Annotated in this window: 45 protein-coding genes and 2 pseudogenes (2 of these 47 only partly in view); 24 read left to right on the forward strand and 23 right to left on the reverse strand. The window is 61.5% G+C overall.

What is annotated here, in order from left to right; all coding sequences use genetic code 11:
- The 8 genes and pseudogenes from GIW02_RS02230 to GIW02_RS02265 all read right to left on the reverse strand — a co-directional run.
- Positions 1–554, reverse strand: partial view of a glycosyltransferase family 2 protein gene (locus tag GIW02_RS02230; protein ID WP_236412239.1) — the 5' portion only. Its footprint begins 181 nt before the window's first position; only the first 554 of its 735 coding nucleotides appear in the window; it begins with the start codon at positions 552–554; the stop codon falls past the left edge of the window.
- A 215-nt stretch (positions 555–769) separates the two neighbouring features.
- Positions 770–853, reverse strand: a pseudogene (locus tag GIW02_RS02235) (glycosyltransferase family 2 protein); the annotation flags it as partial.
- Between the two features lie 203 nt (positions 854–1,056).
- Positions 1,057–2,727, reverse strand: a complete 1,671-nt coding sequence (locus tag GIW02_RS02240; protein WP_236421766.1) for an acyl-CoA synthetase family protein — start codon at positions 2,725–2,727, stop codon at positions 1,057–1,059.
- Positions 2,724–3,269, reverse strand: a complete 546-nt coding sequence (locus GIW02_RS02245; protein ID WP_236410655.1) for a COG4648 family protein — start codon at positions 3,267–3,269, stop codon at positions 2,724–2,726. The genes GIW02_RS02240 and GIW02_RS02245 overlap by 4 nt, the downstream gene beginning before the upstream one ends.
- A complete protein-coding gene (locus tag GIW02_RS02250; RefSeq protein ID WP_016979215.1) occupies positions 3,266–3,520 on the reverse strand; it encodes an acyl carrier protein in 255 nt (84 codons plus the stop codon). The genes GIW02_RS02245 and GIW02_RS02250 overlap by 4 nt, the downstream gene beginning before the upstream one ends.
- A gap of 9 nt (positions 3,521–3,529) precedes the next feature.
- Positions 3,530–3,799 carry a phosphopantetheine-binding protein gene (locus tag GIW02_RS02255; protein WP_014716603.1) on the reverse strand — a complete coding sequence of 90 codons (270 nt, stop codon included), beginning with the start codon at positions 3,797–3,799 and terminating at the stop codon, positions 3,530–3,532.
- Positions 3,777–4,589: a lysophospholipid acyltransferase family protein gene (locus GIW02_RS02260; protein ID WP_236410654.1), complete on the reverse strand. Its 813-nt coding sequence runs from the start codon at positions 4,587–4,589 to the stop codon at positions 3,777–3,779. Before GIW02_RS02260 ends, GIW02_RS02255 begins: the two co-directional genes overlap by 23 nt.
- Positions 4,565–5,284 carry a beta-ketoacyl synthase chain length factor gene (locus GIW02_RS02265; protein WP_236410653.1) on the reverse strand — a complete coding sequence of 240 codons (720 nt, stop codon included), beginning with the start codon at positions 5,282–5,284 and terminating at the stop codon, positions 4,565–4,567. Before GIW02_RS02265 ends, GIW02_RS02260 begins: the two co-directional genes overlap by 25 nt.
- A gap of 336 nt (positions 5,285–5,620) precedes the next feature.
- Here GIW02_RS02265 and GIW02_RS02270 point away from each other — a divergent pair, with 336 nt between their 5' ends.
- Complete coding sequence (locus GIW02_RS02270; protein WP_056847141.1) at positions 5,621–6,391, forward strand: ParA family protein; 771 nt, start codon at positions 5,621–5,623, stop codon at positions 6,389–6,391.
- Positions 6,392–6,531: 140 nt separating this feature from the next.
- Here the strand turns inward: GIW02_RS02270 and trxC are convergent, their stop codons facing one another.
- A complete protein-coding gene (trxC, locus tag GIW02_RS02275) occupies positions 6,532–6,966 on the reverse strand; it encodes a thioredoxin TrxC (protein ID WP_236410652.1) in 435 nt (144 codons plus the stop codon).
- A gap of 232 nt (positions 6,967–7,198) precedes the next feature.
- Between trxC and GIW02_RS02280 the strand changes: the two genes are divergently transcribed.
- Together GIW02_RS02280 and GIW02_RS02285 are read left to right on the forward strand one after the other, a co-directional pair.
- Positions 7,199–7,495 (forward strand): type II toxin-antitoxin system HigB family toxin, encoded by a 297-nt coding sequence (locus GIW02_RS02280; RefSeq protein WP_236410651.1) that lies wholly within the window; start codon positions 7,199–7,201, stop codon positions 7,493–7,495.
- Entirely contained in the window at positions 7,492–7,893 is a 402-nt protein-coding gene (locus GIW02_RS02285) for a transcriptional regulator (RefSeq protein ID WP_236410650.1), read from the forward strand. The genes GIW02_RS02280 and GIW02_RS02285 overlap by 4 nt, the downstream gene beginning before the upstream one ends.
- Here the strand turns inward: GIW02_RS02285 and GIW02_RS02290 are convergent.
- The 6 genes and pseudogenes from GIW02_RS02290 to GIW02_RS27180 all read right to left on the reverse strand — a co-directional run.
- On the reverse strand, positions 7,886–8,455 hold the full coding sequence (locus GIW02_RS02290) for a GNAT family N-acetyltransferase (RefSeq protein ID WP_236410649.1): 570 nt from the start codon (positions 8,453–8,455) through the stop codon (positions 7,886–7,888). The genes GIW02_RS02285 and GIW02_RS02290 overlap by 8 nt on opposite strands.
- 11 nt (positions 8,456–8,466) lie before the next feature.
- The gene (selO, locus tag GIW02_RS02295) at positions 8,467–9,930 is read right to left on the reverse strand and encodes a protein adenylyltransferase SelO (RefSeq protein ID WP_236410648.1); all 1,464 of its coding nucleotides are present in this window, start codon (positions 9,928–9,930) and stop codon (positions 8,467–8,469) included.
- 48 nt (positions 9,931–9,978) lie between these two features.
- Positions 9,979–13,362 carry a mechanosensitive channel MscK gene (gene mscK / locus GIW02_RS02300; RefSeq protein ID WP_236410647.1) on the reverse strand — a complete coding sequence of 1,128 codons (3,384 nt, stop codon included), beginning with the start codon at positions 13,360–13,362 and terminating at the stop codon, positions 9,979–9,981.
- Positions 13,363–13,418: 56 nt separating this feature from the next.
- Positions 13,419–15,161, reverse strand: coding sequence for a potassium/proton antiporter (locus GIW02_RS02305; protein WP_236410646.1), 1,743 nt, complete (start codon positions 15,159–15,161; stop codon positions 13,419–13,421).
- 216 nt (positions 15,162–15,377) lie between these two features.
- On the reverse strand, positions 15,378–16,250 hold the full coding sequence (locus tag GIW02_RS27175; RefSeq protein WP_456361629.1) for a methyl-accepting chemotaxis protein: 873 nt from the start codon (positions 16,248–16,250) through the stop codon (positions 15,378–15,380).
- Positions 16,251–16,280: 30 nt separating this feature from the next.
- Positions 16,281–17,003: pseudogene (locus GIW02_RS27180) on the reverse strand (MCP four helix bundle domain-containing protein); the annotation flags it as partial.
- A 277-nt stretch (positions 17,004–17,280) separates the two neighbouring features.
- On the opposite strand from GIW02_RS27180, the gene GIW02_RS02315 reads away from it, so the two are divergent.
- Entirely contained in the window at positions 17,281–17,511 is a 231-nt protein-coding gene (locus GIW02_RS02315) for a hypothetical protein (protein WP_101265776.1), read from the forward strand.
- Entirely contained in the window at positions 17,508–17,798 is a 291-nt protein-coding gene (locus tag GIW02_RS02320) for a cell division protein ZapA (protein WP_017526490.1), read from the forward strand. Before GIW02_RS02315 ends, GIW02_RS02320 begins: the two co-directional genes overlap by 4 nt.
- Here GIW02_RS02320 and GIW02_RS02325 read toward each other — a convergent pair.
- Both GIW02_RS02325 and putA read right to left on the reverse strand, forming a co-directional pair.
- Positions 17,795–19,597: an acyl-CoA dehydrogenase gene (locus GIW02_RS02325; protein ID WP_236410644.1), complete on the reverse strand. Its 1,803-nt coding sequence runs from the start codon at positions 19,595–19,597 to the stop codon at positions 17,795–17,797. The genes GIW02_RS02320 and GIW02_RS02325 overlap by 4 nt on opposite strands.
- Before the next feature lie 228 nt (positions 19,598–19,825).
- Positions 19,826–23,779, reverse strand: a complete 3,954-nt coding sequence (gene putA / locus GIW02_RS02330) for a trifunctional transcriptional regulator/proline dehydrogenase/L-glutamate gamma-semialdehyde dehydrogenase (RefSeq protein ID WP_236410643.1) — start codon at positions 23,777–23,779, stop codon at positions 19,826–19,828.
- Positions 23,780–24,240: 461 nt separating this feature from the next.
- Between putA and putP the strand changes: the two genes are divergently transcribed.
- The 6 genes from putP (at position 24,241) to GIW02_RS02360 (ending at position 30,630) form a co-directional block, all read left to right on the forward strand.
- A complete protein-coding gene (gene putP, locus GIW02_RS02335) occupies positions 24,241–25,725 on the forward strand; it encodes a sodium/proline symporter PutP (RefSeq protein ID WP_236410642.1) in 1,485 nt (494 codons plus the stop codon).
- A 206-nt stretch (positions 25,726–25,931) separates the two neighbouring features.
- Entirely contained in the window at positions 25,932–28,004 is a 2,073-nt protein-coding gene (locus GIW02_RS02340; protein WP_236410641.1) for a type VI secretion system Vgr family protein, read from the forward strand.
- 196 nt (positions 28,005–28,200) lie between these two features.
- A complete protein-coding gene (locus GIW02_RS02345) occupies positions 28,201–28,992 on the forward strand; it encodes a hypothetical protein (protein WP_236410640.1) in 792 nt (263 codons plus the stop codon).
- A gap of 2 nt (positions 28,993–28,994) precedes the next feature.
- Entirely contained in the window at positions 28,995–29,381 is a 387-nt protein-coding gene (locus GIW02_RS02350; protein WP_236410639.1) for a hypothetical protein, read from the forward strand.
- The gene (locus GIW02_RS02355) at positions 29,356–29,796 is read left to right on the forward strand and encodes a hypothetical protein (RefSeq protein ID WP_236410638.1); all 441 of its coding nucleotides are present in this window, start codon (positions 29,356–29,358) and stop codon (positions 29,794–29,796) included. The genes GIW02_RS02350 and GIW02_RS02355 overlap by 26 nt, the downstream gene beginning before the upstream one ends.
- Before the next feature lie 108 nt (positions 29,797–29,904).
- Complete coding sequence (locus tag GIW02_RS02360) at positions 29,905–30,630, forward strand: DUF4123 domain-containing protein (protein ID WP_236410637.1); 726 nt, start codon at positions 29,905–29,907, stop codon at positions 30,628–30,630.
- Here GIW02_RS02360 and GIW02_RS02365 read toward each other — a convergent pair.
- Positions 30,616–31,893: an O-acetylhomoserine aminocarboxypropyltransferase/cysteine synthase family protein gene (locus GIW02_RS02365; protein ID WP_236410636.1), complete on the reverse strand. Its 1,278-nt coding sequence runs from the start codon at positions 31,891–31,893 to the stop codon at positions 30,616–30,618. The two genes, GIW02_RS02360 and GIW02_RS02365, sit on opposite strands and share 15 nt — an antisense overlap.
- A 175-nt stretch (positions 31,894–32,068) precedes the next feature.
- Between GIW02_RS02365 and GIW02_RS02370 the strand changes: the two genes are divergently transcribed.
- Positions 32,069–32,905 (forward strand): 23S rRNA (adenine(2030)-N(6))-methyltransferase RlmJ, encoded by an 837-nt coding sequence (locus tag GIW02_RS02370; protein ID WP_236410635.1) that lies wholly within the window; start codon positions 32,069–32,071, stop codon positions 32,903–32,905.
- 135 nt (positions 32,906–33,040) lie between these two features.
- On the opposite strand, the gene msrA is transcribed toward GIW02_RS02370, so the two are convergent.
- The 4 genes from msrA to aceE form a co-directional block, all read right to left on the reverse strand.
- Positions 33,041–33,688, reverse strand: a complete 648-nt coding sequence (msrA, locus tag GIW02_RS02375) for a peptide-methionine (S)-S-oxide reductase MsrA (RefSeq protein WP_236410634.1) — start codon at positions 33,686–33,688, stop codon at positions 33,041–33,043.
- Between the two features lie 72 nt (positions 33,689–33,760).
- Entirely contained in the window at positions 33,761–36,454 is a 2,694-nt protein-coding gene (locus GIW02_RS02380) for a GGDEF and EAL domain-containing protein (protein ID WP_236410633.1), read from the reverse strand.
- 316 nt (positions 36,455–36,770) lie between these two features.
- Positions 36,771–38,417: a dihydrolipoyllysine-residue acetyltransferase gene (gene aceF / locus GIW02_RS02385; protein ID WP_236410632.1), complete on the reverse strand. Its 1,647-nt coding sequence runs from the start codon at positions 38,415–38,417 to the stop codon at positions 36,771–36,773.
- An 11-nt stretch (positions 38,418–38,428) separates the two neighbouring features.
- Positions 38,429–41,074: a pyruvate dehydrogenase (acetyl-transferring), homodimeric type gene (gene aceE, locus GIW02_RS02390; RefSeq protein WP_236410631.1), complete on the reverse strand. Its 2,646-nt coding sequence runs from the start codon at positions 41,072–41,074 to the stop codon at positions 38,429–38,431.
- Between the two features lie 383 nt (positions 41,075–41,457).
- Here aceE and glnE point away from each other — a divergent pair, with 383 nt between their 5' ends.
- The 12 genes from glnE (at position 41,458) to GIW02_RS02450 (ending at position 56,316) form a co-directional block, all read left to right on the forward strand.
- Entirely contained in the window at positions 41,458–44,397 is a 2,940-nt protein-coding gene (glnE, locus tag GIW02_RS02395; protein ID WP_236410630.1) for a bifunctional [glutamate--ammonia ligase]-adenylyl-L-tyrosine phosphorylase/[glutamate--ammonia-ligase] adenylyltransferase, read from the forward strand.
- A 219-nt stretch (positions 44,398–44,616) separates the two neighbouring features.
- On the forward strand, positions 44,617–45,651 hold the full coding sequence (gene waaF / locus GIW02_RS02400) for a lipopolysaccharide heptosyltransferase II (protein WP_236410629.1): 1,035 nt from the start codon (positions 44,617–44,619) through the stop codon (positions 45,649–45,651).
- Position 45,652: 1 nt separating this feature from the next.
- Positions 45,653–46,714 (forward strand): lipopolysaccharide heptosyltransferase I, encoded by a 1,062-nt coding sequence (gene waaC, locus GIW02_RS02405; protein WP_236410628.1) that lies wholly within the window; start codon positions 45,653–45,655, stop codon positions 46,712–46,714.
- A complete protein-coding gene (locus GIW02_RS02410; RefSeq protein WP_236410627.1) occupies positions 46,714–47,838 on the forward strand; it encodes a glycosyltransferase family 4 protein in 1,125 nt (374 codons plus the stop codon). Before waaC ends, GIW02_RS02410 begins: the two co-directional genes overlap by 1 nt.
- Positions 47,835–48,641 carry a lipopolysaccharide core heptose(I) kinase RfaP gene (rfaP, locus tag GIW02_RS02415; RefSeq protein WP_236410626.1) on the forward strand — a complete coding sequence of 269 codons (807 nt, stop codon included), beginning with the start codon at positions 47,835–47,837 and terminating at the stop codon, positions 48,639–48,641. Before GIW02_RS02410 ends, rfaP begins: the two co-directional genes overlap by 4 nt.
- On the forward strand, positions 48,641–49,375 hold the full coding sequence (locus GIW02_RS02420) for a lipopolysaccharide kinase InaA family protein (RefSeq protein WP_236410625.1): 735 nt from the start codon (positions 48,641–48,643) through the stop codon (positions 49,373–49,375). The genes rfaP and GIW02_RS02420 overlap by 1 nt, the downstream gene beginning before the upstream one ends.
- Complete coding sequence (locus GIW02_RS02425; RefSeq protein ID WP_236410624.1) at positions 49,372–50,124, forward strand: lipopolysaccharide kinase InaA family protein; 753 nt, start codon at positions 49,372–49,374, stop codon at positions 50,122–50,124. Before GIW02_RS02420 ends, GIW02_RS02425 begins: the two co-directional genes overlap by 4 nt.
- Positions 50,124–51,575 carry a lipopolysaccharide kinase InaA family protein gene (locus tag GIW02_RS02430; protein ID WP_236410623.1) on the forward strand — a complete coding sequence of 484 codons (1,452 nt, stop codon included), beginning with the start codon at positions 50,124–50,126 and terminating at the stop codon, positions 51,573–51,575. Before GIW02_RS02425 ends, GIW02_RS02430 begins: the two co-directional genes overlap by 1 nt.
- A gap of 371 nt (positions 51,576–51,946) precedes the next feature.
- Complete coding sequence (locus GIW02_RS02435; RefSeq protein WP_236410622.1) at positions 51,947–52,927, forward strand: sugar ABC transporter substrate-binding protein; 981 nt, start codon at positions 51,947–51,949, stop codon at positions 52,925–52,927.
- Positions 52,927–54,450, forward strand: a complete 1,524-nt coding sequence (locus GIW02_RS02440) for a sugar ABC transporter ATP-binding protein (protein ID WP_236410621.1) — start codon at positions 52,927–52,929, stop codon at positions 54,448–54,450. The genes GIW02_RS02435 and GIW02_RS02440 overlap by 1 nt, the downstream gene beginning before the upstream one ends.
- Positions 54,443–55,393: an ABC transporter permease gene (locus GIW02_RS02445; protein WP_236410620.1), complete on the forward strand. Its 951-nt coding sequence runs from the start codon at positions 54,443–54,445 to the stop codon at positions 55,391–55,393. Before GIW02_RS02440 ends, GIW02_RS02445 begins: the two co-directional genes overlap by 8 nt.
- Entirely contained in the window at positions 55,390–56,316 is a 927-nt protein-coding gene (locus GIW02_RS02450) for an ABC transporter permease (protein ID WP_236410619.1), read from the forward strand. Before GIW02_RS02445 ends, GIW02_RS02450 begins: the two co-directional genes overlap by 4 nt.
- Before the next feature lie 234 nt (positions 56,317–56,550).
- Here the strand turns inward: GIW02_RS02450 and GIW02_RS02455 are convergent, their stop codons facing one another.
- Positions 56,551–57,671, reverse strand: partial view of a TonB-dependent receptor gene (locus tag GIW02_RS02455; RefSeq protein ID WP_236410618.1) — the 3' portion only. 961 nt of this gene lie beyond the right edge of the window; the window shows 1,121 of its 2,082 coding nt (coding positions 962–2,082); the start codon falls outside the window, past its right edge; the stop codon is at positions 56,551–56,553.

The following is a 57,671-nucleotide window of genomic DNA, read 5'->3' on the forward strand; positions in this document are numbered from 1 at the left end:
CGCACCAGGATGTCCGAGTCGAAATCCATGCGCGTGCCGATGTAGGCCGAGTTCATCAGCGCCAGCACCGGTGCCAGCGGGTATACGCGAAAGCCGCACATCGAGTCGCGAATCTGCAGCGACAGGGTGTTGATCCACACCCACACGTGGGTCAGGTAGCGCGCATACAGGCGGCCCTTGGGCACGCTTTCGTCGTATTCGGGGTAGCCGCAAATAATCGCATTGGGTTGCCGGCGCGAGGCGTCGATAAACGTCTCGACTTCGCGCAGGTCGTGCTGGCCGTCGGCGTCCACTTGCAGGGCATGGGAGTAACCCAGGCGCGCCGCTTCGCGGAAACCGGCCATCACCGCGCCGCCTTTGCCCTGGTTGTTGGGCAGGGTCAGCAGGGTGACGTTATCCAGGCTCGCCAACTGTGCCAGCACCGCCGCGCACGCCGGGCTGCTGCCGTCGTCCACCAACAGGCAGGGCAAGCCGCTGTTGAGCAGGCTGTGCACCACGGCCGGTACGGCGGCTTCGTGGTTGTAGACCGGGATCAGGGCGCAGGGTTTATGCATGACCAGTGTCCCTGAGTCGGCTGTGATTATTGTGGCAAGCAAGCTTGTTGTGGCGAGCGGGCTTGCCCGCGTTGGAGTGCGCAGCGCTCCCCATCCAGACGCTGCGCAGTGTCAGGAGGATTTCGGGTGGTTGTTTTGGGGCTGCTGCGCAGCCCAACGCGGGCAAGCCCGCTCGCCACAAGAGCTTATCCATCAACCTTCTCCAGCTGGATCCGGCCGCTGTTGAGCAGGCTGCTGACCGCCGCGGGTACGGCGGCTTCGTGGTTGTAGACCGGGATCAGGGCGCAGGGCTTATGCATGACCAGTGTCCCTGAGTCGGCTGTGATGAGTGTGGCAAGCAAGCTTGTTGTGGCGAGCGGGCTTGCCCGCGTTGGAGTGCGCAGCACTCCCCATCCAGACGCTGCGCAGTGTCTGGAGGATTTCGGGTGGTTGTTTTGGGGCTGCTGCGCAGCCCAACGCGGGCAAGCCCGCTCGCCACAATAAGCCCGCTCGCCAGGAAAGCTTATCCATCCACCTTCTCCAACTGTATCCGGCCGCTGGAGCAGGCGGCGACGCCGTTGCGGTAGGCGAAGTAGAGCTTGCCGCGCTCCGCGTCGAAGCGCAGGTGCAGTTCGATAGCGTCGCCGGGGCGTACCAGTTGCTGGAACTTGAGCACTTCCATCCCGGCAAAGGTCGCCGGCAGGTTCATCAGTTGCTGGCCCAGATTGAACGCCCACTCCACCTGCACCACGCCCGGCAGCACCGGGGTCACGGGGAAGTGGCCGCTGAAGTAGGCCAGGTCCGGCGGCACGACAAGTTGCACGGTCCATTCGCCATCGGCCTCGACGCGCTCCAACACGTGCGGCGCCTTTGGCCGGGGCGCCAGCAGCAGCGCTTCGACGTCGGCCTGGGGCAGCTTGCCTTGGCTGTTAAGGGGCAGCTGCCGCAGCAGCCGCCAGCGACGCGGCAGGGCCAGGGCTTCGCAATGTTGGCTCAAGTGCTGACGCAGGGTTTGGGTGACCGTGCGCCGCCCCTGGTTGCGCAGTGCATGCAGGCCTTCGGCGCTGAGCACCACCAGCGCACCGAGGGACGCGCGGTTTTCCTGGACCACGCCCAAGCGGGTGTCGGCGACCCACGGGTGGGCCATCAGCGCGTGTTCGAGCATCGGCAGGGAGATGCGTTTTTCTTCCAGCTTGACGATACGGTCCAGGCGGCCGAGCAGCTCGAAGCGGCCATCGGCATGGATGCGCGCAGCGTCGGCGGTCTGTTCGATGTGCCCGGCAGGCAGGTAAGGCGAGGCAATGCGCAGCGCGCCATCGGCATCCTGGCTCAGTTGTACGTCGGCAAACGGCTGCCAGGGCTGGGCGCCCTGGCGCCAGGCGATGCCGCCGGTTTCCGAGCTGCCGAGGATTTCGGTGGGCCATTGCTGCAAGCGCTCGTAAAGGCTGCCAGCCGCCTCGATGGGCAGGGCGCCGCCGGAGGAGAACACCCGCGCCACCTGGCTCAGCGCAGGCCAGTCGAGGTTATCGCCCATGCGCTTGAGCAGCGCCGGGCTCGCTACCCAGGCGAACTGCGCGTGCGCGCGGCTGGCGCGCTGCATGTCTTCGGGGAAGGCCAGTTGTTTGCGCACAAAGGTGCGACCGGCGCACAGCGGCCACAGCACGCGAAACAGCAGGCCGTAGATATGCTGGGTGGCGACGCTGCCGATGATGCAGGCATCTTGCAGGTCTGCGCCCCACAAGGCTTCCAGCGCCTCGACTTCATTGGCCAGCTGGCGCAGGGTTTTGTCGATGCGCTTGGGTTCACCGCTGGAACCGGAGGTGCACAGGCTCAGTTGACAAGTGTCCAGGTCGAGCGCAGCAGGGCTCAAGGGTGTTTGATACAGCGCATCCAGATCGGCCGCGTCCACCAGCCAGGCATCAACGCTCGTGTCCCAGCGTTGGCGGGTCTGCGGTTGCAGGTCGGCGGGCAGCAGCACGCCGGCCCCGGCGCGCCAGGCGCCCAGCAGGGCAATCGCCAGCAGACCGGCGTCTTCCAAGTGCACCGCCAGGCGCTGGACGCCCCGCGCTTGCAGGCCTGCCGCCAGGCTCAGGGCATGCGCCCACAGCTGGGCATGATTCATCGCAGGTTCGGTGGTGACCAAACGCTGGTGCAGCGGCTCAAGCAGCATGTGCTCAAGTTTCAACCCATTCATACGCGGCCTCGAACCCTTTGTCGTACCAGCCATTCCACGGCAAACAACAGCCCCATCAGCCCGTAGGCGATCAGGCCGTTGTACAACGTCCACCAGCTCAGCGGCGCCCACAGGGTGAGGGCGGCGGCGAGCAGGCCATTACACAGAAAAAACACACTCCACACCACGGTGACCTGGCGCGTGTACACAATCGCGTGGGGTGGTAGCACCGGCTCGGTCATACGCGCCAGGCGCTCCACCATCGGCGGGCCGTATTTCAGGCTGAGGCCGAACAGCGCCAGCATGAACGCGCTGACCAGGCTCGGGTACCAGCGCAGCAGGTGCGGGTTGTCGAACCAGGCCAGCAACAGGCAAAACACAATCACCGCCAAGGCCATCCAGCGGCTGCCGGGGCGACGTGCGCCGGTCAATGCCCGCAACAGCCACAGGCCGCCGAGCAGCAGGCCGAATTGCCATGGCGCAAAATGCTCGGTGCCGTAATACACCGCGAAGGGGTACAGCAGCCCCGCCAACAACAGGCCAAGGCCGATCAGCCGGCTCATGCGGCCGGCGTGACCAGACGGTACACCGCCTCAACCACGTCGTTGACGGTGCGCACTGCCTTGAATTCTTCGGCAGCGATCTTCTTGCCGGTCTGGCGCTTGATATGGTCGATCAAGTCGACGGCATCGATGCTGTCGATTTCCAGGTCCTGATACAGGTTGGCATCAAGGGTGACGCGCTCAGGCGGCAGTTCAAACAGTTCCACCAAGGCATCGCGCAAGGTGTTGAAAATATCGTCACGAGTTTGCATGGTCCGGTCTCAAGCTGCCTGTCTGGCCGTGACGAACGCCGCAAGGCTGGCCACGTTGGTGAAGTGATTGCGGGTGTCCTTGGCGTCGGCATCGATTTTGATGCCGTACTTTTTCTGGATCGCCAGGCCCAATTCCAGGGCGTCTACCGAATCCAGGCCCAGGCCTTCGCCGAACAGGGTTTGCTCGCTACCGATGTCGTCGACGCTGATGTCTTCCAGGCCCAGGGCCTCGATGATCAGCGTCTTTATGTCGTGCTCAAGGCGGTGTTGGTCGCTCATCTTCGGCGAGCTCCTTAATAAAATAGTGATGCAGGTAATCGTTGAGCTTGCGTGAAGCCTGGGGCGCAGGCCCGAGTGCAGCAAAGGCTTGTGGTTCTATATCGGCCCCCACGCGCAAACTGAAGTGCACGCGGCATTTAGGGATGCGATACCAGGGTTCGGCCTTGGTCAGCGTCGTGGGGCTGACCTTGATCACCACGGGGGTGATGATTGTCGCACCGCGCAGTGCAATGGCGGCGCCCCCGCGATGAAAGGCAGGCGCCGCGCCGGGTGTGGTGCGGGTGCCCTCGGGAAAGATGATCAGGGTCTGGCCGCTTTTCAGGGCATCGGCCGCCGCATCGAGCATCTCGGCGCTGCCGTCGTTGCTGATATAGCCCGCGTCGCGCACCGGGCCGCGGGTGAAGGGGTTTTGCCACAGGCTCTGCTTGACCACGCAGTTGGCCTGGCGCACCAGACCGATCAAAAACACGACGTCGATCAGCGACGGGTGGTTGGCGATGATCATCTGGCCTGGGCGGCCGAGTTGGTCGGCGCCTTCGACGCTGTAGGTCAACACGCCGGCTTTTTGCATCAGGCGGATAAAGAACCAGAACAGCCAACTGATGGTGTGGCGGGCACGGCGCCGGTGGTTGGCCGCGTCTCCGGGCAAGCAACTGAGCAGGGGAAATACCAGCAAACGCAGGCACAGCCCACCGAAGCCGAACAGCGTGAAGCTGGCGGCGGTGGCAAACAGGCGCCAGTAGTAGGCGTCCCGTGGTTTGGCGGTCAGGGCTTGCGTTGCCAGTTCCATACGCGGTTCTTCCAGGCATGTTGGCAGGCGACCTGTTCGGTGAGCAGGGTGCGCAGCAGGTTCAGGGCGTGGGGCCACTGGGTTTGAGTGGGTTGGACAGTGCCGGTACTCAGTTCCAGCTGCCATTCGTCGCCCGGGGTGAGCAGCAGGCCGAGGGCGTAGGGGAACGGCACGTCATGGATCCAGCCGGCATAGGCGGCGGGCGGCTGTTCTTCGGTGACCACCAGCAATACGGCCGGGGCGCCTTCGTTGAGCAGCGCGGCGGCTTCAAGCACGCCGTGTTCCAGGCCGTCGCCAGCGGCGGCGAGAGCGGTCATTTCGCTGGTTTCATTGCGCAGGATCGACCACAGGCCAATCACGGCGTTATGCACCGACAGGCTGAACTGGGTCGGCGACAGCGGCTGATCGTTGGCCAAGTCACTCAGGATGTCGAGGGTGCGCGGGGTTTCGCCGTGGCGGGACACAAACACCAGGGGCAAATCCTGCAAGCCCTCGGCCAGTGGCCAGCCGACGCTGAACGCCATACGCGCCAGGCGGCTCAGGCGGCGGCGCTGCATGGCCGGCAGGAACGACACGTCAGGAAACGTTTCACTGGCAGGCAGCAACACCGGATTCCGACACCAGGCGTGCCAGTCGTCCGCGCTCTCAAGGCCAGGGCCCCAGGCGCGCCATTGGGCGATGTTGAAAGTGATCACTGAGAAGGTATCCCGCCCCTGCGGGCTTCCATGTGCGGCCAATGGCCCCGAAAACCGGGACAGGGAGCAATAGCCGAATGGCGCGCATTATCCCGGTGCTGTGGGGTTCTAGCAAACTTTGGTAAAGAATTGTGCACGGCGATTACAAAATAATTGGCAAGAGTTACAGATTGTCCTTTACCTGGGGTCTGGTTGGTTTGTCAGACCGTTCCTGATTTCTTGCATGAGGCGTACTACATCCTGTTTTTAATGCAGCAATGCATGGATGAACGAGGTAGCTAACAGGCGCTTTTGCGCTCTACACTCGGACATTCATTGATACACGGAGGTTTTTCCATGCGGCGTGTGGTGTTCAATCAGAAAGGCGGCGTTGGCAAGTCCAGCATTGCCTGCAACCTGGCGGCGGTCAGCGCCAGTGAAGGCTATCGAACCCTGTTGGTGGACCTCGATGCACAGGCCAATTCAACCCAGTACCTGACTGGGTTGACGGGCGACGATATCCCCATGGGGATCGCGGATTTTTTCAAGCAAACCCTGTCTTCCGGGCCGTTCTCCAAGAAAAACAAGGTGGATATCTACGAAACGCCGTTCGACAACCTGCACGTCATCACGGCCACCGCCGAGCTGGCGGACCTGCAACCCAAGCTCGAAGCCAAGCACAAGATCAACAAGCTGCGAAAGCTGCTGGATGAGCTGAGCGAGGATTACGACCGAATTTATCTGGACACTCCGCCAGCGTTGAACTTCTATGCGGTTTCGGCGCTGATTGCCGCCGATCGCGTGCTGATCCCCTTTGACTGCGACAGCTTCTCGCGCCAGGCGCTGTATGGCCTATTGCGTGAAATCGAAGAATTGAAGGACGACCACAACGAAGGCCTCGAAGTGGAAGGCATCGTGGTCAACCAGTTCCAGGCCCGGGCGAGCCTGCCGCAGCAGATGCTCGACGAGTTGATCGCCGAAGGCTTGCCGGTACTGCCGGTGTACCTGGCCAGCTCGGTGCGCATGCGCGAGTCGCACCAGGAGAGCAAACCGCTGATCCACCTGGACCCACGACACAAACTGACCCAGCAGTTTGTGGAGCTGCATAACCTGCTGGAAAACGCCTGATCTGAAGCACTACGAAGATCCAATGTGGGAGGGGGCTTGCTCCCGATGGCAGTGTGTCAGCCAGCCTATCTGGTACTGATACACCGCTATCGGGAGCAAGCCCCCTCCCACATTTTGACCACAGTGTTCTTGAGGCCGGATTAGATCCCCTGACTGCGCAACCAACTCATCAACTGCGGCAACGGAAACGCCCCACTCTGGCGCGCCACTTCGCGGCCGTTCTTGAACAGTATCAAGCTCGGTATCGAGCGAATCCCCAACTGCGCCGACAACTGCTGATTGGCCTCGCTGTCCAGCTTGGCCAGCCGGCACTTGCCCTCCAACTGCGCGGCCGCCTGCTCAAACACCGGCGCAAACGACTTGCACGGCCCGCACCAGTCGGCCCACACATCCACCAACAATGGCAAATCGCCCTTGATCTGGCTGGCGTAGTCGCCCTGCTTCAGCTCAAACGGTTTGTTCAATAAAACCGTCTGCTTACAACGCCCGCATTTCGGCGCATCGCCCAGGCGTTCGCCGGGGATGCGGTTGAGGCCGTTGCAGTGGGGGCAAGGGATTACAAGAGGTTCGGACATGGTGGGTTCCTTGGGGGCCAATGGAGTGTAGTTGGAGCCAAACCCGAGGTTTATCAAGGTGCAAACACGACGACTCATCCACTCACAGTTTGCCGATGCTGATACGAGCCCGACTATCTAGGCTGGTGGAGCTTGTTCTGTTTTGCGCCACCTGTCTGTTTGCGGCTATAGCAAATTGCGATATTCAGGAGTCGGGTTTAACCTTCATAGCAAGATGCGATAAGGATGTTGCATGCGAGTGATCAGCGAGAAAAGGATATGGGAAGCGAAGGAAAAGTGGCCACGCTCAGCATCGGCTTTGGACCAGTGGTATCGGGTAATGAAGCGAAATGATCCCAAGGACTTCGCGGCGATGAAAACCATGTTTCCCGCCACGGATAAAGTCGGGGCGTTTCACATATTCGATATTGGCGGCAACAAACTGAGGTTGATCGCGGGTGTGGAGTATCAGGCGCAGCGCGTTTACATCAAGCACCTGCTCGATCATCGCGATTATGAGAAAGATAAATGGAAGGAAAAAATCAGATGAGCGCGCTTATGCGAGTAGCAGCCGAACACTGGCAATTCGTTGCGCCAGTGATGCGCAAACCAGAAAACGAGGCTGACTACGACGCGCTGGTGTCTGGTCTGGACGAGTTGCTGAGCCTGATCGGCGAAGACGACAACAGCCCGCTGATGAGCTTGGTGGACATCCTCAGCGACTGGATCGAAGCCTATGACCATGAGCATCGCCCCATGCCCGTCGCCAGTGGAGTCGATGTGCTGCGCTACATGATGCGCGAACATAACCTTACCCAGAGTGACCTGCCGGGTGTGGGCGCACAATCGGTTGTGTCTGAGGTGTTGAGCGGAAAGCGCCAGCTCAACGTGCGGCAGATTCGTTGGCTGGCTGAGCGGTTTGGGGTGTCAGTGGAAACCTTTATCTAGATGAGGCACCTGTGAACACGTAAACGCAGGTGTCATCTACCACCCCGGATTTATCGCGTCGCGCATTGGTAAGCAGCGCCTCGCGCTTAAACCCGCAACGTTCTGCCACGTTGATGCTGCGCAGGTTGCGTCCGGCGGTAGTGAGTTCGAGCCGCTTGGCGTGGAAGTACTCCACAGCAATGTCGCGCACCAAGGCACAGGCTTCGCTGGCGTAGCCTTTGCCCATGCTGTTGCTGCCGACCCAGTAGCCGATTTCCAGATACGGGATGCTCATGTCGCGGATAAACAGGCTGATACAGCCAACCAGCGCGTCGGAACTGTTCTCGATGATCAAGAACTTGTACTCATTCTGATCGGCGCTGAAGTTATCCACTGCTGTTTGCATATTGGCGCGCGCATCTTCCAGGCGCGGGCTGCCATTTGCCCACAGCAGAAAGTCGATGTGGGGCTGGCTGAAGTCGCTGATCAGGTCATGCATGTCCGACACTCTGTCGAGTGTCGGAGCTGCGAGGTGCAGGCGGGTGCTGCGTAACAGCCCCGCCGGGATGTCAGAAAGTTTCACGGTGCGTCTCCTTACGACGAACAGCTGATCTCCAAATGCTTGCCCCAATCCGGCGGCCGCTGTGCGTATTGCTCCATCCCCGCTTGCTCCTCGAACGGCTTGGAAAGTACCTCGTGCAGCCGCCTCACCTCGCTGTAATCCCCGGACTCGGCGGCAGCGATGGCATTCTGCGCAAGATAGTTGCGCAAGATATACAGCGGGTTCACGGCATGCATGCGCTCACGGCGCTGTTCCTCGCTGAATTCCCCATCCCGTTCAACACGCGCCTTGTACTGCTCGGCCCACGCATCAAACCCGGCCAGGTCGACAAAGTCATCGCGCAACCGCGACACGGCCAGCGCGGCCGGTTCGTCGCCCAACCGGCGGAAGAACAGCGTGTAGTCCACGCCGCTGTTCTGCATCAGCTTCAATAACCGCTCCACCAGCGCCTGGTCATCGTCTTCAGCGGTGGTCAGTCCCAGACGGCGGCGCATCAGGTCCAGGTAGTTGGCCTGGTACAGCGGCAGATAAAGGCCCAGCGCTTCCTTCAGGGCGTCGACGCTGATAAACGGCGTAAGCGCCTGCGCCAGCGCACTCAGGTTCCACTGGCCGATTGGCACCTGATTACTGAATGAGTAGCGCCCTTCATGATCGGAGTGGTTGCAGATGAAATGCGCGTCGAAGTCATCCAGAAACGCAAACGGCCCGAAGTCGAAGGTGATGCCGAGGATCGACATGTTGTCGGTGTTCATCACGCCGTGGCAGAAGCCGTAGGCCTGCCATTTGGCGATCAGCTCGGCATTGCGCTCGACGATTTCGCGGAACATCGCCAGGTACGGCTCGGGCTGTTCCTTGCACTCGGGGTAGTGCAAGGAAAGTACGTGCTCGGCCAGCTCGGCCTGTTGCTCGGGCTTCTTGGTGTAGTAGAAATATTCGAAATGTCCGAAGCGGATATGGCTGGGCGCCATGCGCAGCACCATGGCGCCGCGCTCTTGCTTTTCGCGCCACACGGGCGTGTCGGAACCGATCACGCACAGCGCGCGACTGCTGGGAATGCCCAGTGCGTGCAGGGCTTCCGACGCCAGGAATTCGCGGATCGAGGAGCGCAGCACCGCGCGCCCATCACCCATGCGTGAGTACGGTGTCATCCCGGCGCCCTTGAGATGCAAATCCCAGTGCTCACCGGCCTGGTTGTACACCTCGCCCAGTAGCAGCCCACGGCCATCGCCCAGTTGTGGGGTGTAGCCGCCGAACTGGTGCCCGGAATAGACCATCGCCCGTGGCTCCGCTTCCGCCCACAGTTTGTGCCCGCCGAACAGCTCGGCGAACACCGGCGTTTCCGCCACGCCAGGGTCAAGATCGAGCAGGGCTATGGCGGCATTGCTCGCCACCACAAGGCGCGGTGCGTCGAGAGGCTCGGGCAGCACGTGGGTTGAAAACGCGTCGCCCAGGCGTGCGAAGCGGTTGTCGAAGGTCAGTTCGTCGAGGGCTTTCACCGGCCATCTCCAGCAGAATGTCCGAGCATTCTGCTGGGGATAGGGCGTTTAGTCGAGTTTGGTGGGCGGCGGTTCCGGCGCATCGTCGACTTTGCCGGGTGGCGGCTCGGGCGCGTCCTGCTCTGCGGCAGGCCCGGCGATGGTCTTGCGATCATCCTCCACCGGCACCAGTTTGTACTCTTGACCGTGCATGTTCTTGAGGTACACCTCCATCTGCCGGAACGAGATGTTGATGTGCTGTTTCTTGAACTCACGGTTGATATAGCGGTTGACCTCGTCCAGCACCGGGTTGCGGTCACCCAGGTCGCGCACGTGCATGCGCAGTTCGTGGTCGAGGGTGCTTTCGCCGAAGTTGAGGAAGTAAACGTGGGGTTCTGGTTCTTTCAGGACACGCGGGTTTTCCCTGGCGGCCTTGAGTAACAGTTCCTTCACCAGGTCCAGGTCGGAGCCGTAGTCCACACCCAGCTTCAAGGTGACGCGGGTGATGGTGTCAGTCAGCGACCAGTTGATCAGTTGCCCGGTAATGAACGTCTTGTTCGGGACGATGATGTCCTTGCGGTCGAAGTCGGTGATGGTGGTGGCGCGAATGCGGATCTTGCTCACCGTGCCCGACAGGTTGCCGATGGTGATGGTGTCGCCGATACGTACCGGGCGCTCGAACAGGATCATGATGCCGGAGATAAAGTTGGCGAAAATCTCCTGCATCCCGAAGCCCAACCCCACCGATAGCGCCGCGACCAGCCATTGCAACTTGTCCCAGCTCACGCCGAGTGTGGAGAGGGTAGAGACAAAGCCCACGCCGGCGATCACATACGACAGCAAGGTAGTGGTGGCGTAGGCACTGCCCTGGGCCAGGTCCAGCTTGGACAGCACCAGCACTTCCAGCAGGCCGGGCAGGTTGCGGGCCAGGGCGAAAGTGATGCCGATGATGATCAGCGCGCCGAGCAAATCGCCGATGCTGATCGGCACCATGCTGATATTGGCGCCGGTGCCGCTGGTGTATTCGTAGAGGGTGACGTTGTCGAGGTAGGAGAAGACCGAAATCAGGTCCGACCACACCCAATACAGCGCGGCGATAAAGCCGCCGAGCAGGGCCAGGCGGATCAGGCGCATCGACTGTTCGTTGACCTGCTCGATGTCCAGGGTCGGCTCTTCGATCACCGCTTCGCCGTCGCCGGCTTCCTTGGCGGCCTGGCGTTTGGCCAGCGCCCGCGCATAGGCCAGGCGCCGTGCGGCGACGCCCAGGCCGCGTACGAAGGTGGCTTCGATCACCAGCCAGAACATCAGCAGATACAGGGTGTTGATCAAGCGGTCACTGAGCTTGAGCGCGGTGTAGTAGTAGCCAAAGCACACCGCGATAAACAGCGCGACGGGCAGGGCGGTAAACATCAAGCCCACGGCTTTGCGAAACAGCGAGGCTTTTTCGTGGGTCGGGCTGTTCAGCAGCAGGCGGCCGAGCAGCCAGGCCATCAGCGCGTAGCACGTCAAGACCACGCCGATGCCCAGTACGTCGTCGGCCAGCGCCGCCGGTTGATGCTCGGCAATCGCCACCACGGCCACCAGTGCCAGCACCACAAGGCCGAGCTTGCGCACCCAGCCCTGGAGGAATTCGACCTGGGGTTTTTCCCAGCGAAAATGCAGCTCGGCCACGCCGCCCGGCGCCAGGATGCGGTAAGCGGTGTAGAACACCAGCCACGCCTGGGCGATTTGCAACAGCGCCGCGCCGAGGTTGGCGTTTTGCCCACGGGCGTCGATCTGCAGCGCGTAGCCACACAGCGCCAAGCCCAGGGCCACCGGCATGGCCAGCAGGATATTGATCAGAATCGCCTGAGGGGTGTGCCATTGGCTGTCGCGCTTGAAGTGGCCAATGTCCAGATGGACCTTGTTCAGGCGCTGGTACAGGGCTTTGCGGCGCCACAGCAGCGCGCCGATCAACAGCAGCAGCGGCAGGAACAGCAGCGGGCGCTGGGTCAGGCCGTCGTACAACTCGCTGACACTGGAGGCCCAGGGCAGGGTGGTGACTTGCTTGCTCAGGTGCGCCGGCACGGTTTCCAGCCACTCGGTGTCCAGCGGCTTGTTGCTGGGGATCCAGAACATTTGCTCATCGAGGGTCGCGCGCAGAGTGGTGGCGGTACTCAGCAGTTGTTTCTGGTTCAGTTGCAGGGTGATGGATTCGTTCAGCAGCGCGCTCAGCTCGCGGCTCAAGCGCTCCAGCAGGTCGCTGCGGGTGATCGCCAGTTCCAGCAGGGTGCGCCGCAGCTGGGGGGTGACATCAGCCGGTGGCTGGTTGGCCAGCAAGTTATCCACATAGGTGCTGGGCGAGCTGATCAGCTCACGTTGCTGGTTGACCTCAAACTGGTACAGGCGAATGTTGGCGATGTCGTCCGCCAGGTCGCGGTCCACGGTGAGGCGTGGCAGTGCCTGTTTTTGTTTGTAGAGGATCTTGGACAGCAGCAGGCTGCCCTTGAGCACGCTGATCTGCTCGTCCAGGGCCGAATCGCTTTGGGTCACGGTGTCCAGTTGCTGCTTGGTCTGCAGGTTCTTCTGGGTCAGGTCGTTGAGGCGGTCAGTGCTTTTGAGCAGGTAGTCGGACAGCTTGAGGTTGGCCGCGCTTTCCGTCGCCAGCAGGCTGCTGCCGCCGGCCTTCTGCGCTTCGATCGATTGTTGGGTAACGGTTTGCTGCGATTGGGCCAAGCGCTTCTGGTTGATCAGGGTTTGCAGGTCCTGGATCTCTTGCTCAAGGCGCGCGGTTTTTTCCACCACCAAGTCATGCTGGCTGTTGCCCAGGTCCTGCAACTGGCTGTTCCCGGCCAGCTCCTGGCGACGCAGGGGGATCAGCGCATTCAGGGCGGCGAGTTCGGCATTCAGCTGGTTGCGCTGGTCGCTCGTGAGGGCTTTGCCATTGTCTTTGCCAGCCTTGAGGGTCGAGTTGATCTGCAGGATGCGCGTCTGGCTGCTGCTGATTTCGGTCTGGGCGCGCTCGGGGCGGGTCTGGGCAGCGATGGTCAGGCTGTTGGCGTCGGCCAGTTCCTTTTGCAGGTCGCCTTGTTGGGTCGTGCGCTGCACCAGCAGTTGCTCAAGCTGCGGCACCGGCAGGGTGGCGTAGCGCTGAGCAACCGGGATGACCTTGGTGGCCTTGAGCCGGGTCAGCTCACGTTGGTTCTCGGTGGTCTGGCGCGGCGCGTCGTCGAGCTGGCGCTTGAGGTCGGTCAGGCGCTGCTCGTAATCCTGCTTGTTGCCCAGGTAGGTCAGGGTCTGTTGCAGGATCGACTGCAGCGCCTTCATGTCGGCGTCGGGCAATTTGCGGTCGGGCAGTTTGTCCAGGCTTTGCTGGATGGCGTCGGCGCTGGGCGGGTCGGCGGCGTAAACGCTGCCGACACAAAGGGTCAGGCCCAGCAGGGCAGTGGCTAAAAAGGTGCGCAGGATTGTCATGGATACCGGTCAAGCAAGGCAAAGAAAGTGGGGGCGTGACGCCAATGCCCCGCAGTTTAGAGGAAGAGTCCAGGACCTGGACGACTCCCTTCGGGAAATTTGACGCCGACTTTTCCGATCTTGTTCCCGTCCATGACCGCAACGGTCCAGAGGGTGTTGTTCCACTCTACCTGATCGCCCACTACCGGTGCGCCGCCGACTTTCTGGGTGATGAAGCGGCTCAATGGCATATCCGGGTCGATACCCTCCAGCTTGAGCCCGTACAGGGCCGACACCGCGCCCAGCTGGGCGTCGCCTTCGAGTACGAAGTCGCCGAAGAAGCGCAGGTCGAGACCGCGTTGCGGCGCCTGGCTGAACAGTTTGCCCAGGGCCGGCAGGTTGTGTTCGTGGCCGATCACGCAGAGCAGATCGTCGACTTCCAGCACCGTACTACCCGACGGATGGAGCAGCTGCTGGCCACGGAACAGCGCGGCGATCCGCGTGCCCTCCGGCATTTTCAGCTCGCGCAATGCCGCGCCGATGCACCATTTTTCGGCGCCCAGGCGGTAGACGAACAGCTCCCACTCGCTGGTGACATGCACCTCCAGGGCCGCGCGCGAGATGGGCGCAGGGTCCGGCGGTACGGTCACTTTCAGCAGTTTGGCCACCCACGGCAGGCTGGTGCCCTGCACCAGCAACGACACCAGCACGATGAAGAACGCCAGGTTGAAGTACAGCTGCGCATGGGGCAGGCCGGCCATCAATGGGAACACCGCGAGGATGATCGGCACCGCGCCGCGCAGGCCGACCCAGGCGATAAAGGCTTTTTCGCGACCGTGGAAGGCCTTGAACGGCAGCAGGCCGACCATCACCGACAAGGGGCGCGCGAACAGGATCATCCACAACGCCAGGCCCAGCGCCGGCAGCGCGATTGGCAGCAAGTCATGGGGCGTGACCAGCAGACCCAGCACCAGGAACATGCCGATCTGCGCCAGCCAGGCCATGCCGTCGAGCATATGCAAAATGCCATGACGGCTGCGCACCGGGCGGTTGCCGATTACCAGGCCGCACAGGTACACGGCCAGGAAGCCGCTGCCGTGCAGGGCGTTGGTCAGTGCAAACACGAACAGGCCGCCGGCGATCACCAGAATCGGGTACAGGCCGTTGGCCAGGTTGATGCGGTTGACCATTTGCAGCATCAGCCAGCCGCCGCCCAGGCCGACGATGCCGCCGATGCCGAACTCGCGCAACAGGTGGGTCAGCAGGCTCCAGTGCAGGCCGGTCTGGCCGCTGGCGAGCATGTCGATCAGGGTGACAGTGAGGAACACCGCCATCGGGTCGTTGCTGCCGGATTCGATTTCCAGGCTGGCGGTGACCCGCTCGTTCAGGCCCTTGCCGCCGAGCAGCGAGAACACCGCCGCGGCGTCGGTGGAGCCGACGATGGCGCCGATCAGCAAGCCTTGGATGATATTGAGGTCAAACAGCCAGGCTGCGGCCATGCCGGTGAGGCCGGTGGTAATCAGCACGCCCACCGTGGCCAGCGACAACGCCGGCCACAGCGCCACGCGAAAACTCGCCACCCGTGTGCGCAGGCCGCCGTCGAGCAGGATCACGGCCAGCGCGAGGTTGCCCACCAGGTAGGCGGTCGGGTAGTTATCAAAAATGATGCCGCCGCCGTCGACGCCGGCGATCATGCCCACGGCCAGGATAATCACCAGAATCGGGATGCCCAGGCGGGACGAAAGAGAACTCACCAGAATGCTTGCACTCACCAGCAACGCGCCGATCAAGAACAGGCTGTTGATGGTCGTCGCATTCAAAGGCAGTACTCCATGAGCAAACAAGACGGGGCGCAAACTGACCATGCAGTCTGCGTGCCAGCGATTCTAACCTGTTGAATTGCTGTGCTGTCAAAAAGCTTTTTCTGATTCGCTCAGATCCAAATGTGGGAGGGGGCTTGCTCCCGATGGCGGTGTATCAGTCAATCCATCTGATACTGATATACCGCCATCGGGAGCAAGCCCCCTCCCACATTTTTAGAGGCGAAAACGGCCGACCATCCCATTCAAATCCACCGCCAGGCGCGACAACTCACTGCTGGCCGCGCTGGTCTGGCTGGCACCCGTCGCCGACTGCACCGACAAATCACGAATGTTCACCAGGTTGCGGTCGACTTCCCGCGCCACCTGCGCCTGCTCTTCGGCGGCGCTGGCGATGACCAGGTTGCGTTCGTTGATCTCGACAATCGCTGTGTTGATCGTATCCAGGGACATCCCTGCGCCTTTGGCGATGTTCAGCGTCGATTCCGCGCGCTCGGTGCTGTTACGCATCGAATCCACCGCGTGCTCGGTACCGGCCTGGATGCTGCCGATCATCCGTTCAATCTCGCTGGTGGACTGCTGCGTGCGATGGGCCAGGGCGCGCACCTCATCGGCGACCACGGCAAACCCGCGGCCCGCTTCCCCGGCGCGCGCGGCTTCAATGGCGGCGTTCAGGGCGAGCAGGTTGGTCTGATCGGCCAGGCCACGAATCACGTCGAGCACTTTGCCGATGTCCCGCGACTCATTGGCCAGCTCACCAATCAGCGTGGCGGTGGCTTGCACGTCGCCGCTCATGCGCTCGATGGCGCTGACGGTTTCCTGCACCAGGTCACGGCCATCGCCCGCCGAGGTCGTGGCATTGCGCGAGGCTTCAGAGGTGCTCACCGCGTTACGCGCGACTTCTTCGACGGCGCTGGTCATCTCGTTGACGGCAGTGGCGGCCTGTTCGATTTCGTTGTTTTGCTGAGTCAGGCCGCGTGCGCTTTCGTCAGTGACGGCGTTCAGCTCTTCGGCCGCAGAAGCCAGTTGGGTGGCGGAGCCCGAGATGCGTTGCAGGGTGTCGCGCAGCTTGTCCTGCATCTTGGCCATGGCGGCGAGCAGGCGGCCAGCTTCGTCGTCGCCGTCGACCTTGATCGGGCGCGTCAGGTTGCCTTCGGCGATTTCTTCGGCGGCCCCCAATGCCTGGGAGATCGGCAAGGTGATGCTGCGGGTCAACAGCCAGGCGAACAACACGGTCAGCGCCGTGGCGATCACCAGCAGGCCAATCACCCAGTCAAAGGCCATGTTGTACTGGTCTTCGGCTTGCTGGTTGGTGGCCAGGGCCGCCTTGTTGTTGTAGTCCAACAGGCGGTTGAGCACGCTGTTGACCTGATCGGAGTTGCTCAACAGCTCAGTGTTGAGCAGGGTGCGCAGCTCTTCGATCTGGTTGGCGCGCGACAGGCTCTTCATGCGCTCTTCAATTTGACGGTACTGGTCGAGCAGGCGCATGTATTCGTCATAGATCGAGCGCTCTTCACGGCTGTCGATCAGCTTTTCGTAGATGGCCTGGGCGGTGCGGATCTGCTGGTTGCGCAGTTCGAAGTTTTCCAGGGTCTTTTGCTGGACCTCCGGCTCGCGGTTGGTAAGCAGGCGATACGACAGCACCCGCAGCCGCAGGGTCAATTGGGTGAACTCATCGAGGGCACGAATGCTCGGCACGCTGGACAGGGTGATGTCCTGGGTGGCGCCGCGGATCTTGCTCATCTGGTTCAGGGCGAACACGCCGAGAAGCAACATGAGGGCACCAATCATCGCGAAGCCGAGAAAGGCCCTCGGAGCAATATTCATAGAACGAAGCGACATGCGGGAATCCTGGGGGGAAGCGCGATCCGTGCGGGGGTGAGACGAGGTGTGCTTCTCTATCGGGCGTACGACTAAAGTCTAAAGGGGGCTGTGCGTTTTTGTCGCATCTGACGAGGGGTTACGCGGTTTCAGGAACCAGATGGGGTAAATGCAGTCACTAAGGCTCGAAAGTGTAGCCCGGCCCTTAAAAAACGGGCTGCGCGCCGGGGATAACCCTGGCTTGCGAGGTGAATTTTCTTTATCTTCACCGCCCTTTGAAAAAACCCGAGAAATCAAAATGTTAGAAGCATCCCTCAGCCAGCTTGAACAGCTTGTCACTGACCTCGTACAGCAGAACCAGGACCTGCTGGGCAGCAACGAATCCCTCAAGGCCGAACTCGCCCGCGCCAAGGATGAAAACGACAGCCTGCAGTTGAACCTGATGGAACAGGAAGAAAAGCACGGTGCCACCGCCGCCCGTATCCAGGCGTTGGTTGAGCGCGTGAGCGCAGGGCCCGTCAGCGCATGAATGAAGGGATAAAGGTCGTTTCGATTCTCGGTGAGGATTACTCGATCAAGGCGCCTGCCGGGGAAGACAAAACCCTGATGCACGCCGTGACCATGCTCAAGGCCTCCCTGGCCACCACCAAGAAAAAGTACCCGACCCTGATCGGTGACAAATTACTGGTGTTGGCGGCGCTGAACCTGTGCGCCGAGCAGATCGAAATGCAGCAGGCTCACCAGCAGGAACTCGACCGTTACCAAGAGCAAGTCAGCGCCACGGTCGAGGTGATTTCCAAGGCAATCCAGCCTTAGAACCACTCATCCTGCATGCCCAGGCACGTGTCATCGCGTGCCTCCAGAATTGCCAGTTCATGATGGCAGCTTGGTACTTCCCAGGTCAGGAAGTACCGGGCGGCCTGGAGCTTGCCTTTATAGAAGGCAACATCCGCAGCATTCCCCTTGGGCAACCCCTCTTCGGCGCGAATCGCCTGCTCCAGCCAGCGCCAGCCGATCACCGTATGCCCAAACACTTTCAGGTACAGCGCCGAGTTCGCCAGGCTGCTGTTGACCTTGCCGTGGGCGAGATCCGTCAGCAGGCCGATGGTCACGTGTTGAAGGCGCGCCACCAACGCTTCGAGGGGTTCTCTGAGTGCCGTGAGGCCAGGATATTCCTGGGCCCGGGCGCCGGTGTCGGCGATTAACCGAATCAACTGTTTCAACCCGGCGCCGCCGTTCTGCGCCAGCTTGCGCCCCAGCAGGTCCAGGGACTGGATGCCATGGGTGCCTTCGTGGATCGGGTTCAGGCGGTTGTCGCGGTAGTACTGCTCCACCGGGTATTCGCGGGTGTAGCCATGGCCGCCGAGGATCTGGATTGCCAGCTCGTTGGCCTTGAGGCAGAACTCCGACGGCCAGGATTTGACGATGGGGGTCAGCAGGTCCAGCAGTTCGTGGGCATGCTTGCGTTCGGCCTCCGATTCCAGGGTGGTGGTGTCGTCGAACAACCGCGCGGCGTAAAGGCCGAGGTCGAAGGCGCCTTCCACGTAGGACTTTTGGGTCAGCAGCATGCGTTTAATGTCCGCGTGCTGGATGATCGAGACGGGTGCTGTTGTGGGATCTTTGCTATCGGGTAGACGACCCTGCGGCCGTTCGCGGGCGTACTCCAGCGAATACAGGTAGCCGGCGTAACCGAGCATCACCGCGCCCATGCCCACGCCGATGCGGGCCTCGTTCATCATCTGGAACATGCAGCTCAGGCCCTGGTGCGGTTTGCCTACCAAATAGCCGACACAGTTGCCGTTATCGCCGAAATTCAGCGCTGTGGACGTGGTGCCGCGCCAGCCCATCTTGTGGAACAGCCCGGCCAGCAGCACATCGTTGCGTTCGCCCAGGCTGCCGTCATCGTTGACCAGGAATTTGGGCACGATAAACAGCGAAATGCCCTTCACCCCTGGCGGCGCGTCCGGCAACTTGGCCAACACCATGTGCACGATGTTTTCCGACAGCGGGTGGTCGCCACCGGAGATGAAGATCTTGTTGCCCTTGAGCCGGTAGCTGCCATCCGCTGCCGGTTCTGCGCGGGTGCGAATATCCGACAGCGACGAGCCTGCGTGCGGTTCGGTCAGGGCCATGGTGCCGAAGAAACGCCCGTCGATCATCGGCTGCAGGAAGCGTCGTTTCTGCTCCTCGGTGCCGAAGCTTTCGATCAGGTTGGCGGCGCCCATGGTCAGGAACGGGTAGGAAGTCGACGCCGCGTTGGCCGACTGGAAGTGCGCGAAACACGCCTGGGACAGCAGGGTCGGCAGCTGCATGCCGCCAGCCTCGAAGCTGCGGGCCGCGTTCAGAAAGCCGGCTTCCAGGAAGGCGTCCACGGCCGGTTTCACTTCCGGAATCAGAATCGCCTTACCGTCTTCATAGCGCGGTTCGTTTTCATCGTTTTTGCGGTTGTGGGGCGCGAAGAACTTCTCGGCGATGTTACGCGCGGTGCTGATGGCCGCGTCGAAGGTTTCGCGATTGTGCTCGGCAAACCGCTCGCGCTGGGTCAGGCCCTCGGCATCGAGGACTTCGTACAGCTCGAAAGCCAGATTGCGGGAACTGAGCAGCGTCTCGGACATGGCGGCTTACCTATGTGGGAATAGGCCTGAGTCTAAGTGCGCGAATGGGGGGTGGATAGCAAGATTGATCTGGGTGATGGAGCGGCAGAACGCAGGCAGTGAATTGAAATGAGGCCCAATGTGGGAGGGGGCTTGCCCCCGATGGCGGAGTTTCAGTAACAGGTGTACTGACTGACACACCGCCATCGGGAGCAAGCCCCCTCCCACATTTTTACTGCATTTCTACAGTTAGCCGATGGTCATCAGGCTGGCGTTACCACCTGCGGCAGCCGTGTTAACGCTTAGCGCGCGCTCGATCACCAAGCGCTCCAAGGCAATGGATGTCTCACCCTGAGACAAACCATGCACGCCGACAATCGCCCCACCACGCTGGGCCACTTGCTGGCACACCGCGCGCAGTTGGTCGGAATCGCCGTGATGAATGACCGCGTCGAACACCACCTCGTCCTTGGTCCAGTCGGCCACGCGCTTGATCTTCGCCTGAATGTCCTTGGGCAGGCGTGGTAACACAGCTTTGGTCAGGTCGGTTTCCGGCCATACCGCCGCGCCACCCACCGCCAATACCGCGGCCAGTTGGGTCAGCAGGTCGCCTTCCACCTCGGCCAGGCACAGCACGTGCTCGCGCGGCAGGATCGCGTAGCTGTTGCGCTCGCCGGTCGGGCCTGCCAACTGGCGGGTGATGCCGCTTTGCGACTGCGCGGCGAACTGCACGCACAAGGCGCTCAGGTCGCTGAACTGATTGCTCTCGGCCCAGGTTTTCAGGGCAGTCAGCGGTTGGCTCATGGCGTCGCGCAGGCGTACATCCGGTGCAGCCAATTTGTCGCCACGGACGAAGGATTGTTCGATCGCATCAGTAGGGCGCGTCGACAGCAGGCGGTACAGGTACAGCGGGCCGCCGGCTTTAGGGCCGGTGCCCGACAGGCCTTCGCCGCCGAACGGTTGCACGCCGACCACGGCACCCACAATGTTGCGGTTGACGTAGACGTTACCGGCATTGACGTTGTCGATCACCTTGGCGATGGTTTCGTCGATGCGGGTGTGTACGCCCAGGGTCAGGCCGTAGCCCGACGCGTTGATCTGGCCGATGAGCTGGTCGATCTCTTTGCGCTTGTAGCGCACCACGTGCAGTACCGGGCCGAAGATCTCGCGTTGCAGCTCGTCGAAGCTTTCCAGCTCGATCAGGGTTGGCGTCACGAAGGTGCCGCGCTTGATCTCTTCGCCGTCGGCAATTGCCACTTGGTAAACGTTACGGCCTTTGTCGCGCATGGCCTGGATGTGCTTCTCGATGCCAGCCTTGGCTTCAGCGTCGATCACCGGGCCGATATCCACCGACAGGCGTTCCGGGTTACCCAGGCGGCATTCAGCCATGGCGCCCTTGAGCATTTCGATTACACGGTCTGCCGAATCTTCCTGCAGGCACAGTACACGCAGGGCCGAGCAGCGCTGGCCGGCGCTGTCGAAGGCCGAGGACACCACGTCGATGACCACTTGTTCGGTCAGTGCCGAAGAATCCACGATCATCGCGTTCTGGCCGCCGGTTTCGGCGATCAACGGAATTGGGCGGCCCTGAGCATCCAGGCGACCTGCAACATTACGTTGCAGCAGGCGCGCCACTTCGGTGGAGCCGGTGAACATCACGCCTTTGACGCGATCATCACCCACCAGTCGTGCACCGACGCTTTCGCCCTGGCCCGGCAGCAGTTGCAGCACGCCTTCCGGAATACCGGCTTCCAGCAAGATGCGCACCGCTTGAGCGGCTACCAGCGGAGTCTGTTCGGCAGGCTTGGCCAGTACCGGGTTACCGGCGGCGAGCGCCGCAGCGACCTGGCCACTGAAAATTGCCAGTGGGAAGTTCCACGGGCTGATGCAGACCACTGGACCCAGTGGGCGGTGGGCATCATTGGTGAAATCGTTACGGGCCTGCACGGCGTAGTAGCGCAGGAAGTCCACCGCTTCGCGCACTTCGGCGATGGCGTTGGCGAAGGTCTTGCCCGCTTCACGGGCCAGCAGGCCCATCAGCGGCTGGATCTCGCCTTCCATCAGGTCGGCGGCGCGTTCCAGGATCGCGGCGCGCTCGGCGGGTGGGGTGGCCTGCCAGATCGGGCCGGCATTGATGGCACACTGGATGGCGTTGTCGACGTCTTCGACGGTGGCTTCTTGTACGTGACCGACCACATCGCGCAGGTCGGACGGGTTCAGCACGGGTGCTGCCGCCTGCTCGCTGGCGGTGCAACCGAGCATCGGCGCGGCTTTCCAGTGGTTGTGAGCGGTGGCCAGCAGGGCGCAGGACAGCGACGCCAAGCGGTGTTCGTTGGCCAGATCGATACCCGCCGAGTTGGCGCGCTCGCTGCCATACAGGTCACGCGGCAGCGGAATACGCGGGTGTGGCAGACCGAAGCCGCCTTCCAGCGTTGCCATCTGCTCGATGCTGGCCACTGGATCGGCCACCAGCTCCTGAATCGAGATGGACTGGTCGGCAATACGGTTGACGAACGAGGTGTTGGCGCCGTTTTCCAGCAGGCGACGCACCAGGTAGGCCAGCAGTGTTTCGTGAGTGCCGACCGGTGCGTACACGCGGCACGGACGGTTCAGCTTGCCTTCAGAGACCTTGCCTACAACCTGCTCGTACAGCGGTTCACCCATGCCGTGCAGGCATTGGAATTCGTACTGGCCGGGGTAATAGTTCTGACCGGCGATATGGTAAATCGCCGACAAGGTGTGGGCGTTGTGAGTGGCGAACTGCGGGTAGATAACTTCCGGCACCGACAGCAGTTTGCGCGCGCAGGCGATGTAGGAAACGTCGGTGTACACCTTGCGGGTGTATACCGGGTAGCCTTCCAGGCCTTCGACTTGGGCGCGCTTGATTTCGCTGTCCCAGTACGCGCCTTTTACCAGGCGGATCATCAGGCGATGGCGGCTGCGGCGTGCCAGGTCGATTACATAGTCGATCACATACGGGCAACGCTTCTGGTAAGCCTGGATCACGAAACCGATGCCGTTCCAGCCGGTCAGTTGCGGCTCGAAGCACAGGCGTTCCAGCAGGTCCAGGGACAGCTCCAGGCGGTCGGCTTCTTCGGCGTCGATGTTCAAACCGATGTCGTATTGCTTGGCCAGCAGGGTCAGGGACAGCAGGCGCGGGTACAACTCGTCCATCACGCGTTCGTACTGCGCGCGGCTGTAACGCGGGTGCAGTGCCGACAGCTTGATCGAGATGCCCGGGCCTTCATAAATCCCACGGCCGTGGGAGGCTTTGCCGATGGAGTGAATGGCTTGTTCGTACGAGGCCAGGTACTTCTGCGCGTCATGTTCGGTCAGTGCGGCTTCACCGAGCATGTCGTAGGAATAGCGGAAGCCCTTGGCTTCGAACTTGCTCGCGTTGGCCAGGGCTTCGGCGATGGTTTCGCCGGTCACGAACTGCTCGCCCATCAGGCGCATGGCCATGTCGACGCCCTTGCGGATCATCGGCTCGCCGCTCTTGCCGATGATGCGGCTCAGAGACGAGGTAAGGCCGGCTTCGTTGTGGGTGGCGACCAGTTTGCCGGTCAGCAACAGGCCCCAGGTGGCGGCGTTGACGAACAGCGACGGGCTGTTGCCCAAGTGCGGCTGCCAGTTGCCGGTGCTGATCTTGTCGCGGATCAGCGCGTCACGGGTGCCTTTGTCCGGGATACGCAGCAGCGCTTCGGCCAGGCACATCAGTGCCACGCCTTCCTGGGACGACAGGGAGAATTCCTGCAACAGGCCCTGGACGATACCGGCACGGCCGCCGGCGCTCTTCTGATTGCGCAGTTTTTCGGCAATCGAGGCGGCCAATTTGTTGGTGGCCTCGGCCATCTGTACCGGAAGACGGGCCTGCTCGATCAGCATGGGCACCACTTCCGGCTCAGGGCGGCGGTAGGCGGCGGTGATCGAGGCGCGCAACACCGATTGCGGCAGGATGCTCTCGGCAAACTCCAGGAAGCACTGGTGCGCGTGGTCGGCCTGTACGTCGCCTGCGTCTTCGGCGTCCTTGCTGCTCAAGCCGTTAAGCTCGGTCAGGGTTGCACCACCCTCGAGTTTCTCCAGGTAATTGAAAATCGCCTGCTTGATCAGCCAGTGCGGCGTGCGATCAATGGAGGTCGCGGCGGCCTTGAGGCGTTCGCGGGTCGGGTCGTCGAGTTTGACCCCAAGGGTGGTCGTTGCCATCTTTTTATCCTCATGGGTGCCACTACCGAGTGGCATCTGCTGGCGGCAAGATTAGCTTTGCGCAGAAAGAGGTGCAACCGGGTGCAACCCTTTTTATTCAGGAATTTTTTGAGGGTGATCGAGAAAAAACCGCAGCCTCAGCGGAATCGGCTTTGCCTTGGTGCGTTTACTTCTGACTTACGCTGTTCTTGCTCCGAAAAGGAGCAAAAAACCGATGTTTTTCGTAATACACACATAGGTGCAACTAATTCTCAAGAAACTGGTTGCACCTTATTTGCTTTGTTGAATAGCATTCGCGCCCAAGGTGCAACCAGACTAAACGTTTGGTTCATCGGCTGACGGCTTTCCTGGGGAAACGTCAGTCATAAATGCGCGGCACGCAGTTACGTTTACTCACTTATCGGTGGGTGGCCGTCTGACAGGCCGCTGCTACATAAAAACAAAGCCAGGGCGTCACTCTTATGAGCGTTAGTAATCCAACCCTGATCACGTTCGTGATCTACATCGCAGCAATGGTGCTGATCGGCTTCATGGCCTATCGCTCCACCAACAACCTTTCCGATTACATCCTCGGCGGTCGCAGCCTCGGTAGCGTGGTTACCGCGTTGTCGGCCGGCGCGTCCGATATGAGTGGCTGGTTGTTGATGGGCCTGCCAGGCGCGATCTACATGTCCGGCCTGTCGGAAAGCTGGATCGCCATTGGCCTGATCGTCGGTGCCTACCTCAATTGGCTGTTCGTGGCCGGTCGCCTGCGGGTGCAGACCGAACACAACGGCGATGCCCTGACCCTGCCGGACTACTTCTCCAGCCGCTTCGAAGATAAAAGCGGCCTGCTGCGGATCATCTCTGCCGTGGTGATCCTGGTGTTCTTCACCATCTACTGCGCGTCCGGCATTGTGGCCGGTGCCCGTCTGTTTGAAAGCACCTTCGGCATGTCCTACGAGACTGCGCTGTGGGCCGGTGCTGCAGCGACTATTGCCTACACCTTTGTCGGTGGTTTCCTGGCAGTGAGCTGGACTGACACCGTACAAGCCACGCTGATGATCTTCGCGCTGATTCTTACGCCGATCATCGTGCTGCTGGCCACCGGGGGCGTCGACACCACCTTCCTGGCCATCGAAGCCAAGAACCCCGACAACTTCAACATGCTGAAAAACACCACCTTCATCGGCATTATTTCGCTGATGGGCTGGGGCCTGGGTTACTTCGGCCAGCCGCACATCCTTGCGCGCTTCATGGCGGCGGATTCGGTGAAGTCGATTGCCAACGCACGTCGCATCTCCATGACCTGGATGATCCTGTGCCTGGGCGGCACCGTGGCGGTGGGCTTCTTTGGTATTGCTTACTTCTCGGCGCACCCGGAGGTGGCAGGTCCTGTCACCGAAAACCACGAACGTGTGTTCATTGAACTGGCCAAGCTGCTGTTCAACCCGTGGATTGCCGGTGTACTGCTGTCGGCCATTCTGGCGGCGGTGATGAGTACCCTGAGCTGCCAATTGCTGGTGTGCTCCAGTGCCCTGACCGAAGATTTCTACAAGACTTTCCTGCGTAAAAACGCCTCCCAGCTTGAGCTGGTGTGGGTCGGCCGCCTGATGGTGTTGGTGGTTGCGCTGATCGCCATCGCCATGGCCGCCAACCCGAACAATCGAGTGCTGGGCCTGGTGAGCTACGCCTGGGCCGGTTTCGGCGCAGCGTTCGGCCCTGTGGTGCTGATCTCGGTGATCTGGAAACACATGACCCGCAACGGCGCACTGGCCGGTATCCTGGTCGGCGCGATCACCGTGATCGTGTGGAAACACTTCGAGTTGCTGGGCCTGTACGAAATCATCCCGGGCTTCATCTTCGCCAGCCTGGCGATCTACTTCGTGAGCAAGATGGGCGCGCCGACTGCGGGTATGGTCGAGCGTTTTGATGCTGCGGAAAAAGACTACAACCTCAACAAGTGATTCCTCGGGCGTTCAGCGCCCGTTGAGTTGAAAAAGAAGGCCCGCGTCCTACGGATAGCGGGCCTTTTTTTGCGTGCGATTTGAAAGGGGTTGAGGAAAGTTCTTACATTTTTGTGTAGGGATTTACTGATTTGCTCGGGGCATGCTCAGCGGCGGCGCGCCGTGATGCAGAATCGGCGACCTATCCCTTTGCAGAGAAACACTGGATGTTCGCTCCTGCCAACCGCGCACCGGCCAACCAAAGCGCCTTTACCCTGACTCTGGATGGCGTTGCCAGCGACCTCAAGGTCTACAGCTTCAACGGTGAGGACCGGCTCAGTCAGCCCTACAGCTTTGACCTTGAATTGGTCAGCGAACAGCCTGACCTGGACCTGGAGAGCCTGCTGCATCGCCAGGCCTACCTGAGTTTTGATGATCAGGGCCATGGGGTTCATGGCCTGGTTTACCGGGTAGCACAGGGCGACTCCGGGCGGCGGCTCACGCGTTACCGGCTCCGCCTGGTGCCGCAGCTGGCCTACCTGGTGCACAGCAGTCACCAGCGTATTTTCCAGCACAAGACCGTGCCGCAGATCGTGGCGCTGGTGTTGACGGGGCAGGGCATCCAGAGCGACCAATTCGAATTTCGCCTGAGCGGTACATACCTGCAGCGGGAGTATTGCGTGCAGTTCGGTGAAACCGATCTGGCATTCGTGCAGCGCTTGTGTGCCGAACTGGGTATTCACTATCACTTCCAACATTCCCCTCAGGGGCATCTACTGGTGTTTGGCGATGACCAGACAGTGTTCGTCCAGGCAGATCAACCCACGCCTTACATGCCCGGTTCCGGGATGGTCGCGCAAACTCCGGCGATCAAGCGTTTTGCCGTGCAATTGGCGACCCGCACCACGGCGGTGAACCTGCGTGATTACGATTTCCGAAAACCGCGCCTGGCATTGGAAAGCACGGCGACCGGTGAGGAGCTTCCCAAGCTCGAGCAGCAGGGCTATCCGGGCCAATTCAGCGACCGTGCCCATGGTAAATACCTTGCGCAGCGTGGGTTGGAGCGCCATCGCAGCGACTATCGGCTTGCCCATGGCGAGGGCGATGAACCGGCATTGTTCAGTGGTGGTTTCCTCAAGCTTTCCGGGCACCCCCGCGAGGGCTGGAATGAGTTGTGGCTGGTGCAGCAAGTGACCCACGAAGGCAAGCAGCCCCAAGTGCTGGAGGAGGCGGTCACCGAGGTCGCCGGCGGGGAGTTTCGTCAGGGTTACCGCAATGAGTTTGTCGCTGCGCCCTGGGATGTGATCTTCCGCCCGCCCTTGCCTGATCTGGCGCGCCCGATGATCGCGGGCTATCAGAACGCCGTGGTCACAGGGCCCGCTGACAGTGAAATCCATTGCGACGAATACGGCCGGGTCAAGGTGCAGCTCGCCTGGGATCGCGCTGGCGAACACAACGACCATTCCAGTTGCTGGTTGCGGGTGGCCAGCGGCTGGGCCCATGACCGCTATGGCTCGGTGCTGATCCCCAGGGTCGGCATGGAAGTGCTGGTGGGCTTCGTCAATGGCGATATGGACATGCCGCTGGTGATGGGCTGCCTGCCCAACGCGGCGACGCAGCTACCCCTTGATCTGCCAGCGGACAAGACCCGCAGCATTTTGCGCAGCCAAAGCAGCCCTGGTGGTGGCGGTTATAACGAGCTGCGCATCGAAGACCGCAAGGGCGCCGAAGAAATCTACCTGCGCGCCCAGCGCGATTGGACCCAGCACGTGCTGCATGACCAGCAGGTGCAAGTCGACAACCAACGGCGGGTTAGGGTTGGCGGTGAATCGCACCATGAACTGCAGGGCGAAGAGCAACGCATCACCCACGGCAACCGCCTGACCGAACTCAAGCAGGATGATCACCTGGTGGTCGGCGGCTCGCAGCAGGTAAAGGCGGGGCTGACCATTCAGATCGGTGCAGGGCAGAGCATCGTGATCGATGCCGGAGCCACCGTGACGATCCAGGCGGGAGGGCAGTCCATCACGCTGTCGGCGGGCGGCATATTCAGCAGCGTGCCGATCCAGATTGGCGGTGGCCCCGGGCCAGCGCCAGCGCCATTGATGCCAGGCGTGAAGGAGAAGCTGGTGGCGTTGATTCCCGCGCCACTCAGCTCTGTGCAGGTGGCGAGCTTGAAACGCAGTGCGCCGTTCTGTGAGGAGTGTGAGCGTTGCAAGAATGGGCAGTGCGATATCGAGCAGCATGTAAGTGACAGTAATAAAGGTCGCCGGGCCATGATGGGAAAGCCTCGGGTGTAGAGCCGGGTTTTCATATCGTGCAACGCGCCATGCCGCGTGGTGAGTTGGAGAAGTCTCTGTTCGAGTCTCCCAGTGCGATTGTACTGGAGCGTTTCGCAGCCTGAATCCACAGCTCACGCAGTATGCCCGACCGGGACAGATGCTCGTCCTCAGCGACCCACTTAACAGCCAGTGCACACGCGAGGAAGCATTGCTGATGGAGGCCGCGCAGGAGGTGAACAATGCGCTGGCGCCGATGAGTGATGAGGACGCGGCGTTTATGGTGGAGCACCATGAGGTGGTTCGGGGTTTTTTGGTGGAGAGTTCAACGGCGGTGGGTATGGGTTCCTCAATGGTGAGCAAGCATTTGGGCGACATTGAAAAGACCCTTACAAACCTTGAGAGGTTGCATTTAGAAACCTTTCAACAGCACGGCAAGTTGCAAGGCGCTGAATTCTTCGCTGAGCGAAAAATTTTGCTGAACCAGTTGGATAACGGTCTCGGCCCTCTTGTACGTAAAGGCGTTGGCATTCCTGATCATCCAAAGCTGAAAAGTGCGATGGGTATCTCTAGTCGCAGCCTTGTCCATCATTGGAAAAAAGCAGGTGTTTCAGGAGGGATCCCCGGTTATGCGACGCACATACAGGGTGTTGCACGGGCTAGCCGATATATGAAGGTTGGTGGTTTCGTCGGTATCGGTTTAGGGGCATCGGCCTCAGCGTTAAAGGTGAAGGAAACGTGTCGAGTTGGAACTGCTACGGAGTGTAACAAAGTGAAAGTCACGGAGGGCGGCAGCTTTGTAGCCTCCGTTGGAGGTGGGGCGGTGGGTGCGTATTTGGGAACATTGGCGGCCGCTCCGGTATGTATTGCTATAGGTGTAGGAACCTTTGGCATAGGCGGGTTGGTTTGTGGCGTGGTGGTTGTGGGGGCTGGAGCTGCAATAGGGGGTAATGCCGGAGCTGGCATAGGGGGTAAGTTGGGAGAAGTTGTTTATGAGGGGGTGGTATAGATATGGAGAGCGCAAGAGTTTTATATTTTTATTGTTTGGGTGCCGCAGCGGTATGGGTTGTTCTTGTTTTAGTAGGGCAGGTATATTTTTCATATCGTAAAGTCGATGAAATACTGGAGTGCTTGGGTGCTTCAAGATTGGTCTCTTACCGTAAGCGTTTTATTGGTTCTGATTTTTTTAGCAAGATGTTTTTCGTAAATACTGTCGCTGGAATGTTTGTTTTCCAGAAATTGCATATTAAGGATGGAGCTGTTACGCGTGAGGAGTTGGACCAGGTGCCTCGCCGGCTAATGCGTGAGTTACGGCTGTGGGGTTTCTTCTTGATGGGTATGGGGGGGTATGCGGTTACTTTGTGGTGTGTGGGTGAATATGTGGGCTGGCTTAAATGACGCTGTTTGGGGGGGTATAAGTGAAGTGCAGGATTTTTATTTTCTTTTTTTGAGTTTGTTGTTTTTATTGGCGTGCATCGTACCTCTTTGGGCGTTATTTCTCGCCTATTTTAAAATTGAAAAGATAAAGGTCAATTTAAAGCGTAGTAGTCTGGCCATAAGTGTAGGCGAAGATATCGGCTGGGACCCTATAAGTAGGTCATGGGCGATAAGAGGTGTGGTCGGTGCTTTCGCCTTTCCCGCGCAGTCTATAAAGCACGGGGTTCTTAGTGCTGAAGACTACGCTGAGTTTCCTATGACACTCAAGGTTACTTTGAGATGCCTGGGTGTCTGTCTGGTAGTCTCTGTCCTTGGTATTTTTATTTCGTTGGCAATAGGGGATCTTACGGGATGGGTGGATGTTGATTGGTTTTAGATTGGTAAAGAGATTTTCAATCTGTAATTTTTAGTGGTTTGTTTGTCGCGGAAATTATTTTGAAAAGTAAATCACTGCTTGCGTGTGGCTTTTATTGGAGTGTGTTAAATGCCGAATCAGTTGTTACCAAAAACCTGGTTAACCCATTGCCCCCTTCAGACGACTGAGAGTGCCTTCGCCATCCTCAGCAACGCCAGCGACGCAAAACCAATCGATGCCTGGCGAAGCACTGCTGCCGGCATGCCGCCCCAACCCATCTGGGCAGGCACAGCCTACGCCGAATGGAATGAGGTAATGCCCTACGTCGCAGTCATTGAGCCCGGTAGCCCCTTTCTCGATTGGATAGCCACCACCGCCTCAACTGATTGGGGCTGGCTGGCAGTGTCCTCCAGCCCGTTGGAAACCGTGATTGCGCACTTGCGAGGCTTGACCAAGGTCTATCTGCCTGATGAGCAGGAAGTGTTTCTACGCTTCTGGGATGGCGGCCAGTTTTTGCCGATGTTGCAAGGGCTAGGTGATGAGGCCGGTAAGGTCTTGCCGGTATTCCAGCGCTACCTGATCAATGGCCAGCCGCTGACGGTTGCGCCGACCTCGATGACCCAGGCCAAAGCCAGCCCCTGGTGGCGAGTGCCTGCGCCGTTGCTCAAGCACTTGGCGGAGCACTCGCCGCAAACTTTGATCGACAACCTGCTGCAATGGCTCGAAGAGCAGCGGCCCGACCTGTACACGGCCTTTACCCCGGCGACCTTGCGGCACAAGGTCGCCTACTTCGCGCGCGGTACGGATATCAGCTATGAAGCACTGACCAACGCTCTGGCGTCAGACTCGGGTTGAACCCAGCGCCTGCTGCAAATCGTCGATCAGGTCTTCAATCGCCTCGATGCCCACCGACAGGCGGATCATCTCCGGCTTTACGCCAGCCATGGCCTGCTCCTGCTCGTTCATCTGCCGATGAGTGGTGGAGGCGGGGTGGCAGGCCAGGGATTTTGCATCGCCGATGTTTACCAGGCGCTTGAAGATCTGCAGCGCATCGTAGAAACGCACGCCTGCATCGAAGCCGCCCTTCAAGCCGAAGGATAGGATCGCCGAGGGTTTGCCCTGCATGTATTTCTGCGCCAGCGCGTGGTGCGGATGGTCCGGTAGGCCGGCGTAGCTGACCCATTCCACCTCGGCATGTCCTTGCAGGAATTGCGCGATCTTGAGGGCGTTCTCGGTGTGGCGCTCCATGCGCAGGGCCAGGGTTTCCAGGCCTTGCAGCAGCAGGAAAGCGTTCATCGGCGCCAGCGCCGCGCCGGTGTTGCGCAGCGGCACGGTGCGAGCCCGAGCGATAAAGGCGGCCGGGCCGAATTTTTCGGTGTAGACCACACCGTGATAGGCCGGCTCGGGGTTGTTGAGGCCGGGGAATTTTTCTGGGTACTGGGCCCAGGGGAACGTGCCGCTGTCGACGATCACCCCGCCCAGAGAGTTGCCATGCCCGCCGACATATTTGGTCACCGAGTGCACGACGATATCGGCGCCGAACTGGATCGGCTTGCACAGGATCGGCGTGGCCACGGTGTTATCCACCATCAGCGGTACGCCACGGGCGTGGGCCACGTTGGCCAGGGCTTCGATGTCGATGATATTGCCCGCCGGGTTGCCGATGCTTTCGCAGTACACCAGCTTGGTGTTGTCATCGATCAGCTCAGCGATGGCCTCGGCTGAGTCGTCGCGGGCGAAGCGCACGTCGACGCCAAAGCTCGGCAACAGGTGCGCGAACAGGGTGTAGGTGCCGCCGTAGAGTTGCGGGGTGGTGACAATGTTGTCGCCAGCGCGGGTCAGGGTCTGGATCGCATAGTGGATCGCGGCGCTGCCAGCCGAGACAGCCAGGGCTGCGATACCGCCTTCGAGGGCGGCGATGCGCTGCTCCAGCACGTCGTTGGTGGGGTTCATGATCCGCGTGTAGATATTACCGGGCACGTCGAGGTTGAACAGGTCGGCGCCGTGCTGGGCGTTATCGAATTCGAAGGCGACGTTCTGGTAAATCGGCACCGCGACGGCTTTGGTGGTCGGGTCGGACTTGAAGCCGTGGTGCAGGGCGATGGTGGCGTCTTTCATGATTATTGTTGTCCTCCTTGGATGGGCTGCCCGCCACAATAAATCCGCGCCTGCGCTGTCATTTAGATTTTTTTCAACCGCCTGCCTGTGTTTGCGGCATAAGCACCGCCCGGCATGCGGCCCTGCACCTTTGCGCCGGTAAAAGGTAAACTTCGCCCCCTGCGCAGGAGCAACCATGAATTATCGTCACGCCTTTCACGCCGGCAACCACGCCGATGTCTTCAAACACCTGACCTTGACCCGCCTCATCGCCCTGATGTCGCGCAAGGAACAGCCGTTCGCCTATCTCGACACCCACGCGGGCATCGGGCTATACGACCTGCAAGGCGACCAGGCCAACCGCACCGGTGAATACCTGGAAGGCATCGCGCGCCTGTGGGGCAAAAGCGACCTGCCGCCGCTGACCGCCGACTACATGCGCGTGCTGCACGAGATGAACCCGGACGGCCAGTTGCGTTACTACCCAGGCTCGCCGGAGTTTGCGCGACGCCTAACGCGGCCTCAGGACCGTGTATTGCTCAATGAAAAGCACCCGGAAGACGGCGTGCTGCTCAAGGACAATATGAAGGGTGATCGCCGCGTGAAAGTGCATCTGGGCGAAGGCTGGCATGTACCCCGGGCCTTGCTGCCGGTGCCGGAAAAGCGCGCGCTGATGTTGATTGACCCGCCGTTCGAGAAGCTTGATGAGATGCAGCGCTGCGCCGCGTCCCTCAAAGAGGCGGTAAGTCGTATGCGCCAGACCGTCGCGGCCATCTGGTACCCGGTGAAGGACCAACGCATGCTGCGGCGCTTCTACCAGGACCTGGCCGGCACCGGCGCGCCTAAATTGCTGCGCGTGGAGTTGCTGGTGCATCCGCTGGACACGCCCAACACCCTGACCGGCTCGGGCCTGGCAATCGCCAACCCGCCGTGGGGCTTGGAGGAGGAGTTGCGTGAGTTGCTGCCGTGGCTGTCCAAGCAGCTGGGCCAGACCCAGGGCGGGTGGCAGATGGATTGGCTGATTGCTGAGTAATCAGGTCCCAAGCCAGATACCTATCAAATGTGGGAGGGGGCTTGCCTCCGATAGCTTAGTGTCAGTCAGTGCATCTGTAGCTGACCCACCGCTATCGGGAGCAAGCCCCCTCCCACATTTGAATTGTGCTGGGGCTTAGATCGGGCAAGTCACGCCCGTGCCGCCGATCCCGCAATAGCCCTGGGGATTCTTCGCCAGGTACTGCTGGTGATAGGTCTCGGCGAAGTACACCGTCGGCGCCTCATCGATCTCGGTGGTAATCACACCCAGGCCTGCTTTGGTCAACTCACCCTGATAAGCCTCTGCGCTGGCCTGCGCCGCCGCCAATTGCTCCGGCGTGGTGGCGTAGATCACCGAGCGGTATTGGCTGCCGATGTCATTGCCCTGGCGCATGCCCTGAGTCGGGTTGTGCAGTTCCCAGAACATCTTCAGCAGGTCTTCATACTTGACCTTGGCCTGGTCATACACCACCAGCACCACTTCACTGTGGCCGGTCAGGCCGGAGCAGACTTCTTCATAGGTCGGGTTCGGCGTGAAGCCGCCTGCGTAACCGACCACGGTGCTGACCACGCCGTCGCGCTGCCAGAACCTGCGTTCGGCGCCCCAAAAGCAACCCAGGCCGAAAATTGCAAAGCCGACATCGTCAAGGAACGGGCCCAGCAGTGGGTTGCCGTTGACGAAGTGCGTTTCCGGCAGGGTCATCGGGGTTTCACGGCCAGGCAAAGCTTGTTCTTGAGTAGGCAACACGTTTTTGTTCACCAGAATTTCCGAGCGCAAGACCATGATCAGTCCTCTCAGTCAGATTGAGTAAGGTAAGAATTCAGACAGCCAGTGTGCCCGAGTGTTACAGCGCTGTCAGGCGATTGGCCCGCGCGGGTAGCGTTTAAGCTTCTCGAGCAGCTCTGCGCCGGGGATCGGCCGGTCGAACAGGTAGCCCTGGCCCACGTCGCAACGATGCCGACGCAGGAACGCCAGTTGCTCGGACGTCTCGATGCCTTCGGCTACCACCTTGAGCTTGAGGTTGTGGGCCATGGCGATCACGGCCGAGGTGATTTCCATGTCGTCCTGGTTGTCCGGGATTTCGTGGATAAAGCTGCGATCGATCTTGATGATGTCGATGGGGAATTTTTTCAGGTAGCTGAGCGACGAGTAGCCGGTGCCGAAGTCGTCCATGGCCAGGGTCAGGCCAAAACTCTTCAATTGATCCAGCTGCAGGCGCGTGTCTTCAGTGGCTTCCAGCAGCAAGCCTTCAGTCAGCTCCAGCTCCAGCAGGTTGGCCGGCAGCTGTTCTTCCTTGAGGATGGTGGCGATCGAGGCCACCAGGTCCGGGTCGGAGAACTGCTTGGGCGACAGGTTGATCGCCACCTGCAGGTTGCCCATGCCAGCGGCGCTCAGTTGCTTGCTCATGCGGCAGGCCTGGCGGGCGATCCACTTGCCGATGGGGATGATCAGCCCGGTTTCTTCGGCCACGCTGATGAACTGGTCGGGACGGATCATGCCCTTTTCCGGGTGGTTCCAGCGCAACAGCGCTTCCATCCCCAGCAAGCGGCCGCTGCGCAGGCACAGCTTGGGTTGGTAGAACACGTCCAGCTCGTTCTGGGTCAGGGCGCGGCGCAGGTTGTTTTCCACGAACAGCTTGTAGCTGGCCTCGGCGTTCAGCGCTTCGGTGAAGACCTGTACCTGGTGTTTGCCGTTGGCCTTGGCCTTGTGCAGCGCCAGGCCGGCGTTACGCATCAGGGTCTGCGGGTCGCGGCCATGCAATGGCGCGCAGGCCAGGCCCACGGAGCCGGTGACGCTGATCAACTGGTTGTCGACGAACATCGGCTTGTCGAGGGTCGCGAGCAGCTGGCTGGCCACCAACTGGCCGCTTTCCAGGTCGGTGTCGTCGAGCAGCACCGCAAACTCGTTACTGGCAAACCGCGCCAGGCTGCCCCCGGCACTCAGGCTGTTGCGCAGGCGACGGGCGAGGCTGATCAGCAGTTTGTCACCGGTCTGGTGGCCAAGGCTGTCGTTGATTCGCTTGAAGTTGTCGATGTCTACCAGCAGCAGGCTGATCGAGCTGTCGCTGTCGCGGGCAAAGCGTTCGTCGAGGTTGCGGATGAATGCCGGGCGGTTGCCCAGGTTGGTCAGGTTGTCGGTGTAGGCCAGGCGCTCGATGCGTTGCTGCGCGAGTTTGGTCTGGGTGATGTCTTCGTAAATGCCGATGTAGTGAGTCAGCTCACGGTTATCGCCATACACCTTGGAGATCGACAGCTGGCCCCAGTAGGGTTCGAGGTTTTTACGCCGGCTTTTGAATTCACCCTGCCAGCTGTTGCTCTTGGCCAGGCTCGATGGCGCGTCGAACAGCAGCTCACTGAGGTTTTCCAGGGCCGGCAGCTGCGCCAGGCGGTGGCCGTGGACTTCTTCGGCGCTGTACTGGGTGATCGCGGTGAAGCTGGGGTTGACGTACTCCACCACGCCGTCGCAGTTGACCAGCAAAAACGCATTGGCGCTTTGCTCTACCGCGCGCTGGAACAAGTGCAGGGCGCTGGTGGCGGTGCGGCGGTTGTGGTTGTTGATAACGTGCGCGAACTGGTCTGCCAGCTCGCCGGCAAAGGCGATCTCATCGGCTTGCCAGGCGCGTGAACTGCCGTTTTGTTCCAGGCACAGCACGCCGACCACCTGGCCGTCGACGCGGATGCTCGCGTCGAGCATGGCGTGGATGTTCTTGGCGCGCAGGTTCTCAGCCATTTCACGGGTGCGCGGGTCGCGCATGGCGTTGGTGGCGTCGATGGCGCGGCTGGTGTGCAGGGCTTCCAGGTAATCCGGGAAGCAGCTGGCGTCAATCGGTTCGGGCAGATGGTACTGCTGATCGGCGCGGTGGTACGCCGAGATCGGCACCAGGCGTTGGCCTTCGAGGTTCCAGATGCTGGCACAGTCGATCTGGTAAATATCGCAGGCGCTGCGGGTGATCAGCTCGGCGGCTTCCTGCAGCGAATTGTTGGCGGTGTAGCGCTGGCGGGCCAGCAGCAGGATCAGCTCCTGCTGGGCGCGCACCCGCTCCAGGTGCTGCAGTTGTTCCTGCTGGGCACGCTGGTTGAGTTCCAGGGCGATCTGCAGGCGGCTGTTCTGGTTTTCCAGGTCCGCGGTGGGGGCGGCGCAGGGGATTTCGCTGAACAGGCCGTCAACCACCATCAGGTAGCCGCGCAGCAGGTGGCGATTGTGTTGTTTGTAGGCTTCGCCCATTTCCAGCAGGCTCAACGGGCCGTCGCTGGTGTGCAGGGTGTAGCGCACCAGGTAATGAGGGCTCTGGGTCAGTTGCTGCTGGATGGCGTCGTGCAGTTGATAGCGCGCCTGGGGCTCCATCAGGCTGGCGTAGGGTGTGCCGAGCAGGGCACACAGCTCGACCGCCGGCAGGCCGAATTGGCGCTCGCAATTGGGGTCGAGGTAGAGCAGGGCCCAGCTTGCCTCATTAAGCCGCTCGAAACGCAGCATACCGAGGCGCGAGGGCACCGGTAACTGCGTCACTACCTCGGCCGCCATACGGGCGACATCGGGTTGGCTTTTCATGGGGGAGACTCACTTGAAATACTGCGCACGGCGCCGGGCTCACGCCCTCTTTTCTGTTGCCTGCGGCAAGGTTGCATCATGCGGCGCGGGCTGACAAGAGAGGATGAAGGCTAAGTGCTATAAGGGGGTTATCGGCCGCGTGAGGGGTTTCTTCAATCGGTATGACAGAAGGTGTACAAACCTGTTTTGTCGGTGCAATTTATTGCCCTTGCGCAGGCAAAAAAAAGCCCCGCCAAGTGGCGGGGTTGAGGTACGAGCGTGGCGCTCGGAAATCGCTGCAGCCAGGCCTCCCCGGTGAAGAGGAGGCCTTTGCCGCTTACAGCAGGATGGTGCGGATATCGTTCAGCAGTTGGCTCAAGCGCTGCGTGAAGCGTGCAGCGGCGGCGCCGTTGATCACTCGGTGATCGTAGGACAACGACAGCGGCAGCATCAGCTTGGGCTGGAACGCTTTACCGTCCCACACAGGCTGGATGGTGGCCTTGGACACGCCAAGGATCGCCACTTCCGGTGCGTTGACGATTGGCGTGAAGCCAGTACCGCCAATGTGACCGAGGCTGGAGATGGTGAAGCAAGCGCCTTGCATGTCGTCTGCGGTGAGCTTCTTGTCGCGGGCCTTGGCAGCCAGCGCAGCCGCTTCGGCAGCGAGTTGCAGCAGGCTCTTCTGGTCGACGTTCTTGATGACCGGTACCAGCAGGCCTTCCGGGGTGTCGACTGCGAAGCCTACGTGCACGTACTTCTTGCGAATGATCGCCTTGCCGCTTGGCGCCAGCGAACTGTTGAAGTCCGGCAGCTCCTTGAGCAGGTGTGCACACGCCTTGAGCAGCAGCGGCAGCACGGTCAGTTTCACGCCGGCTTTCTCGGCCACGGCTTTCTGCGCAACGCGGAAAGCTTCCAGGTCGGTGATGTCGGCCTGGTCGAACTGAGTCACGTGCGGGATATTCAGCCAGCTCGCGTGCAGGCTCGACGCGCCGATTTGCATCAGGCGGGTCATCGGCACTTCTTCGGTTTCGCCGAAGCGGCTGAAGTCCACGGTGCGGATCGGCGGAATGCCCGAACCACCGGTAGCGCCACCGGCAGCCGGCGCTTCCTTGGCTTTTTGCATCATGGCTTTGACGTAGACCTGCACGTCTTCCTTCAGCACGCGACCGTGCGGGCCAGTGGCCGACACAGCGTTCAGCTCGACGCCGAATTCACGGGCCAGTTGACGCACTGCAGGGCCGGCGTGAACCTTGGCACCGCTTGGGGCAGGGGCGGCAGGCGCAGGGGCCGGTGCGGCCTCGGCTTTTGCAGCCGGTGCAGGTGCAGCTGCAGCCGGTGCAGCTTCAGCTTTGGCGGCTGGAGCAGCGGCCGGTGCTGGCGCAGCAGCAGGCGCAGCGCCTTGTACTTTCAGCTTGAGGATGAAGTCGCCAGTGCCGACTTCGTCTTCCAGCTTGACCGCGATGCTTTCCACCACGCCGGCAGCCGGCGAAGGGATTTCCATGGAGGCCTTGTCGGACTCCAGGGTGATCAGCGACTGGTCGGCTTCGACGGTGTCGCCGACCTTGACCAGCAGCTCGATGATCTTGGCCTTACCCGACGAGCCGATGTCCGGCACGTGAATATCCTGAACGGAGGCGGCAGCCGGTGCAGCAGCCGGGGCCGCAGGGGCCTCGGCAGCAGCAGGCTTTTCAGCAGCCGGTGCGGGTGCAGCAGCGGCAGCAGGAGCTGGCGCAGGGGCCGCATCAGCGGCACCTTCGATTTCCAGCTCCAGCAGTTCGTCGCCTTCTTTCAGGCGGTCGCCCAGCTTCACTTTCAGGCTCTTGACCACGCCGGCCTTGGGAGCAGGGATTTCCATGCTCGCCTTGTCCGATTCCAGGGTCAGGATGCTCTGATCGGCTTCGACAGTGTCGCCGACCTTCACAAACAGCTCGATTACTTCACCTTCACCGCTGCCGATGTCAGGTACGCGAATGAGTTCGCTCACAAAAAATCTCCTCAGCAGTCCAGTGGGTTGCGTTTTTCCGGGTTGATCCCGAACTTGACGATAGCGTCAGCCACCACCTTGGGTTCGATCTCACCACGGTCAGCCAAGGCTTCCAGGGCTGCCAACACCACGAAGTGACGGTCGACTTCGAAGAAGTGACGCAGCTTCTTGCGGCTGTCACTGCGGCCGAAACCGTCGGTGCCCAGGACTTTGAATTCCTTGGACGGGACCCACTGGCGAATTTGTTCAGCAAACAGCTTCATGTAGTCGGTGGATGCAATGACCGGACCTTTACGGCCGTTCAGGCATTCTTCGACATAGCTCAGTTGTGGCTTCTGACCAGGGTGCAGGCGGTTGTTGCGCTCTACGGCCAGGCCATCGCGGCGTAGTTCGTTGAAGCTGGTAACGCTCCAGACGTCAGCGCCGACGTTGAACTCGTCACGCAGGATCTTCGCCGCTTCACGCACTTCACGCAGGATGGTGCCGGAGCCCATCAGCTGTACGTGGTGCGCCGCTTCCTTGGTGTCTTCTTCGAGCAGGTACATGCCCTTGATGATGCCTTCCTCGACACCGGCCGGCATGGCTGGCTGCTGGTAGGACTCGTTCATCACGGTGATGTAGTAGAAAACGTCCTGCTGCTCTTCGGTCATCTTCTTCATGCCGTCCTGGATGATCACCGCCAGCTCATAGCCGTAGGTTGGATCAAAGGTGCGGCAGTTCGGGATGGTGGCAGCCAGGATGTGGCTGTGACCGTCTTCGTGTTGCAGGCCTTCGCCGTTCAGCGTGGTGCGGCCGGCGGTACCGCCGATCAGGAAACCACGGGTACGGCTGTCGCCTGCTGCCCACGCCAGGTCGCCGATACGCTGGAAACCGAACATCGAGTAGAAGATGTAGAACGGCAGCATCGGCTGGTTGTGGCTGGAGTACGAAGTACCGGCAGCGATGAAGGAGCTCATGGCGCCCGCTTCGTTGATGCCTTCTTCGAGGATCTGGCCCTTCTTGTCTTCCTTGTAGAACATCACCTGGTCTTTATCGACTGGCTCGTAGAGCTGGCCGACGGAGGAGTAGATGCCCAACTGGCGGAACATGCCTTCCATACCGAAGGTACGGGCTTCGTCCGGGATGATCGGAACGATGCGCGGGCCGATTTCCTTGTCCTTGACCAGCTGCGCCAGGATGCGCACGAAAGCCATGGTGGTGGAGATTTCACGGTCGCCCGAGCCGTCAAGGATAGCCTTGAGGGTGCTGAGGTCTGGCGTCGGTACGCTGAAGCTCTGCGCGCGGCGCTGTGGCACGAAACCGCCCAGGGCAGTACGACGCTCGCTGAGATAACGGGCTTCGGCGCTGTTTGGCTCGGGCTTGAAGAACGGCAGGTTTTCCAGCTCTTCGTCTTTCACTGGAATGTCGAAGCGGTCGCGGAACAACTTCAGGCTGTCGACATCGACTTTCTTGGTGTTGTGCGCAGTGTTTTTCGCTTCGCCGGCACCGGTGCCATAACCCTTGATGGTCTTGGCCAGGATGACGGTTGGTTGTTCTTTGTGGTTGACCGCTTCGTGGTACGCCGCGTAGACCTTGTACGGGTCGTGGCCGCCACGGTTGAGTTTCCAGATCTCGTCGTCGGACAGGTCTGCAACCATTGCCTTGAGTTCAGGCGTGTTGAAGAAGTGTTCACGCACGAACGCGCCGTCTTTGGCTTTGTAGTTCTGGTACTCGCCGTCGATGACTTCGTCCATGCGACGTTGCAGGATACCGTCGACGTCCTTGGCCAGCAGTGGGTCCCAGAAACGGCCCCAGATGACTTTGGTCACGTTCCAGTGAGCACCGCGGAACACGCCTTCGAGTTCCTGGATGATCTTGCCGTTGCCGCGAACCGGGCCGTCGAGGCGCTGCAGGTTGCAGTTGATGACGAAGATCAGGTTGTCCAGCTTCTCGCGGCCGGCCAGGGAGATGGCGCCCAGGGATTCCGGCTCGTCGCACTCGCCGTCGCCCAGGAAGCACCAGACTTTCTGCTTGCCTTCAGGGATGAAGCCACGCGCTTCCAGGTACTTCATGAAACGTGCCTGGTAGATCGCTTGAATTGGGCCCAGACCCATCGAAACGGTCGGGAACTGCCAGAAATCAGGCATCAGCCAAGGGTGCGGGTACGACGACAAGCCGCCACCGTCGACTTCCTGGCGGAAGTTGTTCATCTGGTCTTCGGTTATGCGACCTTCCATGAACGCACGGGCGTAGACGCCTGGCGAGGTGTGGCCCTGGAAGTAGATCAGGTCGCCGCCGTGTTCGTCGGTCGGGGCCTGGAAGAAGTAGTTGAAGCCGATGTCATACAGGGTTGCGCTGGAAGCGAAGCTGGAGATGTGACCGCCCAGGTCCGAATCTTTCAAGTTCGTGCGCATTACCATCGCCATGGCGTTCCAACGTACCAGCGAGCGAATGCGGCGTTCCATGAACAGGTCGCCAGGCATGCGTGCTTCGTGGGTAACGGGGATGGTGTTGCGGTACGGCGTGGTGATGGCGTAAGGCAATTGCGAACCGCTGCGGGTTGCGAGTTCGCCCATACGGGTCATCAGGTAGTGAGCACGGTCTTCGCCTTCTTTGTCGAGAACCGATTCCAGGGCGTCCAGCCATTCCTGGGTTTCGACGGGATCGAGGTCTTGCATGGCTTGCTCCAGGGCGGAAAGGCTACCAGAATCGGTTGCCTGAAGTTTGCGACTGGCCTTGTGGGCAGACGACATAAATTCTTGGATGGCCGAAGGTTGCTTCGGCGTCCTGTAGTTTTACTACAAATCGTCGGCCATTTCAGCCTTTCGAATGTATATACGAGTAGTAAAACTACACAAGACCGAGCGGATTGCTCGGTCTGGCTGGTGAGCATAATCGTTATTGTTGATCTTTTGCGAACAAGAAAAGGTAGAAGTTTAATGTTCCCTGCCAACAACTATGAATTTTCAGCTATTTATAACCTTTGTTCGACAGTCCTTCATGTAGCGCCAGTATCACGTACACAGCAACACGCCATTTACGCGCCGATCAAGGATAGACCATGAGCCTTCCAACACGGGCCGAACTGCCGGTCATTCTCTTGCCAAAAGCTCAGCGGGCCGAGCAGTCATTTCGTGACGCCGTGGCCGCGCTGGACGACGATCATGGACTTTCTGCGTGGACGCCGCAACGGTGGGCCGACTTCGCACGGGTGTGCGCCGCGAGTGATTTCGTCATTGAACAGAGTGTTCGTGACCCTTTGATGTTGCTCGAACTGGCGGCCTGGGGCGAGCTGGACCGTGGCTTTGCGCCGGGTGAGCTGTGCAGCCAGATTGCCGGCGCGGTGCAACAGGCTGAAACAGAAGATGAGCTGGGCCGCGTGCTGCGGCGCCAGCGTACGCGCCAGCAAGTGCGCATCATCTGGCGCGACCTGACCCGCCAGGCTGACCTTGTACAAACCTGTCGCGACCTATCCGACATGGCCGACGCCAGCATCGACCAGGCCTACCAATGGCTGTACCAGCGCCACTGCGTACAGTTCGGCACGCCCACCGGTCGGCGCAGCGGTGAGCCGCAACACATGGTCATTCTCGGCATGGGCAAGCTCGGTGCGGTGGAGCTGAACCTGTCGTCGGATATCGACCTGATCTTCGCCTACCCCGAGGGCGGCGAGACGGTGGGCGTGAAGCGCTCCCTGGACAACCAGGAATTCTTTATTCGTCTTGGTCAAAAACTGATCAAGGCTCTCGACCCGATGACCGTCGATGGTTTTGTCTTCCGCGTCGACATGCGCCTGCGCCCTTACGGCTCGGCCGGCGCCTTGGTGCTCAGCTTCAACGCATTGGAGCAGTACTACCAGGATCAGGGTCGCGACTGGGAACGCTACGCGATGATCAAGGCGCGGGTCGTCGCCGGTGACCAGGTGGCGGGAGCACAACTGCTCGACATGCTGCGACCGTTCGTCTACCGCCGCTACCTGGACTTCTCCGCCATCGAAGCGCTGCGCACCATGAAGCAGTTGATACAGCAGGAAGTGCGCCGCAAGGGCATGGCCGACAACATCAAGCTGGGCTCGGGCGGCATCCGCGAGGTGGAGTTTATTGCCCAGGCGTTCCAGTTGATCCACGGTGGCCGCGACCTCAGCCTGCAACAGCGGCCGCTGTTGAACGTGCTCGGCACGCTGGAGGGCCAGGGCTACCTGCCGCCGGCGGTGATCGCCGAATTGCGCAATGGCTATGAATTCCTGCGCTACACCGAGCACGCGATCCAGGCGATTGCCGATCGCCAGACGCAAATGCTTCCGGACAGCCCCGAAGACCAGGCCCGCATCGCGTTTATGCTCGGCTTTGCCGACTGGGCTGCCTTCCATGAGCGCCTGATGTACTGGCGTGGTCGCGTGGACTGGCACTTCCGCCAGGTGATTGCCGACCCTGATGAGGAAGAGGGCGAAGAAAGCGAGTTGGTTGTGGGCGGGGAATGGTTGCCGCTGTGGGAAGAGTCCCAGGACGAAGACGCTGCCTGTCGCCAGCTTCACGAGGGCGGTTTTACCGATGCGCCCAAGGCCCTCAAAGCACTGGCCGGGCTGCGCGGCAGCCCGCAGCTGCGCGCCATGCAACGCCTGGGGCGCGAACGCCTGGATGCATTTATCCCGCGTCTGCTGGCCCAGGCCGTCGAGCACGCCAACCCGGACCTGGTGCTGGAGCGCGTGTTGCCACTGGTGGAGGCCGTCGCGCGGCGTTCCGCCTACCTGGTGCTGCTCACGGAAAACCCCGACGCGCTGCGTCGCTTGTTGACCCTGTGCGCCGCCAGCCCGTGGATCGCTGAGCAGATCACACGCTTCCCGCTGTTGCTCGACGAGTTGCTCAACGAAGGTCGCCTGTTCAAGCCACCCTTGGCCCCGGAACTCGCCGCCGAGCTGCGCGAGCGCCTGACGCGCATCCCCGAGGACGACCTTGAGCAGCAGATGGAGGCCCTGCGTCACTTCAAGCTGGCTCACCGCCTGCGTGTGGCCGCGTCGGAAATCGCCGGCAGCCTGCCGTTGATGAAGGTCAGCGATTACCTGACCTGGCTTGCCGAGGCCATACTCGAACAAGTACTGGCCCTGGCCTGGCGCCAGACCGTCGCCCGCCACGGCTCACCGCAGCGGGTTGACGGCAGCCTGTGCGACCCAGGGTTCATCATTGTCGGTTACGGCAAGGTCGGCGGGATTGAGCTGGGGCATGGTTCCGACCTGGACCTGGTGTTCATCCATGATGGCGACCCTCAGGCCGAAACCGACGGCGCCAAGCCGATCGACGGCGCGCAGTTTTTCACGCGCCTGGGCCAGCGGATCATCCATCTGCTGACCACCCAGACCAACTCCGGTCAGTTGTATGAAGTGGACATGCGCCTGCGGCCTTCGGGGGCTTCCGGGCTGTTGGTGAGTTCTCTGGGGGCGTTCGCGCGTTACCAGGAAAATGAAGCCTGGACCTGGGAGCATCAGGCCCTGATCCGCGCGCGGGTGCTGGTTGGTAGCCAGGATGTGGGCCATGCGTTCGAACAGGTCCGCGCTAAGGTGCTGGGGCGCGAGCGCGATTTGGCGAAGCTGCGCCAGGAGGTCAGCGAGATGCGCGCCAAGATGCGCGACAACCTGGGCACCAAGGCCACGGCGGCCGGCACCGGTGCCAATGCCTTCGAAGCCACGGTGGCGTTCGACCTCAAGCAGGACGCCGGAGGTATCGTCGATATTGAATTTATGGTGCAATACGCGGCTTTGGCGTGGTCTGCGCAACATCCATCGTTGCTGCGCTACACCGACAATATCCGCATTCTGGAAGGCTTGGAGCAGGTGGGGTTGATGCCCGCTGCCGATGCCCATCTGCTGCGCGAGGTGTATAAGGCCTACCGTTCCGCCGCGCACCGCCAGGCCTTGCAGAACGAGGCCGGTACGGTTGCCGGGGATCAGTTCGCCGACGAACGGCGCCAGGTGATGCGAATCTGGCAAGAACTGGGGTTAAGCTGATACTCGATGAATTGAGCGACGCCGATCTGATGATGAAACCGGCTTTATGTGGGAGCGGGCTTGCTCGCGAAGCAGACGCTGCGGTCTGCCTGGCGGACCGCGGTGATGCTTTCGCGAGCAAGCCCGCTCCCACACAAAGCGGCTCTGTGGCTAGCGCAATCTAGGCTAATTTTCGATGCGGGGAGGCATAAGCCTCCCCGCATCGTTTGTGGAAACTACATGAATATTCTGATCGTTGGGCCCAGTTGGGTCGGTGACATGGTGATGGCACAGACACTGTTCCAGTGCCTGCGCCAGCGCTATCCAGACTGCCAGATCGACGTGCTCGCCCCTGAGTGGAGCCGGCCGATCCTTGAGCGCATGCCCGAGGTGCGCAAGGCCTTGAGCTTTCCGCTCGGCCACGGTGCCCTGGAGTTGGCGACCCGCCGTCGCATCGGTAAATCCCTGGCGGGCGCATACGACCAGGCGATCCTGCTGCCCAACTCGCTCAAGTCGGCGCTGGTGCCGTATTTTGCCGGCATCCCCAAGCGCACCGGCTGGCGCGGCGAGTTCCGTTACGTGCTGCTTAACGACGTGCGCACGCTGGACAAAACCCGCTACCCGCTGATGATCGAACGCTTCATGGCCCTGGCGTATGAGCCGGGTGCCGAGTTGCCCCAGCCGTACCCGCGCCCGCGCCTGCAGATTGACCCGGTGAGCCGCGACGCGGCCCTGGCCAAGTTCGGCCTGAGCCTGGATCGCCCGGTATTGGCCCTGTGCCCGGGTGCCGAATTTGGCGAGTCCAAGCGCTGGCCTTCGGAGCACTACGCCAAGGTGGCCGAGGCCAAGATCCGCGAAGGCTGGCAGGTGTGGTTGTTTGGTTCGAAGAAGGACCATCCGGTCGGTGAGGACATCCGCCAGCGCCTGATCCCGGGGCTGCGCGAAGAGGCGGTGAACCTCAGTGGCGACACGTCCCTGGCCGAGGCCATCGACCTGCTGTCCTGCGCTGACTCGGTGGTGTCCAACGACTCCGGCCTGATGCACGTGGCGGCTGCGCTGAACCGTCCCCTGGTGGCGGTGTACGGTTCCACCTCGCCGGGCTTCACCCCGCCACTGGCCGACCAGGTCGAAGTGGTGCGCCTGGGCCTGGAGTGCAGCCCGTGTTTTGATCGCACCTGCCGTTTCGGCCACTACAACTGCATGCGCCAGTTGCTGCCACAGCCGGTGAACGAAGCCTTGCAGCGGTTGCAGGGCACTGCGGTCGAGGTCCGATAGTTTGCGCGTACTGGTAATCAAGACCTCATCCCTGGGCGACGTGATCCATGCCTTGCCGGCGCTGACCGATGCCGCACGGGCGATCCCCGGCATTCAATTCGACTGGGTGGTGGAAGAAGGCTTTGCCGAGATTCCCACCTGGCACCCGGCGGTGGACAAGGTGATCCCGGTGGCGATCCGTCGCTGGCGCAAAAATATCTGGCAGACCCTCAAGAGTGGCGAATGGCGGCGCTTCAAGCAGCGCATCCAGTCGACCAAGTACGACTTGGTGATCGACGCCCAAGGCTTGCTCAAGAGCGCCTGGCTGACCCGTTATGTGCGCGCACCCGTGGCCGGCTTCGACAAAAACTCGGCCCGCGAACCTATCGCCGCGCGCTTCTACTCGCGACGTTTGGCCGTGGCCCGTGGGCAGCATGCCGTGGAGCGCTTGCGCCAACTGTTCGCCGTGGCCCTCGGCTACGACCTGCCCAAAGGCCTGGGCGACTATGGCCTGAGCACCGAAAAGCTGCTCGGCCTGCCGCCCGAGAAACCCTTCGTGCTGCTGTTGCACGGCACCACCTGGGACACCAAGCACTGGCCCGAAGCCTACTGGCGCGAGCTGGCCGAGCGCATGGGTCGCCTGGGCGTGGACGTCAAATTGCCGTGGGGCAACCCCGCTGAAAAAGCCCGCGCCGAGCGCCTGGCCCACGGCCTGAAAAATGCTCAAGTGCTGCCCAAGTTGAACCTGGCCGGCGTCGCCCGTGTGTTGGCCGGCGCCCGTGCCTGTGTGGCGGTGGACACCGGCCTCGGCCACCTGGCCGCGGCGCTGGATGTGCCGACCATTTCCCTGTTCGGCCCGACCAACCCCGGCCTGACTGGCGCCTACGGCAAGGGCCAGATTCACCTGGGCAGCGATTTCCCCTGCGCGCCGTGCCTGCAAAAGCAATGTACCTATCAACCCACGGCCGACGACCTGCGTCGGTTCGACATCAAGCGCGAGTCGCCCCTGTGCTTCACGCGTCTGAACCCTGAGCGTGTGGCAAGCCGGCTGAGCACGTTGTTATTGGCTGAGGAGCTGCACTGATGCAACTGGCTTTTGTTCTGTACAAATACTTCCCCTTCGGTGGCCTGCAGCGCGATTTCATGCGCATCGCCCTGGAGTGCCAGCAGCGCGGCCATCAGATTCGTGTCTACACGCTGATCTGGGAAGGTGACATCCCGCCCGGCTTCGAAGTGCTGGTGGCGCCGGTCAAGGCGTTCTTCAACCATCGGCGCAACGAGAAGCTCACTGCCTGGATGGAAGCCGACTTGGCCAAACGCCCGGTGGACCGTCTGATCGGGTTCAACAAGATGCCCGGCCTGGACGTGTACTACGCCGCCGACGGCTGCTTTGAAGACAAGGCGCAAAACCTGCGCCATTCGCTGTACCGCTATTTTGGCCGCTACAAGCACTTTGCCGACTACGAGCGCGCGGTGTTTGCCAAGGACGCCAAGACCCAAGTCCTGATGATCTCCGAAGTGCAGCAGCCGCTGTTCATCAAGCATTACGACACCCCGCTGGAGCGCTTTCACCTGCTGCCGCCGGGCATTGCCCAGGACCGTCGCGCGCCGCCGAATGCGGCTGAAATTCGCGCGGGTTTCCGCGAGGAATTCAACCTCGGCGCCGATGATGTGCTGCTGGTGCAGATCGGTTCCGGCTTCAAGACCAAGGGCGTCGACCGCAGCCTGAAAGCCGTGGCCGCGCTGCCGGCCGAGCTGAAAAAACGCACGCGGCTGTTTGTAATCGGCCAGGACGACCCCAAAGTATTCCAATTGCAAAGCGCCACGCTGGGCCTGGGCGATAACGTGCAGTTCCTCAAGGGCCGCAGCGATATCCCGCGCTTCCTGCTGGGCGCCGACCTGTTGATCCACCCGGCGTACAACGAAAACACCGGCACGGTGTTGCTCGAAGCCCTGGTGGCCGGGTTGCCGGTGCTGGTTTCGGCCGTGTGTGGCTATGCCCATTACATCGCCCAGGCCGACAGCGGCCTGGTGCTGGATGAGCCGTTTGAACAAGCGCAGCTCAACCACTACCTGGCGCAAATGCTCACCGACACTGCACAGCGCGCGGCCTGGGGCCGCAATGGGTTGGCGTTCGCCGAGACGGCCGACCTCTACAGCATGCCGCAGCACGCTGCGGATGTGATTCTGGCGGAGCCAAAACGATGAAGTTGATTCTTGCCGAACCGTTCAAGACGCTATGGGCCGGGCGGGATGCCTTTGCCGAAGTCGAAAAACTGCAAGGCCAGGTATTCCGTGAGCTGGCGGCGCGCCGCACGTTGCGCACCGAGGTGGCGGGGCGTCCGTATTTTGTGAAGATCCACCGGGGTATCGGTTGGGGTGAAATCTTCAAGAACCTGATCACCGCCAAATTGCCGGTGCTCGGTGCCGGGCTGGAATGGGATGCCATTCACCGCTTGCAGGAGATCGGCGTACCGACCATGACCGGCGTGGCCTTCGGCGAAAAAGGCAGCAACCCGGCGGACCAGCACTCGTTCATCATCACCGAAGAGCTGGCGCCGACCCTCAGCCTCGAAGACCTGACGCTCAACTGGGTCGCCGAGCCGCCGGCACCGGCCTTGCGCCATGCGCTCACGGCGGAACTGGCGCGCATGGTTGGCGACATGCACCGTGGCGGCGTGAATCACCGTGACTGCTACCTGTGCCACTTCCTGCTCGACACGTCGAAGCCGGTCGACGCGAACGCCATCAAGCTCTCGGTGATCGACCTGCACCGCGCCCAACTGCGCGCGCATTTGCCGCTGCGCTGGCGCGACAAAGACTTGTCGGCGCTGTACTACTCGGCGCTGGACATCGGCTTGACCCAGCGCGACAAGCTGCGCTTCCTCAAGGGCTATTTCCGCCAGCCGCTGCGCCAGATCCTGGCTGAGCAGTCGGCGTCGCTGAACCTGATGCAGCGCAAGGCCGACAAACTGTATGCGCGCAAACTACGTTACGGAGATGCGATCTGATGGCGGGTTGGAACCTGGAACCTGCTTACGCCCCTCTGGCGGACGATTTTGGCAGCCTTGAAGCGGTGTTCGCCCTGCAAGGCCAGCGCCTGACGCGTGACCCGCTGTCGGAGGTGATCCGCGTGGAGCGCGGCGGCGTCAATTACTACGTCAAGCGCTACACCGGCGCGGGTAAAGGGCTGCGGCGCTACCTGGGCAAGCCGCGGGTCAAGTCCGAGTGGCAGAACCTCAAGCGCTTCGCCAAGTGGGGCATCCCGACTGCCGACGTGGTGGCCTGGGGCCTGGAACGCAAGGGCATGGCCTACGACCGTGGCGCGATGATCACCCGCGAGCTGCCGAGGACAGAAGACCTCTCGGTGCTGGCCGAGCGTAACGATGCGCGCCTGCGCGACCCCAAGTGGGTCGACGCGGTCAGCCGCCAGCTCGCCGAATACACGCGGACCATGCACGACCACCGTTTCACCCATAACGACTTGAAGTGGCGCAACCTGCTGATTGACGACCAGTCGACCCTGTACCTGATCGACTGCCCCAACGGCGATTTCTGGCGCGGCTTCTGGCTCAAATACCGCATCACCAAAGACCTGGCGTGCCTGGACAAAGTGGCCAAGTATCACCTGTCGGCCACCCAGCGCCTGCGGTTCTACATGCAATACCGTCAGCGCCGGCACCTGAGTGCATCGGATAAAGAGCGGATTCGCCACGTGGTGAAGTTTTTCGAGGGACGCGAATGAGTGATTTCCTGGCGGCTGAAGACCGTGCGCTGCTGGAGCGCCACGGCCTGGCTACTTTCGACGCGCTGTGGGCCAAGCAATTGGACGCGGTGGACGAGCCCAACACCAGCCGTGGCGGCTGGAGCAGCGTGTTCCGTCTGGAGCTGGACGGCCACGGTTACTACCTCAAGCGCCAGAGCAACTACCTCACGCGCAGCTTGCACCGCCCGCTGGGGGAGCCCAGTTTCTCCCGCGAATTTCGCAACATCAGCCGTTACCGCACACTCGGCATTCCGGCGTTGCAGGCCGCGTTCTATGGCGAGCGCAAGGTCGCCGGCGAATACCGCGCGATGCTGCTGACCCGTGCCCTGGACGGCTGGAACGACCTGGAGTCAGTGCTGGAGCAGTGGTCGCACCTGAGCGACGCCCAGCACCGTGCGATCCTGCTGGCCTGCGGTCAGCTGGCGCGTCGCTTGCACAGCGTCGGCCAGGTGCATGGCTGCTTTTACCCCAAGCATATTTTCCTGCAGGCCACCGGCGACGGTTATGCCGCGCAGTTGATCGACCTGGAGAAAACCCGCCCGCTGCTGTTCGGCTGGCGCGATCGGGTCAAGGACCTGGAGCCGTTGTTGCGACGTGCGCGGCCATGGTCGGACGTGCAGGTACGCCAACTGCTGGCGGCCTACCTGGAGCAGCCGGAAGACAGCGCACTGGTCAGCACCTGGCTGCAACGCCTGACCAAGCGGCGTAGCCACAAGGAGAACCGCTGATGCGTTTGTCCGCACTGAAAAACGCCGGCCGCACGCCGAACCTGCCCCTGACCGTCGACCTGGCGGATGCCGCCGGCCCCGGCCAATTGCAGCTGCTGAGCCTGTTGCGAGTCTTGCCGGGTGAGCGTTACGTGGGCGCGGCGGTATGGCGCGGGCGCCCGGTGTTGGCCAAGTTACTGGTGGGCAGCAAGGCGGCGCGGCATTTTCAGCGTGAACTCAAGGGCGTGCGCCTGCTCGCCGAGCAAGGCCTGACCACACCGCAGCTGCTGGCCGATGGCTTGCAGGAAGGCGAGGGCGGCTGGCTGCTGTTCGAGTTTATCGACGGTGCCGAAAGCCTTGCCGATGCCTGGCACGCCGTCGAAGCGCTGCCGCCGTTGGCCGACGAACAAACCGCCGTACTCGCCGAGGCGCTGGGCGCGATTGCACAGATGCACGCCAAGGGCCTGTGGCAGGAAGACCTGCACCTGGACAACCTGCTGCGCCAGGGCGGCAAACTCTACATCATCGACGGCGCCGGGATTCGCGTGGAAGAGGCCGGCAAGCCGCTGTCGCGCAACCGTGTGCTGGAAAACCTTGGGGTATTTTTCGCCCAGTTACCCAAGCACCTTGAGCCGTTCACCGAAGAGTTATTGGTCTACTACCTGCTGAGCAACGGCGAGCACGCCTTGCCCCTGCAGGCCCTGGAAGCACAGGTGCGCAAGGTCAGCGCGTGGCGCCTGAAAGACTTTTTGAACAAGGTTGGCCGCGAGTGCACGCTGTTCAGCGTGGCGCGTGGCGCCTTCGCCTTGCGCGCAATTCGTCGCGAGGAAGAGCCCGCGATGCTGCCGGTACTCGCGCAGGCTGACGCGCTTCTGGATCAGGGTCACCTGTACAAGACTGGTGGTGCGGCCAGTGTGGCCAAAGTCGAAGTGGCCGGCCGGCCGCTGGTGATCAAGCGCTACAACATCAAGGGGTTTGCCCATTGGCTCAAGCGCTTCTGGCGCCCGAGCCGCGCCTGGCATTCGTGGCGCGAAGGCAACCGCCTGGCGTTCCTCGGCATCGCCACGCCCAAGCCGCTGGCCGTGTTGGAAACGCGTTTTCTGTGGCTGCGCAGCCGCGCGTACCTGGTCACCGAATACCTGCCGGGGCCGGACATCATCGAGCGCTTCGCGCCCTACGTCGAACACGGCGATGCACCGGAAAACGAGCTGCAGGCACTGGACCAGCTGTTCGCCGAACTGATCCGTGAGCGCATCAGCCATGGCGATTTCAAGGGCCATAACCTGTTCTGGGACAAAGACCGCTGGTCGCTGATCGACCTCGACGCCATGTGCCAACACAGCTCCCTTGCCAGCTTCGCTCCGGCATACGCCAAGGACCGTGCGCGCTTTATGCGTAATTGGCCGCAGGAGAGTGCGTTGTACAGGTTGATTGATCAGCGTTTGCCACAGCGAGTTGATATGCCCGTGTAGAAGGGGCGATGCCTAACGGCTGTTGTTCAAGCAATACGGACTGGAAAATGAAGCGGATCGAGTGTGGGAGCTGTCGAGCTTTAGCGAGGCTGCAATAGCATCACCTCGGTATACCTGATAGACCGCAGCGCCTGCATCGCAGCCTCGCTATAGCTCGACAGCTCCCACATTGAATCGGTTTATGCCCCAAGCTCATCAGCAATGGGCAACTGTTGCCTGAGCAACAGCAGTCGGGCAGTTGATGGCTGATCACGACAGTCCGAATCCACTCAAGGCTTTTATCCCGTTGATTTAACGCGATAAAAATCCTGGCACGGGCTCTGCAATGGCTTCTGGTGAATCCTTTCACCGGTCGCACAGCGGAGCCCTGTATGCCTTCCAGCCTTTCCTCGCTTTCCCGTTTGATCTGCCTTGGCGCCACCCTGCTGTTGAGCTTCGCGGCGCATGCCGCAGACGGCGACGATGCCGTGCCGTCCCTGGCCGGAAAGCGCATTGCGGTGAGCATGACCGGCACCAGTCATTATTTCGATATCAAGGCGTTTCAGGCGCAGGTGGATGAGATCAAGCGTTTGGGCGGTACGCCCATCACCCTGGATGCGGGGCGTAACGACAAGAACCTGGTGACCCAGCTGCAAACCGTGGTCACCCAAAAGCCCGATGCGGTGATCCAGACCCTCGGCACCCTCAGCGTGATCGACCCTTGGCTCAAGCGCATCAGCAAGGCGGGCATCCCGTTGTTCACCATCGATGCGCCGTCGCAGTACAGCCTCAACAACACCACGTCGGACAACGTCGCCACCGGCAAGGCGCTGGCCGATCAGTTGATCAAGGACGCTGGCGGCAAAGGCAAGATCCTGGTGTTCAATGGGTTTTATGGCGTGCCGGTGTGCGCGATCCGTTATGACCAGTTGAAGCTGGCGCTCAAGGACCATCCGCAACTGGAGATCATTCAGCCGGAGCTGCGTGACGTGATCCCCAACACCGTGCAGGACGCCTATTCACAGGTGTCGGCGTTGCTCAACAAATACCCCAAGGGCAGTGTCTCGGCGATCTGGTCGGCGTGGGACATCCCGCAGTTGGGCGCGAGCAAGGCGCTGATCGATGCCAAGCGCACCGAGATCAAGACCTACGGCGTGGATGGCACCCCCGAAGTGTTGGTGCTGCTGGGCCAGGCGGATTCGCCGGTGGGTGCGGTGGTGGCGCAGCAACCGGCGCTGATCGGCAAGACGGCTGTGCAGAACGTGGCGCGCTACCTGGCCGGGCAACGTGACCTGCCCAAGGAAACCCATGTGGCCACGCTGCTGACCACCGCCGGCAACCTGGCGCAGGTCCAGCAACTGCGAGGTGACTGATGGCGGCGTTGCACCTGCAGAACCTGCGCAAACGCTTCGGCGCGACCCTCGCGCTGGACGACGCCAGCCTTAAAGTCGAGCGCGGCACCGTGCATGGGCTGGTGGGCGAAAACGGCGCGGGCAAGTCGACCCTGATCAAGATCCTGGCCGGCATCCACAAGGCGGATGCGGGGCAGGTGAGTATCGACGGCCAGTCGTACGGCGCGTTGTCACCGCGCCAGGTCGATGCACTGGGCGTGCAATTTATCCACCAGGAACGCTTGCTGCCCGCCAGTTTTACCGTGGGCGAGGCGCTGTTTTTCGGCCACGAATTGCGCCGTGGACCGTTTGTGGATCGACGTCGACAGCAGCGTGAAGCGGACCGTTTGTTGGCGCAGTATTTTGATCTGCAACTGCCCGCCGGTGCCCTGGTGGGCGAGTTGAACAGTGCCGAGCACCAGGTGCTGCAAATCACCCGGGCGTTGATTCGCCAACCCAAGATCCTGGTGTTCGACGAACCCAGCGTGGCGTTGGTCAAGCGTGAAGTCGACCAGTTGCTGCGCATCGTCAAGCGTCTGCGCGACCAGGGCTTGTCGATTCTGTACATCTCCCATTACCTGCAGGAAATCGACAGCCTGTGTGATGAGGTCACGGTGCTGCGCAATGGCCGGGATGTGGCGGTGGTGCAGCCACGGCAGACGTCCAGCGCAGAGATCGCGCGGCTGATGGTGAACCGCGAAGTGCAGGAGATGTACCCCAAGGCTCAGATCACGTTGGGCGCGCCCTTGTTGCAGGTGCGTGGGCTGAGCCTGGCGCGGCATTATCGGCAGATAGACCTGGAGGTGCGGCGCGGTGAAATCGTCGGCCTCACCGGGTTGGTTGGTTCGGGCGCCAAGGCGTTGTTCAAGACGCTGTTTGGCGTCGAACGGGCCGACAGTGGCAGTGTGCGTCTGGACGGGCGTTTGCTGCGCCTGCGCTCACCGGGCCAGGCGATCGCCGAGGGCATTGCGTTGGTGCCGGAGGAGCGGCGCAGCCAGGGCATTTCACCGGTGCTGTCGGTGCTCGAAAACCTCACGCTGGCCGGGCTTGGGCAGTTCAGTCGGTGGGGCCTGCTGAACCGGCGTAAGGAGCTGGCGCAAACAGCGCGGCTGATTGACGAGCTGGCGATCAAAGCGCCGGGGCCGCAGGCGGCGGTCAGCCAGTTGAGTGGTGGTAACCAACAGAAAGTCGCCCTGGGCAAATGGCTGAGCCGCCGCTCGGCGGTGTACCTGTTGGATGAGCCCTGCGTCGGTGTGGATGTGGGGGCCAAAGTGGAGATCTATCGCTTGATCGGGCGCCTGGTGGAAGAGGGCGCGGCGGTGCTGGTGCTGTCCTCGGACTTGCCTGAGTTGCTCGGCATCAGCGATCGAATCGTGGTGCTGCATCGCGGTGAAATCGCCGGTGAGTTCCGCGCGGGCGAGGTCGACAGCGACCAGTTGCTGGCGTGTGCGACGGGGGCTGTGGCGGCCACGGCGCCGCTGGTTCGGGAGGTGGAACATGCTTGAGGCGATAGTGCGCCGGGGTTCGCTGGGCGTGTTCCTGGCGATCCTGTTGGGGTTTGCCGTGGCCGCGCCGAATTTTTTGTCGCTGGGTAACCTGGCCAATGTGTTTAGCCAGTCGGCGATCCTCGGCGTGTTGGCCTTGGGGCTGACCTGCGTGATTATCGGCGGTGGGTCGAATGTGCTGGCGGGCGGGCTCGACTTGTCGCTGGCGGCCAATCTGGGGTTGTGTGCGGCGGTGTTCAGCCGTCTCAACAACGCCGGCCTGGACCTCTGGCTCACCCTGTTGCTGACCCTGGGCTGCGGCCTGGCGGTTGGTTTTCTCAATGGCCTGGCGGTGGTGTTGTTGCGCTTGCCGCCGTTGCTGGCGACCTTGGCGAGCATGAACGTGCTGGCCGGGTTGGAACTGGTGCTGACGGAAAACACGGTGGTCTCCACGGACTCGCCGTTGCTCGATCTGCTCAGCGGTGGGGCGTGGCTGGCGGTGCCGGCGCTGGCGTGGGTGTTGTTGCTGACGGCGGGGTTGCTGACCTTGCTGATCCAGCATTCGCCCTACGGGCTGCGCCTGCATGCGGTCGGTGAATATCCCCAGGCGGCCGAAGCGGCTGGCCTGCGCGTACCGGCCTACGTGTTGTCCAGTTATGCACTGTCGGGCCTGTGCGCCGCGGTGGCTGCGCTGTGTTCGGCGGCATTTTTCAGTGGCAGCACCACGGGCTCCGGCGACATGTTGCTGTCGGTGGTGGCGATTGCCTTTCTGGGTGTGGTGTTTTCCAGGCGGTTGGTGGCGAGTATCCCCGGCACCTTGCTGGCGGCGCTGTTGATTGGTTTTCTGATCAATGGCTTTCAATTGCTCAATGTGTCGAGTTTCTGGGTCAACGGCGTGCAAGGCGTGCTGATTTTGCTGGTGGTGGCCGCATCCAGTGCCTTGAGCCGAGGAGCGCAGTCATGAACCTGCGTGCTGTGTTGCCGCTGACGTTGCCGGCGGTGTTCGTGCTGATCGTCGTGGTGTTTGCGGTGCAGGCGCCGGGGTTCTTGAGTGCCGGCAACTTGCAAAGCCTGCTGTTGAACAACTTCGTGTTGCTGGCGATTGTCGCTATCGGCATGACCTATGCCGTGGCCGCCGGTGGTATCGACCTGTCGGTGGGCACGGCGCTGGATTTCGCCAGTTTCAGTTTTGTGCTGTTGCTTAACGGCGGGCATGGCTGGGCGGTCGCCGTCACGGGCGCGCTGGGTGCCGGGCTGCTGGTGGGGTTGGTGAATGCGGGCTTGATTGCCGGGCTGCGCATCAGCCCGTTCCTGGCGACGCTGGGCACCTTGTTTATCGGCACCAGCGCCCAGCAATTGCTCTCGGACGGCGGCCAGCCGATCTACCTGGCCGAGGGGCTGAAGCCCGAGTTTGCAGGCCTGACCCCCTTGTTGGTCGTTTTAGGGTTGGCACTGTTCTACGGCCTGGCCCTGGCGCGCGGCCGCCTGGGCCGCGAATTGCTTGCGCAAGGCACTCAGCCGCTGCTGGCGTATTACTCGGGGTTGTCGGTGCGGCGCATCGTCACCGTCGTGGCCCTGGCCACCGCGTTGGCGTGCGCGGTGGCCGGGGTGCTGCTGAGTGCCACGGTCAGCGCCTATGTGCCACTGTCCGGCAACGCGTTTTTGCTCAATGCGATTGGCGCGGTGTTTATCGGCACCACCTTGAGCCGGCAGGGCCGCGCGAACATCCCCGGAACCCTGCTGGGCGTGTTGTTTATCAACGTGATCGCCAACGGCCTGCTGCTGATTGGCTGGAACTTCTACTGGCAGCAGGTGGCAACCGGCGTGCTGATTTTTGTGGTGTTGGCGTTCAGCTTCGCCAGTCGACGCATGGTTGAGCGCACTTAAATGTGTTTTGGGGCCGCTGCGCGGCCCAACGCGGGCAAGCCCGCTCGCCACGGATGTGCTCAGAATTGATACTGCCCCCGTTCCGGCGTACCACGAGCGCTGCGGTGCAGCCTCGTAATAGCGGCCATTTAAACCTGTGGCGAGCGAGCTTGCTCGCGTTGGACTGCGTAGCAGTCCTGGTTTTGGGGCTGCTGCGCAGCCCAACGCGGGCAAGCCCGCTCGCCACGGATGTGCTCAGAATTGGTATTCGGCGCCCGCGCCGGCGTACCACGAGCGGCCTGGTGCGGCCTCGTAATAACGGCGGTTGCCGTCGCCGACGATCACTGAGCCGATGTACTGGCGGTCCAGCAGGTTGTCCAGGCGCAGGGTCTGGTGGAAGGTCCAGTGCTCGACCTTCTGTTCGAAACGCGCGCGCCAGTTGAACACGCTGTAGCCCGGCGCGGCGTGTTGCTGGTTGGTGTCTTCGACGTAGACCTTGCTGCGGTACATGCCTTCCAGGGCAGTACTGACCCAGTCCCTGGGTTTCCAGTTCAGCTCGGCGAACAGGGTGGTTTGCGGCACGCCCGGAAGGTAGTTGCCCTTGTCGACAGCGGTACTGCCGCCACTGACGAAGTCGCTGTCATAGGTGGCTTGCAGGCGAGTGTAGGCAAGGTTGGTGCTCCAGTGCTCGGCCAGCTGGCTCTCGATGCCCAGTTCGAAGCCCCGGCGCAGCGTGCGGCCGGCGTTCTGGTAAGTGGTGCGACCGCCGCTGGATTGCTGCACCACCAATTCGTCTTCGGTGGTGATCTGAAAGAGCGCCGCGTTCACCCGGGTGTCTTGGCCGACGCGTGCTTTTACGCCGACTTCATACTGCTTGCTGACCGATGGCTTGAGCGCAAAGTTGAAGCCGTTCGACGTGCTCGAATAGGCCGATTCCGCCTGGGTCGGGGTTTCAAAACCTTTGCCCGCGCTCACATAGCCGTGCAGGTCAGGGGTGAAGGCGTACATCACACTGACCGACGGCGTGTTCTTCTGGTAGGTCTTCTTGCCGCTGTCGTCGCCGTCGCTGAGGAAGTGATCGTCCACCTGCATTTCCATGGTGCTGTGGCGCAGGCCGGCTTGCAGGGTCCAGTCGCCCAGCAGCCAGTTGGCTTGCACGAACGGGTCGAGGCTGGTGGCGGTGTCGATCTCGTCACGGCCCAAGGCACCTTTGACGCCTTGCACGCTGTTCACGGTGTTGGAATAACCCTGGCGATCATCCTGGCTGCGGTCGTAGTCGAGGCCGGCGATCAACGTCAGGTCGCCGGGGGCGCTGCTGATGGGTTGCAGCCAGTGGGCGGAGCCGCCGTAGAACTGGCGGTCGAAGGCCACTACGC

The organism is Pseudomonas syringae (genome assembly GCF_021606685.1).
In the GTDB taxonomy this organism is placed as follows: Bacteria; Pseudomonadota; Gammaproteobacteria; order Pseudomonadales; family Pseudomonadaceae; genus Aquipseudomonas; species Aquipseudomonas syringae_R.

What these genes read in the sequence shown, in the direction of transcription:
- GIW02_RS02410 (WP_236410627.1), top strand. Translation starts at nt 46,714, where the DNA reads ATGCAACTGGCTTTTGTTCTGTACAAATACTTCCCCTTCGGTGGCCTG.
- GIW02_RS02315 (WP_101265776.1), top strand. Translation starts at nt 17,281, where the DNA reads ATGTTAGAAGCATCCCTCAGCCAGCTTGAACAGCTTGTCACTGACCTC.
- GIW02_RS02345 (WP_236410640.1), top strand. Translation starts at nt 28,201, where the DNA reads ATGGAGGCCGCGCAGGAGGTGAACAATGCGCTGGCGCCGATGAGTGAT.
- glnE (WP_236410630.1), top strand. Translation starts at nt 41,458, where the DNA reads ATGAGCCTTCCAACACGGGCCGAACTGCCGGTCATTCTCTTGCCAAAA.
- GIW02_RS02420 (WP_236410625.1), top strand. Translation starts at nt 48,641, where the DNA reads ATGGCGGGTTGGAACCTGGAACCTGCTTACGCCCCTCTGGCGGACGAT.
- rfaP (WP_236410626.1), top strand. Translation starts at nt 47,835, where the DNA reads ATGAAGTTGATTCTTGCCGAACCGTTCAAGACGCTATGGGCCGGGCGG.
- GIW02_RS02270 (WP_056847141.1), top strand. Translation starts at nt 5,621, where the DNA reads ATGCGGCGTGTGGTGTTCAATCAGAAAGGCGGCGTTGGCAAGTCCAGC.
- GIW02_RS02280 (WP_236410651.1), top strand. Translation starts at nt 7,199, where the DNA reads ATGCGAGTGATCAGCGAGAAAAGGATATGGGAAGCGAAGGAAAAGTGG.
- GIW02_RS02365 (WP_236410636.1), bottom strand. Translation starts at nt 31,893, where the DNA reads ATGAAAGACGCCACCATCGCCCTGCACCACGGCTTCAAGTCCGACCCG.
- GIW02_RS02435 (WP_236410622.1), top strand. Translation starts at nt 51,947, where the DNA reads ATGCCTTCCAGCCTTTCCTCGCTTTCCCGTTTGATCTGCCTTGGCGCC.
- GIW02_RS02350 (WP_236410639.1), top strand. Translation starts at nt 28,995, where the DNA reads ATGGAGAGCGCAAGAGTTTTATATTTTTATTGTTTGGGTGCCGCAGCG.
- GIW02_RS02245 (WP_236410655.1), bottom strand. Translation starts at nt 3,269, where the DNA reads ATGAGCCGGCTGATCGGCCTTGGCCTGTTGTTGGCGGGGCTGCTGTAC.
- GIW02_RS02340 (WP_236410641.1), top strand. Translation starts at nt 25,932, where the DNA reads ATGTTCGCTCCTGCCAACCGCGCACCGGCCAACCAAAGCGCCTTTACC.
- GIW02_RS27175 (WP_456361629.1), bottom strand. Translation starts at nt 16,250, where the DNA reads ATGGCCAAGATGCAGGACAAGCTGCGCGACACCCTGCAACGCATCTCG.
- GIW02_RS02440 (WP_236410621.1), top strand. Translation starts at nt 52,927, where the DNA reads ATGGCGGCGTTGCACCTGCAGAACCTGCGCAAACGCTTCGGCGCGACC.
- GIW02_RS02445 (WP_236410620.1), top strand. Translation starts at nt 54,443, where the DNA reads ATGCTTGAGGCGATAGTGCGCCGGGGTTCGCTGGGCGTGTTCCTGGCG.
- GIW02_RS02430 (WP_236410623.1), top strand. Translation starts at nt 50,124, where the DNA reads ATGCGTTTGTCCGCACTGAAAAACGCCGGCCGCACGCCGAACCTGCCC.
- GIW02_RS02260 (WP_236410654.1), bottom strand. Translation starts at nt 4,589, where the DNA reads ATGGAACTGGCAACGCAAGCCCTGACCGCCAAACCACGGGACGCCTAC.
- GIW02_RS02325 (WP_236410644.1), bottom strand. Translation starts at nt 19,597, where the DNA reads ATGTCCGAGACGCTGCTCAGTTCCCGCAATCTGGCTTTCGAGCTGTAC.
- GIW02_RS02370 (WP_236410635.1), top strand. Translation starts at nt 32,069, where the DNA reads ATGAATTATCGTCACGCCTTTCACGCCGGCAACCACGCCGATGTCTTC.
- msrA (WP_236410634.1), bottom strand. Translation starts at nt 33,688, where the DNA reads ATGGTCTTGCGCTCGGAAATTCTGGTGAACAAAAACGTGTTGCCTACT.
- GIW02_RS02425 (WP_236410624.1), top strand. Translation starts at nt 49,372, where the DNA reads ATGAGTGATTTCCTGGCGGCTGAAGACCGTGCGCTGCTGGAGCGCCAC.
- GIW02_RS02380 (WP_236410633.1), bottom strand. Translation starts at nt 36,454, where the DNA reads ATGAAAAGCCAACCCGATGTCGCCCGTATGGCGGCCGAGGTAGTGACG.
- GIW02_RS02255 (WP_014716603.1), bottom strand. Translation starts at nt 3,799, where the DNA reads ATGAGCGACCAACACCGCCTTGAGCACGACATAAAGACGCTGATCATC.
- GIW02_RS02250 (WP_016979215.1), bottom strand. Translation starts at nt 3,520, where the DNA reads ATGCAAACTCGTGACGATATTTTCAACACCTTGCGCGATGCCTTGGTG.
- putA (WP_236410643.1), bottom strand. Translation starts at nt 23,779, where the DNA reads ATGGCAACGACCACCCTTGGGGTCAAACTCGACGACCCGACCCGCGAA.
- GIW02_RS02240 (WP_236421766.1), bottom strand. Translation starts at nt 2,727, where the DNA reads ATGAATGGGTTGAAACTTGAGCACATGCTGCTTGAGCCGCTGCACCAG.
- GIW02_RS02320 (WP_017526490.1), top strand. Translation starts at nt 17,508, where the DNA reads ATGAATGAAGGGATAAAGGTCGTTTCGATTCTCGGTGAGGATTACTCG.
- waaF (WP_236410629.1), top strand. Translation starts at nt 44,617, where the DNA reads ATGAATATTCTGATCGTTGGGCCCAGTTGGGTCGGTGACATGGTGATG.
- GIW02_RS02360 (WP_236410637.1), top strand. Translation starts at nt 29,905, where the DNA reads ATGCCGAATCAGTTGTTACCAAAAACCTGGTTAACCCATTGCCCCCTT.
- aceE (WP_236410631.1), bottom strand. Translation starts at nt 41,074, where the DNA reads ATGCAAGACCTCGATCCCGTCGAAACCCAGGAATGGCTGGACGCCCTG.
- GIW02_RS02450 (WP_236410619.1), top strand. Translation starts at nt 55,390, where the DNA reads ATGAACCTGCGTGCTGTGTTGCCGCTGACGTTGCCGGCGGTGTTCGTG.
- GIW02_RS02285 (WP_236410650.1), top strand. Translation starts at nt 7,492, where the DNA reads ATGAGCGCGCTTATGCGAGTAGCAGCCGAACACTGGCAATTCGTTGCG.
- mscK (WP_236410647.1), bottom strand. Translation starts at nt 13,362, where the DNA reads ATGACAATCCTGCGCACCTTTTTAGCCACTGCCCTGCTGGGCCTGACC.
- putP (WP_236410642.1), top strand. Translation starts at nt 24,241, where the DNA reads ATGAGCGTTAGTAATCCAACCCTGATCACGTTCGTGATCTACATCGCA.
- trxC (WP_236410652.1), bottom strand. Translation starts at nt 6,966, where the DNA reads ATGTCCGAACCTCTTGTAATCCCTTGCCCCCACTGCAACGGCCTCAAC.